At 64.3% G+C, this 56,733-nt stretch carries 54 protein-coding genes and 1 tRNA gene (2 of these 55 only partly in view); 25 read left to right on the plus strand and 30 right to left on the minus strand.

The features are described from left to right. The 8 genes in view from PMI04_RS17180 to PMI04_RS17215 are tightly spaced (at most 13 nt apart) and all read right to left on the minus strand, a layout consistent with a single transcriptional unit that may run on beyond the window. Positions 1-40: the beginning of a hypothetical protein gene (locus tag PMI04_RS17180; protein WP_283184808.1), read on the minus strand. The gene continues 737 nt to the left of window position 1, outside the view; 40 of the gene's 777 nt are visible here — the first part of the coding sequence; its start codon is at positions 38-40; its stop codon lies beyond the left edge, outside the window. 1 nt (position 41) lies between these two features. Next, a complete protein-coding gene (locus tag PMI04_RS17185; protein WP_007714022.1) occupies positions 42-467 on the minus strand; it encodes a hypothetical protein in 426 nt (141 codons plus the stop codon). Then, positions 464-1,792: a FliI/YscN family ATPase gene (locus tag PMI04_RS17190; RefSeq protein WP_007714020.1), complete on the minus strand. Its 1,329-nt coding sequence runs from the start codon at positions 1,790-1,792 to the stop codon at positions 464-466. Before PMI04_RS17190 ends, PMI04_RS17185 begins: the two co-directional genes overlap by 4 nt. Then, entirely contained in the window at positions 1,789-2,436 is a 648-nt protein-coding gene (locus tag PMI04_RS17195) for a FliH/SctL family protein (RefSeq protein ID WP_007714018.1), read from the minus strand. The genes PMI04_RS17190 and PMI04_RS17195 overlap by 4 nt, the downstream gene beginning before the upstream one ends. After that, complete coding sequence (gene fliG, locus PMI04_RS17200; RefSeq protein ID WP_007714017.1) at positions 2,423-3,439, minus strand: flagellar motor switch protein FliG; 1,017 nt, start codon at positions 3,437-3,439, stop codon at positions 2,423-2,425. The genes PMI04_RS17195 and fliG overlap by 14 nt, the downstream gene beginning before the upstream one ends. Beyond that, entirely contained in the window at positions 3,432-5,177 is a 1,746-nt protein-coding gene (fliF, locus tag PMI04_RS17205; RefSeq protein WP_007714015.1) for a flagellar basal-body MS-ring/collar protein FliF, read from the minus strand. The genes fliG and fliF overlap by 8 nt, the downstream gene beginning before the upstream one ends. Before the next feature lie 3 nt (positions 5,178-5,180). Further along, the gene (fliE, locus tag PMI04_RS17210) at positions 5,181-5,540 is read right to left on the minus strand and encodes a flagellar hook-basal body complex protein FliE (protein WP_007714012.1); all 360 of its coding nucleotides are present in this window, start codon (positions 5,538-5,540) and stop codon (positions 5,181-5,183) included. Positions 5,541-5,553: 13 nt separating this feature from the next. Continuing rightward, positions 5,554-6,822, minus strand: coding sequence for a sigma-54 dependent transcriptional regulator (locus PMI04_RS17215; RefSeq protein ID WP_007714011.1), 1,269 nt, complete (start codon positions 6,820-6,822; stop codon positions 5,554-5,556). A 315-nt stretch (positions 6,823-7,137) separates the two neighbouring features. Here PMI04_RS17215 and PMI04_RS17220 point away from each other — a divergent pair, with 315 nt between their 5' ends. From PMI04_RS17220 to mdoH, 3 genes are all read left to right on the plus strand, one after another. Next, complete coding sequence (locus PMI04_RS17220; RefSeq protein ID WP_007714009.1) at positions 7,138-8,004, plus strand: flagellin; 867 nt, start codon at positions 7,138-7,140, stop codon at positions 8,002-8,004. Between the two features lie 213 nt (positions 8,005-8,217). Continuing rightward, entirely contained in the window at positions 8,218-9,705 is a 1,488-nt protein-coding gene (locus PMI04_RS17225) for a glucan biosynthesis protein (protein WP_037487231.1), read from the plus strand. Positions 9,706-9,765: 60 nt separating this feature from the next. Next, on the plus strand, positions 9,766-11,652 hold the full coding sequence (mdoH, locus tag PMI04_RS17230; protein ID WP_007714005.1) for a glucans biosynthesis glucosyltransferase MdoH: 1,887 nt from the start codon (positions 9,766-9,768) through the stop codon (positions 11,650-11,652). A 4-nt stretch (positions 11,653-11,656) separates the two neighbouring features. On the opposite strand, the gene PMI04_RS17235 is transcribed toward mdoH, so the two are convergent. From PMI04_RS17235 to PMI04_RS17270, 8 genes are all read right to left on the minus strand, one after another. Beyond that, on the minus strand, positions 11,657-12,394 hold the full coding sequence (locus tag PMI04_RS17235; RefSeq protein ID WP_007714004.1) for a FliA/WhiG family RNA polymerase sigma factor: 738 nt from the start codon (positions 12,392-12,394) through the stop codon (positions 11,657-11,659). 12 nt (positions 12,395-12,406) lie between these two features. Further along, positions 12,407-14,527 carry a flagellar biosynthesis protein FlhA gene (flhA, locus tag PMI04_RS17240; protein WP_007714002.1) on the minus strand — a complete coding sequence of 707 codons (2,121 nt, stop codon included), beginning with the start codon at positions 14,525-14,527 and terminating at the stop codon, positions 12,407-12,409. A 9-nt stretch (positions 14,528-14,536) separates the two neighbouring features. Then, positions 14,537-15,358, minus strand: coding sequence for a hypothetical protein (locus PMI04_RS17245; RefSeq protein ID WP_007714001.1), 822 nt, complete (start codon positions 15,356-15,358; stop codon positions 14,537-14,539). Positions 15,359-15,499: 141 nt separating this feature from the next. Then, positions 15,500-15,811, minus strand: coding sequence for a hypothetical protein (locus PMI04_RS17250; RefSeq protein ID WP_007713998.1), 312 nt, complete (start codon positions 15,809-15,811; stop codon positions 15,500-15,502). A 13-nt stretch (positions 15,812-15,824) separates the two neighbouring features. Then, a complete protein-coding gene (flgM, locus tag PMI04_RS17255; protein ID WP_007713996.1) occupies positions 15,825-16,103 on the minus strand; it encodes a flagellar biosynthesis anti-sigma factor FlgM in 279 nt (92 codons plus the stop codon). Between the two features lie 45 nt (positions 16,104-16,148). Continuing rightward, entirely contained in the window at positions 16,149-16,697 is a 549-nt protein-coding gene (locus PMI04_RS17260; protein ID WP_007713994.1) for a flagella basal body P-ring formation protein FlgA, read from the minus strand. A gap of 63 nt (positions 16,698-16,760) precedes the next feature. After that, positions 16,761-17,267: a flagellar motor protein MotB gene (locus PMI04_RS17265; RefSeq protein WP_007713992.1), complete on the minus strand. Its 507-nt coding sequence runs from the start codon at positions 17,265-17,267 to the stop codon at positions 16,761-16,763. Beyond that, complete coding sequence (locus tag PMI04_RS17270) at positions 17,264-17,932, minus strand: MotA/TolQ/ExbB proton channel family protein (RefSeq protein ID WP_007713990.1); 669 nt, start codon at positions 17,930-17,932, stop codon at positions 17,264-17,266. Before PMI04_RS17270 ends, PMI04_RS17265 begins: the two co-directional genes overlap by 4 nt. A gap of 259 nt (positions 17,933-18,191) precedes the next feature. On the opposite strand from PMI04_RS17270, the gene flgB reads away from it, so the two are divergent. The 13 genes from flgB to PMI04_RS17335 all read left to right on the plus strand — a co-directional run bounded on the left by flgB (position 18,192) and on the right by PMI04_RS17335 (position 28,502). Then, complete coding sequence (gene flgB, locus PMI04_RS17275; RefSeq protein ID WP_007713988.1) at positions 18,192-18,560, plus strand: flagellar basal body rod protein FlgB; 369 nt, start codon at positions 18,192-18,194, stop codon at positions 18,558-18,560. A 2-nt stretch (positions 18,561-18,562) separates the two neighbouring features. Further along, positions 18,563-18,973, plus strand: coding sequence for a flagellar basal body rod protein FlgC (gene flgC / locus PMI04_RS17280; RefSeq protein ID WP_007713986.1), 411 nt, complete (start codon positions 18,563-18,565; stop codon positions 18,971-18,973). Beyond that, positions 18,970-19,629 (plus strand): flagellar hook capping FlgD N-terminal domain-containing protein, encoded by a 660-nt coding sequence (locus PMI04_RS17285; protein WP_007713972.1) that lies wholly within the window; start codon positions 18,970-18,972, stop codon positions 19,627-19,629. Before flgC ends, PMI04_RS17285 begins: the two co-directional genes overlap by 4 nt. 34 nt (positions 19,630-19,663) lie before the next feature. Further along, the gene (locus tag PMI04_RS17290; protein WP_007713971.1) at positions 19,664-20,509 is read left to right on the plus strand and encodes a flagellar hook-basal body complex protein; all 846 of its coding nucleotides are present in this window, start codon (positions 19,664-19,666) and stop codon (positions 20,507-20,509) included. Between the two features lie 24 nt (positions 20,510-20,533). Next, positions 20,534-21,277 (plus strand): flagellar basal body rod protein FlgF, encoded by a 744-nt coding sequence (locus tag PMI04_RS17295; protein WP_007713970.1) that lies wholly within the window; start codon positions 20,534-20,536, stop codon positions 21,275-21,277. 68 nt (positions 21,278-21,345) lie between these two features. Further along, entirely contained in the window at positions 21,346-22,134 is a 789-nt protein-coding gene (flgG, locus tag PMI04_RS17300; protein ID WP_007713969.1) for a flagellar basal-body rod protein FlgG, read from the plus strand. Between the two features lie 8 nt (positions 22,135-22,142). Next, positions 22,143-22,823, plus strand: a complete 681-nt coding sequence (locus PMI04_RS17305) for a flagellar basal body L-ring protein FlgH (protein WP_007713961.1) — start codon at positions 22,143-22,145, stop codon at positions 22,821-22,823. Positions 22,824-22,840: 17 nt separating this feature from the next. Further along, positions 22,841-23,941, plus strand: coding sequence for a flagellar basal body P-ring protein FlgI (locus tag PMI04_RS17310; RefSeq protein ID WP_238535999.1), 1,101 nt, complete (start codon positions 22,841-22,843; stop codon positions 23,939-23,941). Next, the gene (locus PMI04_RS17315; RefSeq protein ID WP_007713958.1) at positions 23,941-24,258 is read left to right on the plus strand and encodes a rod-binding protein; all 318 of its coding nucleotides are present in this window, start codon (positions 23,941-23,943) and stop codon (positions 24,256-24,258) included. The genes PMI04_RS17310 and PMI04_RS17315 overlap by 1 nt, the downstream gene beginning before the upstream one ends. Further along, positions 24,255-25,595: a flagellar hook-associated protein FlgK gene (gene flgK / locus PMI04_RS17320; RefSeq protein ID WP_007713957.1), complete on the plus strand. Its 1,341-nt coding sequence runs from the start codon at positions 24,255-24,257 to the stop codon at positions 25,593-25,595. The genes PMI04_RS17315 and flgK overlap by 4 nt, the downstream gene beginning before the upstream one ends. Before the next feature lie 18 nt (positions 25,596-25,613). After that, positions 25,614-26,459 carry a flagellin gene (locus PMI04_RS17325; protein ID WP_007713956.1) on the plus strand — a complete coding sequence of 282 codons (846 nt, stop codon included), beginning with the start codon at positions 25,614-25,616 and terminating at the stop codon, positions 26,457-26,459. Between the two features lie 120 nt (positions 26,460-26,579). Then, the gene (gene motA / locus PMI04_RS17330) at positions 26,580-27,443 is read left to right on the plus strand and encodes a flagellar motor stator protein MotA (RefSeq protein WP_007713955.1); all 864 of its coding nucleotides are present in this window, start codon (positions 26,580-26,582) and stop codon (positions 27,441-27,443) included. 3 nt (positions 27,444-27,446) lie between these two features. Further along, positions 27,447-28,502 carry a flagellar motor protein MotB gene (locus PMI04_RS17335; RefSeq protein ID WP_007713954.1) on the plus strand — a complete coding sequence of 352 codons (1,056 nt, stop codon included), beginning with the start codon at positions 27,447-27,449 and terminating at the stop codon, positions 28,500-28,502. A 56-nt stretch (positions 28,503-28,558) separates the two neighbouring features. Here PMI04_RS17335 and PMI04_RS17340 read toward each other — a convergent pair whose 3' ends face one another. The 7 genes from PMI04_RS17340 to PMI04_RS17370 all read right to left on the minus strand — a co-directional run bounded on the left by PMI04_RS17340 (position 28,559) and on the right by PMI04_RS17370 (position 35,718). Beyond that, positions 28,559-29,647, minus strand: coding sequence for a tyrosine-protein phosphatase (locus PMI04_RS17340; protein ID WP_007713953.1), 1,089 nt, complete (start codon positions 29,645-29,647; stop codon positions 28,559-28,561). Positions 29,648-29,741: 94 nt separating this feature from the next. Next, the gene (locus PMI04_RS17345; RefSeq protein WP_283184809.1) at positions 29,742-31,121 is read right to left on the minus strand and encodes an ATP-binding protein; all 1,380 of its coding nucleotides are present in this window, start codon (positions 31,119-31,121) and stop codon (positions 29,742-29,744) included. After that, positions 31,118-31,837, minus strand: a complete 720-nt coding sequence (locus PMI04_RS17350; protein ID WP_007709060.1) for a response regulator — start codon at positions 31,835-31,837, stop codon at positions 31,118-31,120. Before PMI04_RS17350 ends, PMI04_RS17345 begins: the two co-directional genes overlap by 4 nt. 139 nt (positions 31,838-31,976) lie before the next feature. Beyond that, positions 31,977-32,660, minus strand: a complete 684-nt coding sequence (locus tag PMI04_RS17355; RefSeq protein ID WP_007709062.1) for an EF-hand domain-containing protein — start codon at positions 32,658-32,660, stop codon at positions 31,977-31,979. A 196-nt stretch (positions 32,661-32,856) separates the two neighbouring features. Then, complete coding sequence (locus PMI04_RS17360; protein ID WP_007709064.1) at positions 32,857-34,077, minus strand: argininosuccinate synthase; 1,221 nt, start codon at positions 34,075-34,077, stop codon at positions 32,857-32,859. A 292-nt stretch (positions 34,078-34,369) separates the two neighbouring features. Continuing rightward, the gene (locus PMI04_RS17365; protein ID WP_283184810.1) at positions 34,370-35,356 is read right to left on the minus strand and encodes a hypothetical protein; all 987 of its coding nucleotides are present in this window, start codon (positions 35,354-35,356) and stop codon (positions 34,370-34,372) included. Positions 35,357-35,514: 158 nt separating this feature from the next. Beyond that, positions 35,515-35,718, minus strand: coding sequence for a DUF4169 family protein (locus PMI04_RS17370; RefSeq protein WP_007713681.1), 204 nt, complete (start codon positions 35,716-35,718; stop codon positions 35,515-35,517). 111 nt (positions 35,719-35,829) lie between these two features. Here PMI04_RS17370 and PMI04_RS17375 point away from each other — a divergent pair, with 111 nt between their 5' ends. The 3 genes from PMI04_RS17375 (at position 35,830) to PMI04_RS17385 (ending at position 38,942) form a co-directional block, all read left to right on the plus strand. After that, positions 35,830-36,819 carry a LacI family DNA-binding transcriptional regulator gene (locus PMI04_RS17375; RefSeq protein ID WP_007713682.1) on the plus strand — a complete coding sequence of 330 codons (990 nt, stop codon included), beginning with the start codon at positions 35,830-35,832 and terminating at the stop codon, positions 36,817-36,819. 90 nt (positions 36,820-36,909) lie between these two features. Next, positions 36,910-37,587, plus strand: coding sequence for a response regulator transcription factor (locus PMI04_RS17380; protein WP_007713683.1), 678 nt, complete (start codon positions 36,910-36,912; stop codon positions 37,585-37,587). Next, on the plus strand, positions 37,584-38,942 hold the full coding sequence (locus PMI04_RS17385; protein WP_007713684.1) for an ATP-binding protein: 1,359 nt from the start codon (positions 37,584-37,586) through the stop codon (positions 38,940-38,942). The genes PMI04_RS17380 and PMI04_RS17385 overlap by 4 nt, the downstream gene beginning before the upstream one ends. Positions 38,943-39,001: 59 nt before the next feature. On the opposite strand, the gene PMI04_RS17390 is transcribed toward PMI04_RS17385, so the two are convergent. Next, positions 39,002-41,503 carry a TonB-dependent receptor gene (locus PMI04_RS17390; RefSeq protein WP_007713685.1) on the minus strand — a complete coding sequence of 834 codons (2,502 nt, stop codon included), beginning with the start codon at positions 41,501-41,503 and terminating at the stop codon, positions 39,002-39,004. 344 nt (positions 41,504-41,847) lie between these two features. Between PMI04_RS17390 and PMI04_RS17395 the strand changes: the two genes are divergently transcribed. Beyond that, entirely contained in the window at positions 41,848-42,495 is a 648-nt protein-coding gene (locus PMI04_RS17395; RefSeq protein ID WP_007713686.1) for a DedA family protein, read from the plus strand. Between the two features lie 14 nt (positions 42,496-42,509). Here the strand turns inward: PMI04_RS17395 and PMI04_RS17400 are convergent, their stop codons facing one another. Together PMI04_RS17400 and PMI04_RS17405 are read right to left on the minus strand one after the other, a co-directional pair. Further along, positions 42,510-44,759 (minus strand): acyl-CoA dehydrogenase, encoded by a 2,250-nt coding sequence (locus PMI04_RS17400; protein WP_007713687.1) that lies wholly within the window; start codon positions 44,757-44,759, stop codon positions 42,510-42,512. Positions 44,760-44,963: 204 nt separating this feature from the next. Further along, positions 44,964-45,037 (minus strand) — tRNA-Gly (locus tag PMI04_RS17405). Positions 45,038-45,150: 113 nt separating this feature from the next. On the opposite strand from PMI04_RS17405, the gene PMI04_RS17410 reads away from it, so the two are divergent. The 4 genes from PMI04_RS17410 (at position 45,151) to PMI04_RS17425 (ending at position 50,768) form a co-directional block, all read left to right on the plus strand. Beyond that, the gene (locus PMI04_RS17410; protein ID WP_007713689.1) at positions 45,151-46,119 is read left to right on the plus strand and encodes a LysR family transcriptional regulator; all 969 of its coding nucleotides are present in this window, start codon (positions 45,151-45,153) and stop codon (positions 46,117-46,119) included. A 228-nt stretch (positions 46,120-46,347) separates the two neighbouring features. Beyond that, complete coding sequence (locus PMI04_RS17415) at positions 46,348-48,465, plus strand: TonB-dependent receptor (protein WP_007713692.1); 2,118 nt, start codon at positions 46,348-46,350, stop codon at positions 48,463-48,465. A 167-nt stretch (positions 48,466-48,632) separates the two neighbouring features. Continuing rightward, a complete protein-coding gene (locus PMI04_RS17420; RefSeq protein WP_007713694.1) occupies positions 48,633-49,751 on the plus strand; it encodes a DUF47 family protein in 1,119 nt (372 codons plus the stop codon). A 15-nt stretch (positions 49,752-49,766) separates the two neighbouring features. Further along, complete coding sequence (locus tag PMI04_RS17425; RefSeq protein WP_007713697.1) at positions 49,767-50,768, plus strand: inorganic phosphate transporter; 1,002 nt, start codon at positions 49,767-49,769, stop codon at positions 50,766-50,768. Between the two features lie 133 nt (positions 50,769-50,901). Here PMI04_RS17425 and PMI04_RS17430 read toward each other — a convergent pair whose 3' ends face one another. Continuing rightward, positions 50,902-51,075 carry a hypothetical protein gene (locus tag PMI04_RS17430; protein ID WP_004208258.1) on the minus strand — a complete coding sequence of 58 codons (174 nt, stop codon included), beginning with the start codon at positions 51,073-51,075 and terminating at the stop codon, positions 50,902-50,904. Between the two features lie 140 nt (positions 51,076-51,215). Here PMI04_RS17430 and PMI04_RS17435 point away from each other — a divergent pair, with 140 nt between their 5' ends. Continuing rightward, the gene (locus tag PMI04_RS17435) at positions 51,216-52,631 is read left to right on the plus strand and encodes an XRE family transcriptional regulator (protein ID WP_007713698.1); all 1,416 of its coding nucleotides are present in this window, start codon (positions 51,216-51,218) and stop codon (positions 52,629-52,631) included. Positions 52,632-52,645: 14 nt separating this feature from the next. Here the strand turns inward: PMI04_RS17435 and PMI04_RS17440 are convergent, their stop codons facing one another. The 3 genes from PMI04_RS17440 to PMI04_RS17450 form a co-directional block, all read right to left on the minus strand. Beyond that, the gene (locus tag PMI04_RS17440; protein ID WP_007713700.1) at positions 52,646-54,094 is read right to left on the minus strand and encodes a hypothetical protein; all 1,449 of its coding nucleotides are present in this window, start codon (positions 54,092-54,094) and stop codon (positions 52,646-52,648) included. A gap of 32 nt (positions 54,095-54,126) precedes the next feature. After that, positions 54,127-54,447, minus strand: coding sequence for a hypothetical protein (locus PMI04_RS17445; protein WP_007713702.1), 321 nt, complete (start codon positions 54,445-54,447; stop codon positions 54,127-54,129). Positions 54,448-54,662: 215 nt separating this feature from the next. Then, positions 54,663-56,733, minus strand: partial view of a TonB-dependent receptor gene (locus PMI04_RS17450; protein ID WP_007713703.1) — the 3' portion only. Its footprint extends 338 nt past the window's final position; the window shows 2,071 of its 2,409 coding nt (coding positions 339-2,409); the start codon falls outside the window, past its right edge — the gene reads right to left on this strand; its stop codon occupies positions 54,663-54,665.

The raw sequence follows: 56,733 nt of genomic DNA on the forward strand, positions 1-56,733 counted from the left end.
ACGAAAACAGCAAGGATTTCAGGCTGGCAAGCATGTTCATGTCAATTGTCCCCCGTGCGCTGCATGCGGCGATAGCGTGGCAGCGCGGCCAGCTTGTTCTCACGCCACTCTTCCAGCGCATTGCGCGCCCGATCCTTCAGGCGTGTCGCAATTTCCTTCTCGCGATTGGCCGCCAGGCTGAGTCCCTCCTTGGTCTCCACCTTGCGTTTCGCATCATAAAGCGCGCCATCGAGCTGGCGTCCTGCCTGCTCCAGACGACTGGCCAATTCCTGCATCGATGCAAAGGATGCGCCCGAGACATCGGCCTGGACGCCAAACAATTCCCCGCGCACCCGGCGCAGGCGTTCGATATTGGTGGCGATGCCCTGCGCCTCGTCCCGCGCCCGCGCGGTTTCCGCCACGGCCATGGCATGCTGGACATGGCGCACGCGCAATACGCGCTGGCGACGATTGACCAGGCCCTTCATGCGCCGAACTCCGCGATCAGCGCATGGGCGCTGGTATCAAGGTCGATCCGGCTCTTCTGGTCCTGGCGGATGAAGTTCAGGATTTCCTGCCGACGCTGCACCGCCTCGTCGATCACCGGATCATTGCCGGGGCGATAGGCGCCCATCAGGATGAGATCGCGATTTTCCTCATAGGCGGCCCAGAGGCGGCGATAGGCGGCGGCAGCCTGGCGGTGCTCGTCGGGCACGACGTCGGCCATCACGCGCGACAAGGACTTGCCGATGTCGATCGCCGGGAAGATCGCCTGTTCCGACAGGCTGCGCGACAGCACGAAATGGCCGTCGACAATGGCGCGGGCGGCGTCGACGATTGGATCGTCGGTATCGTCGCCATCGGCCAATACGGTGTAGAGCGCGGTGATCGAGCCCCCGGTGCGGGCGTCGACGCCGGCCCGCTCGACCAGACGCGGGATCAGCGCCAGCGCCGAGGGCGGATAGCCCTTCATCGCCGGCGGTTCGCCAAGCGCCAGGCCGATCTCGCGCTGGGCATGGGCGCAGCGCGTCAGGCTGTCGATCAGCAGCAGCACCTTCTTGCCACGGGCGCGGAAATATTCGGCGATGGCGGTCGCGCGCGCAGCGGCGCGCAGGCGCAGCACCGGCGGGTGATCGGCGGGCACGGCTACGACGATCGACTTGTGCATCGCATTTTTGAGCTTGGTTTCGAGGAAGTCGCTGACTTCGCGGCCCCGCTCGCCGATCAGGCCGGTGACGACGATGTCGGCTTCGGCGCCAGCGATCATCTGGCCCATCAGCACCGACTTGCCGACGCCCGATCCGGCGATGATGGCAATGCGCTGGCCACGACCTGCGGTCAGCAGCGCGTTGACGGCACGCACGCCCAGATCGAACGGCTCGGTAACGCGGCCCCGATCGAGGACATTGCCCTTCACGCCATTGAGCGGCCAGACGCCGCCGGCGATGATCGGCCCCTTGCGATCGAGCGGCTGGCCCATCGCGTCGATGACGCGGCCGATCAGCCCCTCGCCCACCTGCACCATATTGGCCTGGCTGTCGGGTTCGACGCGAATGCCATTCTCCAGCGGCGCATCGGCATCGAGCGGCACCAGCAGGGTGCGTTCTCCGCGAAAGCCGACGACTTCGGCGCGGCAGACCGACCCGTCGCTGGCCAGGACGCGAGCGCCCGAACCGATCGGACGGCGGAAGCCGGTCACTTCCAGCATGCCGGCATCATGGCTGACCAGACGGCCGACATGGCGCGGCTGGCGATTCTGGACCTGAAGATGGTCGAACAGGGTTTCGGCCTGCGCCAGTTCGGCGCGGATCATGCCTTACCCTCCATGTCGTCCATGAGGGCGCGCAGGCGCGCCAGACGGACGTCCGGGCCATCCTCGACCCAGCCGTCGGCGGTTTCGAGGCGTACGCAGCCACGCTGCATGTTCTTGTCCGACACCAGCGGCACGCCAATCGCCTCGCCTTCCAGCAGAGCGAGATCGTCGGGATGCAGGTGGAGCGCGCTCTTGTCGCTCTTGTCGTCGATGAAGGCTGCGACCGCTTCGCAACGCTGGGTCAGCCGGTCGAGGTCGATCTGGACCTCTCCGACAATCTGTTCGACCAGGCGTACCACCGTTGCCGACAACATGGTCGACAGGCTGCCGCTGGGCGCCGGCGCCAGCATGTCCAGCGCGGCAGTCAGACGGTTGCGGGCTTCGATCTCGTTCGCCTGTTCCTCGGCGGCGGCGCGATAGCCTTCCTCGAAGCCCTGCGAGAAGCCTGCCATATGGGCTTCGTCGATCGGATCGGCTTCCGGTTCGGCATGGATCGGCGCGCGCGCGGGCGTGGCGACGATGTCGCCCGGCAGCGCCGAATAGAGGCTGCGAAAACCGTTGCTGGCGACCTGGCCGACGCCGACCATCGGTACGCTCGACACCTCGTGGCTAGCTTCGGCGCACCAGATCTTAGACAAAATCATTCCCCTTGCCACCCAGCATGATGGTGCCGGCATCCGCCATGCGGCGGGCGGTGGCAATGATCAGCTTCTGCGCGTCGATCACTTCGGCCAGGCGGATCGGACCGCGTTCCTCGATCTCGTCGGCGATCGCCTGCGCGGCGCGGGCCGACATGCAGCTGAAGATCTTGGCCTTGAGCATGTCGTTCGCACCCTTGAGCGCCACGACCAGTACCTGGCTGTCGACGGTCCGCATCAGCGTGCCCAGATTCTTGTCATCCATGTCGATCAGGTTATCGAAGACGAACATTTCCTCCTCGATGGTCTGGGCGATCATCTTGTCACGCTTGGCGACGGCCTTCATGATCCGCTGCTCATTATCCTTGCGGACATTGTTCATGATCGCGGCCGCCTCGACCGTGCCGCCGCGTTGCGACGCCGCACCCTGCTTGCTGACCGGACCGCGCAACAGCAGCTGCTCCAGATCGTCGAGCGCCTCGTTCGACACCGGGCCGAGCGTGGCGATGCGATAGACGATCTCTTCCTGATATTCGGTCGGCAGCAATTGCAGCACGTCGGCGGCGACCGGCGCCTCCAGATGGGCCAGCACGATCGCCATGATCTGCGGATGCTCCATCTCGATCAGCACCGCGATCTCCTTGGCGTCCATCCACTTCAGCATTTCCAGCTGCGTCGAACGGGTCGGCGGGGTGATGCGGGCCAGGATCGTTTCGGCCCGTTCCTCGCCCAAGGCCTTGGTCATCGCACCGCGGATATGGCGGGTGGCGCCATAGCCGATGGTGGTGCGCTTCTTGGCCTTGGTGACGAAATGGTCGAGCGCCTCGTTCACTTCCTCGGGATCAACATCGGCAACGTCGTACATCGCATAGCCCAGTTGGCGGACTTCCTCGGGTTCGAGGCGGGACAGGATCTGCGCCGCTTCATCCTCATCGAACAGCATCAGCAGGACTGCGGCGGCGGCGCTGCCCTTGAGCGCCTCGGGACGGCCGGGGACGATCTCAGGCATTTTCCTTCTTCCCTTCCTTCAGCAGGTCGCGCACGACCAGGGCGGCACGATCCGGATCCTGCTTCACGAAGTTGCGGATGAGGTCGGCGCGCTGCGCATAATCATAGGTGGAGGAAATCATGTCGAGCGTGACCGGGCGGCTGGGATCGGGATTTTCGACCGCCTGCTTCTGCAGCTCGCCGGAAATCTCGCGACCGATCCGCTGGCCGGTCTCGGCCACCTGGGTTGCCTGCTCCGCCTGGGCGGCGGCGCGGCGCTTGAGCAGCGGGCGACCGATGCCGAAGATCACCAGCAGCGCGACCAGCAGGGCCGAGACATTGCGGATCAGCGGCGACATCCAGTCGGCTTCATACCACGGCGCCTTGACCTCTTCGGCCTTGGCAAAGCTGCGGGCCGACAGGGCGACCACGTCGCCACGGGCCTGGTCGAAACCGATCGCCCCCTTCACCAGCGCTTCGAGCGCGGCGATTTCCTGGGCGGAGCGCGGCTTGCCATCGGCACCGGTGTCGAGCGCGACGGCGACCGACAGGCGCTTCACCGTTCCGATCGCGTCCTTGGTCACCGATACTTCGCGACCCAGTTCAAAGCTGCGGTTGAAAGTTTCTTCGGTCTTCATCGGCGGCAGACCCGGCGTAGCGGGCTGCTGCTCGGCCGTCTGGCCCTGGGTCACGGCCTGACCGTTGGGATTGGTCTGGGTCACGGTCGGGTTGACCGGAGCCTGGTTGCTGAGCGCGCCGGGAATGCCCGACGCCTCGCCGGCCTTCTGACCGCGTTCGTCCGACGACCAGCTACCCTGTTCGGCACGCAGGCGGGCCTCGTCCTGGGGATAGGTTTCGCGGGTGGCCTGACGCTCGGCGAAGTTCAGTTCGGCATGCACCTCGGTCGAGAATTTGCCGTCGCCCAGGATCGGGGTCAGCAGCGCGACGACCGACTGGCGATAGCGATCCTCGATCCGGGTCTGGATCGCAAGCTGGCGATCGTCGCCGGCATTGCCGTCGTTATTGCTGAGCAGGCGGCCATTCTGATCGACGACCGAAATATCCTCCGGGTTGAGTTCGGGGATGGAAGAGGCGACGAGGTGGACGATGGCACTGACTTGCTGGTCCGTCAGCGAACGGCCCTGGGCCAGACGCAGCATGACGGAAGCGGAAGGCTTTGAACGTTCGCGCAGGAAGACGCTGGGCGGCTCGACCGCGAGATGAACCTTGGCGCTTTCCACGCTGTCGATCGCCTCGATCGTGCGGGCCAGATCCATTTCACGGGCCGAGCGCAGCTTTTCGCCTTCGACGGCGCGCGAAGCCCCCATCGGCAGACTGTCGATCATGCTGTTGCCGTCGGGCGCGCTCTTGGGCAGGCCCTGGGCGGCAAGCATCATCTTCGCCTTGAAATAATCGCCCTCGCCCACCGTCATCGCGCCGCTGTTATCGAAGCCATAATGGATGCCGCTCTGGTCGAGCACCTGAGCGACGGCCGACTTGTCGGCGTCGGGCAACCCGCGGAACAGATCGCGCTGGGGCGGCTCGCGCAGAGCCAGCCAGGCCGCGCCGGCGGTGGCGACGACGCCGAGCAGGCCGAGGAGCGGCAGGCTCTTTGCAACGGCGGGCTGTTTCATGAAGCCCATGAAACGTGCCTTGAGCGCGTCAACGCCCTTGGCGTTGCCGAAGCCGGCACTGGTGATGGCCGGGAGGGCCGGAGCAGCGGCTGAGCCGCCATCGATGGTGAGTGCGTTCTCGCTCATGGATTATACCGGCATGCTCATGATGTCCTTGTAGGCGGACAGGAGTTTGTTGCGGACCTGGAGGGTCGCCTCGAAGCTGACCGACGCCTGCTGCTTGGCAAGCATGACGCCGGCAATATCGGTGGTTTCGCCTTTTTCAAACGCGGTGGCAGCTTCGCCGGCCTGGTTCTGCAGGCCGTTGACCTGCTGCAACGCGCTGTTGAGCGCCTCCGTAAAGCCGCCGGGCGCCGTGCCCTGGGCTGCACCGGTGCCGCCGATCGTACCGACATTGCCGGTCGATGCGACGTCGCGCAGGGCGGCGTTCTTTTGCAGGATGGCGTTGCGGATCGCCATCACGCTGTCGGTGGGAGAAATGCCGGTCATGCCCTATCCTCCCTTATGCTGCGGCCAGCTCGCGCATCTCGGCGAGCCGATAGCGCAGCGTACGTTCCGAAATGCCCAGCTTGCGGGCGGCAGCGGCCCGATGGCCATCCGTCTCGCGCAGCGCCATGCGGATCGCCTCCAGCTTGGAGTGACGTGCGACATCCCGCAGCCGGATCGGCTCGGCCGCTACCGGCGTGACGGACGTTGCGGTCACGATGCGCAGCGGCTGCGGCGCGCCCGACAAATGCAGGTCTTCGGCCCCGATCCGGTCGCCGTCCCGCAATACCAGCGCCCGCTGCAACACATTGCCCAGTTCACGGGCATTGCCCGGCCAGGCATGCGCGATCAGCTTGTCCAGCGCAGCCGCCGTCGGCCAGACAAAGCCGGCCTTGCCATTGTCCTGGTGACGCAGCAGCATGGCAGCGGCAATCGCGGCGACATCGCCCGGACGCTCGGCGAGCGGCCGCAGCTCAAGCGGCATGACGTTGAGGCGCCAATAGAGATCCTCGCGGAAGCGGCCAGCGACGACCTCGTCAGCCAGGTTGCGGTTGCATGCGGCAATGACGCGCACATTGACCGGCACCGGGTGGGTCGCGCCGACGGGCAGAACTTCGCCTTCCTGCAGCGCGCGCAGCAGCTTGGCCTGCAACGTCAGCGGCAACTCGGCGATTTCGTCCAGGAACAGGGTACCGCCATCGGCGGCAAGGAACAGGCCTTCGGATGCCTGCGCTGCGCCCGTGAAGCTCCCCTTCTTATGGCCAAAGAGCATGGCTTCCATCATGGTTTCGGGGAGCGCCGCACAGTTTACGGCGATGAAGTCATGGGTGATGCGCCCGGACTGTGCATGGAGGAAGCGCGCCATGCCTTCCTTGCCGGTGCCGGTATCGCCCTGGATCAGGACCGTGGCGTCGCTGCGGGCGACGCGGCTGGCCAGGGTCATGAGCCGAGCGCTGGCGCCGTCGCCGACAGCCGGCACGGCCGCCGGACGAGCCAGTTCGGCGATCAGGGCGAAGGCGAAGCCCATATCCTCGAGACCGAATGCCAGGCGTGCCGGCAGGCCGTTGGCGGCAGCGACCAGAGACGGAGCACCGTCGACCAGATTGATCAGGATATCGCGATGGGTCGCGTAGCCGATTTCCGTCGCCAGCAGAACCCGGCGATCATCCCGTTCACGCGGGCTCTGCGCATCGACCACCCGTACGGCGAACAAGGCATTTTCGAGCCAGTGCTGCAGGCCCGGAACGAGCGCGCAAACCCCACGGCTCACGTCAAGCGATGACATGAACGGTCCCCAGTTACTTGGCCGGTTTGTGCCCCCGCACGCCCCTAACCCCTTCGATGAACCAAATTTACCTTTACGTGGTTATCAGATGGTTAACGCGGCAATGCACTTGCCGAATACCGGCAATTTTTTTCCGCCCGACCGGCAAGAAAACGCGGCCTTTGATATGCGCGTGCGTGTAACCAGCTAATTTTGTTCTATTTTCAAGAAAAATGACATTCCGCTCTAAAAGCTTTTTGCGCCCCGCCGTTATCCCCTTTCGAGGCCGCAAGCGTCAGATGACAGCGACCTGATGTTGAACGGAAAGGGAATATCATGACTGTTATCGCAACCAACTCGTCGGCGCTGCGGGCCACCAATGCTTCGACCTCCGCCAGCAAGGCCCTGTCCACCGCGATGGAACGCCTGTCGACCGGCAAGCGCATCAATTCGGCCAAGGACGACGCCGCCGGCCTCGCCATCGCATCGACCATGACCTCGCAGATCAAGGGCATGACCCAGGGCATCCGCAACGCCAATGACGGCATCAGCCTGGCGCAGACCGCTGAAGGCGCACTGGGCGAAGTCACCAACATGCTGCAGCGCATGCGTGAACTGACCGTCCAGGCTGGCAACGGCACCAACGACGACACCGCCAAGGGCAATATCAAGTCGGAAATCGACCAGCTCGCCACCCAGATCGGCAAGGTCCTGACCGACACCAGCTTCAACGGCATCAAGCTGTTCGACGCATCGGCCGGCGCCGGCGCTGACGGCACGATCACCATCCAGGCTGGTGCCAACTCGAGCGACGCGATCGACATCGACCTGGGCGACATGGTCGGCGACACCGACATGACCGCCGTGCTCGACCCGACCGCCGGCACCGTCACCAGCGACATGGACGTCACCGACGCCGCGTTCGACACCGGTGCGGCCCTCGACCTCTATGACGCCGCCCTGAAGGCTGTCGACACGGCGCGTGCCGACCTCGGTGCGGTGCAGAACCGCCTGGAATCGACCGTCAACACGCTGACCGCGAACGTCACCAACCTGACCGACGCCAAGAGCCGCATCGAGGACGCCGACTTCTCGACCGAAACCACCGCGCTCGCCAAGGCCCAGATCCTGAGCCAGGCTTCGACCGCGATGCTGGCCCAGGCCAACCAGAGCCAGCAGAACGTCCTCAAGCTGATCCAGTAATCCGGATCGGATACCGAAAATGGCGGGGTGAGGTATTGGTCACCGACAGCCCGCCATGTACCCCCGGCACATCAACAGTCCCCACCGTGCCGGGGGTAACACCTTCGATCGAACGGCCAATTCCCGAAGCCTCCGTCCCCCCGGGCGGGGGCTTCATCGTATTTGGCCGGCGGCACGCCTTGCATTGGCGCGCCCAGCCCCCATGATGGTCCCATGACCATGATCGACCGGCGCGCTTTGATCGCTGCCTCTGGCGCGGCCCTGCTGCTCCCCCGTCCCGCTCTCGCCCAGCCCCGCACTGATCGATTTTCCTGGGATGGGATCATCGCCATGGCGCAGAAGCTGGCACGCGCGCCCTATGCCGAAACGCCCCCCAATGCCGTGGCTGCGAAAGTCGGTTACGATCAGATGCACCAGGCCCGCTTTCGCGATGAGAAGACGATCTGGGGCGACATGCCCGGCGACACCGGCGTCCGTCTGTTTCCGTTGAGCGGCACCGCCCAGCAGCCTGTCCAGATCGCGCTGGTGGAAAAGGGCGTCGCCACGCCGCTGCGCTATGACCCCGCCATGTTCGAGACGCCGGAAGGCAATGCCGTCGCGGATCTTGGCCCGGACGCCGGCTATGCCGGGTTCCGCATCATGAATGCGAAGCGCGACGGCGACTGGCTGTCCTTCCTGGGCGCCAGCTATTTCCGGGCACCCGGCCCGACCAAGCAGTTCGGCCTGTCCGCGCGCGCCGTGGCGATCAACACCAGCATTCCGGGCAAGGAGGAATTTCCCCGCTTCACCCATTTCTGGCTGGAACGCACCAGCGACAGCAGCATGACCGTCTATGCGCTGCTCGACGGGGCATCGATCAGCGGCGCCTTCCGCTTCATCAACCGACTGGATGGCCAGGGCGTGCATCAGGATGTGACCGCCGCCCTGTTTCCGCGTCGCCCCATCCCCGAACTGGGCCTGATGGCGATGACCAGCATGTTCTGGTATGATGAGGCGCATCGGAACAAGGGCACCGACTGGCGCCCGGAAATCCATGATTCCGACCTGCTCTCCATCGCCAGCGCCGACGGCAGCGTGCAGGCCCGGCCGCTGGTCAATCCCAGCGTGCCACGGGTGGACGGTTTTGCCGAGACCAGCCCCAAGGGCTTCGGCCTGCTGCAGCGCGACCGCAATTTTGACCATTATCAGGATGACGGCGTCTATTATGATCGGCGCCCCTCGCTGTGGGCCACGCCGGCCGCACCGCTGGGCGCGGGACAGGTCCGCCTCTACACCTTCCCGACCGACAGCGAATATACCGACAATGTCTGCGCCTATTGGACGCCGGCCAAAGCGGGGCGTCCGGGGACACGGATCGACGCCGCCTATCGACTGGACTGGACGTCGGCGCGTAGCCCCGCCAGCAGCAATCTGGCCACGATCGAAGCGGTATGGCGCGGTCGCGGCGAAGAGGCCGGCGTCGAACGACTGGTGATCGACTTTGCCGGCGTCCCGGCCGATGCCAAGCCGGACATCTGGACCGACATCGGGAATGGCACGATCCTGAAGAGGGGCGGCTATCCCGTGCTGGGTCAGCCAGGACTGTTCCGGGTGGCGCTGGATATACGCAAAACGGGCGACAAGGCGGCGGATATCCGGGTCCAGCTTCGCTCCGGCAATCGCGCGTTCAGCGAATATGTGCATTATCCGGTCGGCGCATGAACGGAACAACGCCGATGGCGAACGGTTCTGACGTTCGGGCTAATCAGGAACGGGTCTGAAATGACATCGACAGGAGGCATCCCTGCGGCCGGCGACACGGCAGGGACGGAACCGCACGTCCGGGCGTTTGAGAACGTCCCGGCGGAAGCGCCGATCGCGATGCCGACCCAGGATTTCGGGGCTGCCCCGGAACGGCTGCATCGGCCAGTCAATATCGATCTATGGGCGCGACGCCTGTTGGTCGTCCTGCTGGCGCTGCTTCCCGCATCGCTCGCGGCGCACGAAATGCGTCGTTCGATTGGCCTGGACGGCATTTCCTTCTGGGAAGGTGTGTATCTTGCGCTGTTCATCCCGCTCTTCGCCTGGATTGCCTTTGGCTTTGCCACCGCGCTGATTGGCTTCCTGTTGCTGACGGTCGGCAAGGGCAAAGCTGTACGGCCCTACACGCCGCGCGACACCACGCCGCTCAAGGGCCGCACGGCGATCCTGCTGCCGGTCTGCAACGAGGATTTCCTGGGCGTGCTCGGCCGCCTGTCGATCATGGAGCGCTCACTGTCGCAGGTGATGGGTGGCGAACGGTTCGAGTTTTTCATCCTGTCGGATTCCAACCCGGAAAATGGCGAGACCGAACGCAAGGCCTATCTGGAGATGCGCAAGGCCTTTTCCCGGCCGGTCCATTATCGCCGGCGCGCACGCAATATCGGCCGCAAACCGGGGAATATCGAGGAATGGGTGACCCGCTTCGGCGGTGCCTATGACTATATGATCGTTCTGGACGCCGACAGCGTGATGAGCGGCCAGACCATGGCCCGCCTAGCCGCCGACATGGAACGACATCCCCATCTGGGCCTTATCCAGACCGTGCCCACGGTCATGGGCGCGGCCACGCTGTTCGCCCGCTGGCAGCAATTTGCCAGCCGGTTGTTCGGACCGATTTCTGCCGCCGGCATGATCTGGTGGGCCGGATCGGAAGGCATGTTCTGGGGTCATAATGCGATTGTGCGGGTGAAAGCCTTCGCCGAAAGTTGCGGTTTGCCCGAACTGCCCGGGCGCGCGCCTTTTGGCGGCCATATCCTGAGCCACGACATGCTGGAGGCGGCACTGCTGCGACGGCGCGGCTGGGATGTCCACATGGTCACGGCGGACGACAGTTTCGAGGAATTTCCGCCATCCATGCCCGATCTGTTCACCCGCGACCGGCGCTGGTGCCAGGGCAATATCCAGCATGTCCCGTTGCTGATGAAGATTGCCGGCCTCCATCCGGTCAGCCGGTTCCAGTTGTTCGTAGGGGCTTCGGCCTATTGCACCTCGCCATTGTGGCTGGCGCTGATGCTGGTCGTGCTGGGCGGGGCCGCCACCGGCGTTTGGCCACCTACCGACGTGCTGCCTTCGGGTGGCCTGCTGGCGGTAACCGCGCTGTTGTTGTTCGGCCCCAAGATCCTGGCGATCGGCTGGGCCATGGCCGATCCTTCGCGGCGCATCGGCTTTGGCGGTGCGGTCCGCATGACCCGCGGCGTGGTGGCCGACATCATCCTGTCCATCCTGATGGCACCGGTGGCGATGCTGACCCAGACGATCAACCTGTTCAGCATCCTGATGGGCCGCAAGGCGAGCTGGAACGGCCAGACCCGCGATCGCGACGGCATGGCGATCACGGGTGCGATCTGGCTGTTCAAATGGCATATTTTGCTTGGCGTCGGCCTGACCATTCTGGCCGTGCGTGCCGATTCGGTCGGCTGGCTGAGCCCGGTCGTCGCCGGCCTGTTCCTGGCCCCCGTCCTGGCTGCGATCACCGCACGCAAGGATCTGGGTCGCAAGGCGGAAGATAGCGGCCTGTTCCAGGTTGCCGAACCATGGTGGCGGACACAAAATTATCGACCGCTGCGGTTCCGCTGGCCCGTACCCGGGCGGATCGCACCGGTCTCGGCCCCTGCCAACGACAGCTGATCCGTTAGTCCCAGTCGCGCAGCTTATCGCGTAGCTTGTCGAGTGCCGCCTTCTTGATCTGGCATACCCGCGCGGCACCGATATCCAGCGTCTGGCCGATTTCTTCCAGATTCAGCTCTTCGACAAAATAGAGCTGAAGGACCAGCGCCTCCCGCTGAGGCAGTTCGCCGATACATTTGGCGACCATCGCCTTGAGCGATTCACGTTCCATAATGTCGTCGGCGCGATCCTCGACATCGGCGAACCACATGGACTGATCGGAATATACTTCGTCCATGCTGGTGTGCTGGACCATTTCGGCGCCGTCCGCGATCTCCCGATAAGTGGGCGCGTCGAGATTCATTTCCGCTGCCATTTCCGCTTCCAGCGGCGCACGCCCCAGCCGCTGTTCCAGCCGGTTGCGGACCGCCGCGAGTTGCTTGCGCGTCGCCATGGCGGATCGGCAGAGCGTCGAGTGGCGGCGCAAATGATCGATCATCGCACCGCGCACGCGCAACTGGGCGTAGGACGCGAAGCCCAGGCCGCGATCCTCGAAGCTGTTGGCCGCCTCGACCAGCGCGACCATGCCGATCTGCAGCAGATCCTCGACCTCTATCGCGCTGGAGACCCGGCCATGGACATGCCAGGCGATCTTGCGGACGAGCGGCATATAGCGCCGCGCAAGCTGCTCCGGGGAATTGGCATTGCCCGGGCGGCCATATGTCAGGACGTCGGAACCCGCGGTGACCTTTTTCATGTACATCGGTCAGTCTCCTCAGGCGACCCGTTCACGCTGCGGCAGCGGATCGTGCCGGGGCGTGGAACGTTGTTCGCCGCCAACGACGGCGACGACCTCGACCCCCTTGCCGTCCGGGATTTCCAGGAAGGACAGGACAGGGGTTTCGGGCAGATGGGGTTTGAACAGGCGGGCGAGCGCACGGCGCGCGACCGGTGAGGTAACGATGGCGAAATTGCGTGCCTGCCCCAGTAAGGGGCGCGCCGCATGCACGACCGACTCAACGATCCGATTGGACAGGCTTGGTTCGATCGGATGCTTGGCATCGCCGGCCACGCGCATGGCCTGGGCCAGCATGGCTTCCAGCTCGCCGTCGAGCGTGATGACCGGCAGCGGCATCTTCACCGGGACCAGTCCCTGAATGATCAGCGCGCCAATGCGCTGGCGAATGGCCTCGACCAGTTGTTCATGGCTCATGTCGGGCCGTGCCGCATCGACCATGGCTTCACAGATACGCCGGAAATCCTTGAGCGCGATGCCTTCCGACAGCAAGGCACGGCAGAGTGCGGAAATCTGGGTCAGGCTGAGCGTCCCGGGGGTCAGGCCATCGACCAGATTGGGCGCCGCGTCCTTCAGATTGTCGAGCAGCTTGCGCGCTTCATCCAGACCGAACATCTCGCTGGCGTTCATTGCGATGAGCTGGTTGAGATGCGTGGCGACGACCGTCGGTGGATCAACCACGGTGTAACCGGCGACCACAGCCTCGCTGCGCTTGGTCTGCGCAATCCAGACGGCATCAAGACCGAATGTCGGGTCCTTGGCCGCGCGACCAGCCACGGTGCCTTCCAGCATACCGCTGTCGAGGGCGAGCAGATCGTCGGGGAAAATCTCGTCCTCACCGACGACGACGCCGGCGATGGTGATGCGATACTGATTGGGTTCCAGCGCCAGATTGTCCTTCACGCGGACCATCGGCACGACGAAGCCCAGTTCCTTGGACAATTGGCGGCGAATGCCGGTGATGCGGGCCATCAGCGGCGCGCCTTTGCGTTCGTCGACGAGGCCGATCAGGCCATAACCGATTTCCAGCCCCAAAATCGCACCGTCGGACACATCATTCCATTCGATCAGCGCCGGATTGGGCGGAGGCGGCGCCGGTTCAGGCTCGGCGGCCTTGCGCTGGCTCGATTGGCGCAACTGCCAGGCGATGGCGCCGGCGACGCCCGCCGCAGGCAGGATGATCATGTGCGGCATGCCGGGCAGCACGCCCAGGAAGCCCAGGATTGCAGCGACCGGGATCCAGGCCTTGCCGGTGCCGAACTGGCCGGCGACCTGGGCCGACAGGTCCTGCTCGCTCTTGACGCGGGTCACGATCGAAGCGGCCGCAATCGACAGCAGCAGCGCCGGGATTTGCGCGACCAGCGCATCGCCGATAGCCAGCAGGATGTAGGTCTGGGCAGCCTCGCCCATCGACAGGCCATGGCTGACCACGCCCAGGATGATGCCACCGACGATGTTGATGACGAGGATGAGGATGCCGGCGATCGCATCGCCCTTCACAAATTTGGAAGCACCGTCCATCGAACCGTAGAAATCCGCCTCGGTCGCCACTTCGACACGGCGCAGCTTGGCTTCTTCCGGCGTCATCAGACCAGCGTTGAGGTCGGCGTCGATCGCCATCTGCTTGCCCGGCAGGGCATCCAGGGTGAAGCGGGCCGACACTTCGGACACGCGACCGGCGCCCTTGGTGATGACGACCAGGTTGATGATCATCAGGATCGCGAAGACGAAGATACCGACGACATAGTCGCCACCGATCAGGAAGTGACCGAACGCCTCGATCACCTGGCCAGCCGCATCCGACCCTTCATGCCCCTGCACCAACACGACGCGGGTAGAGGCGACGTTGAGCGCCAGGCGCAGCAGGGTCGCGAACAGCAGCACCGTCGGGAAGCTGGAAAAGTCGAGGGGCTTGGCCGCGTTCAGCGCCACCATCAAAACAGCCAGGCTGATCATGATGTTGGTAATGAAGCCAAGGTCCAGCATGATCGCTGGCACCGGAACCATCATGAACAGCACGACCATCAGCGTCGCCATCGGCAACACCGCCCCCTTGGCGGCGCTCATCCAGATCTTCGCTTTGACTTGGGTGGGAGACATGAGGAGCCGTTACCTTCCGAGGGTGGCGAGCATGAGATAGGCGAGGCGCGCGGTCTGCGGCTGCGGGCGGACGCTGACGTCCGCCTGCGTCGCAAGGCGCTGTGTTTCGATCCGCACATAATCGGCGGGTGCGACCGTCTTCGCGCCGCTGGGCAACGCGGTGCCGGCATATTGGACGTCACCATTGCCGATGGTGTCGACGCCCTTCTGCAGCTTGGCAGCGAAACGATCGCGAATGTCGGCGAAACTGCGCGGGCTGCCGGACCGATCATAGAAGATCGAGCGATTGGCGCGGGCCGCCGCCGGAAAAAGAGAGGCAGCCGTCGCGTCGGGCGCACGGTCGTTCATCGACAGGAATTTGGAGGCCCCGCCCACGCCCAGGAAATGCGCGAGATAGAGATCGACCGGTTCGGCTTCACGCCCCAAGCGGCTTTCCAGATAGGCCTTGTTGTCGGCGGCATGCTCCGCCGCCATGACCGAGGCGGTCTCGGGATGCTTGCGCAGGTCGAGTATCTGCTGGCGCAGGTCGGGGTCCGACACATAATAGCGGCCATTGCTGCCCTTGCTGATCGCATCGGCAGCCCAGCCAAGTCCATATTCGGCGCCATGCTTGTCGACGACGGCAAGCCAGCTCTGGTCGACAAACTGGTAAAGGCCGGTCGCGGAGGAGGTCGCCGCACGGGCGGTCGGGTTCAGGCTGGATTCGATCTTGGCCTGACCAAGCAGGTAGGAAAAGTCCACGCCCGTCCGGCGGCTCGCCATGGCGATCGCGTTGGTCACGCGATTGCCGGTCGAAACCCCTGTTGCTGAAATGTCTGCAGATGCCGACACTGACCCATAATCCCCACTTGGTACCGGGGATCATTAGAGCAAGGCTTATGCCAAGATTTGGTTAACGCGCGTCAATAAGATTGTGCGTAAAACGAAAAACGGCGCCGATTGGCGCCGCTTTAGTCCGATAAGGAAATTTTTTTATCGCCGCCCGTATGTCAGTGGCGCGGTTCGCGAACCCTGTGCGGTCAGAATGGCCAGGCGCTGCGCGCTATGGTCAGCCAGCACGTTCGTGCGCACACGCGCGGCGTCGATGAGGGGCAGCAGGCCGTTCAGCCTTGCCAGCACATCAGGTTCCGATCGCCATGCCCCGATCGCCCGAACCGACGCCGCAGCGGCACTGACGCGGTTGCTGGCAGCCTCGATCGCAGCGGCATCGGTACCGTCCAGAACGGCACGCAATTCCTCGAATGCCGCGAAGAGTCCATCCAGAGATGCAAGGCCGAGCGGCATGACGCTTCTCCGTTCAGGCCGGCAGGTCGAGCGCCAGCATCCGATCGGCAATAGCCGACGGATTGACCGGATAATTGCCCGAAGCGATCGCCGCCTTGATCGCGGCGACGCGATCCATGTCCACTGGCGCGCCTTCCGCAGCCATCCGCGCGGCAGGGCTGGCCGAGGCCGAAGCAGATGTCGTGCCAGCGGTGGCCGACCCGACCGACGAGGCCGCACGAGTCTTGCCGCCATCACGCAGGCGATTCGCCTCGATGGCGGAACTGATGCTCTGGCCGACTGAGTTGATCATTGATTCATTCCTTCACTCGTCCCTTAGACACTATAACGGACAAGTTCAAAATTCATTAAATCCCGGAACGCGTACCACGCCCATTTCCACGACCTGGGCAAGAATAGGTGCCGATTTCTTGTCTTCCCGGACCCGGATGGTCTCACCGACAGCACCATCCTCGTCCGCGATCATCATCCGCGATACACTGAAGGCCGCATTGCCGGCATTTAGCTGCACGGGATCCCCCCGCTTGACGGCCGCCTCCTTTGGCACCGCCCGCGCGGCCGGCGCGTAACGGGCGACCGGACCGGTCATCCCCGCCGCACCGCCCGCCACCAGCGGCACGCGGATGCGCCAGCCCAGGGCATCACATTTGACGATCGCCGCCCCGAAGGTCGGTCCATCGACGCTTGGCGTGGTCGGGCAGGCCGCCAGCCGCAAGCGCCGATCAACCGGCGCGAGCGGCCCGCCAGGCTCCCCCATGTTGGCGCCGACGGTCATCGCGACCAGGCTATCGATCCGGTCCAGATTCTCGAATTTCTGCTGCGCCAGCGCAGGCTGCGCACCGGCAAAGGCCAAGGTGGCGGCAAGTATCAGGCTGAGACGGGACACGGCACTTCTCCGGAAAATGCGGACTAGATGACCACGTACCAGCAAAATATGTGCCAAAACCCTTCAGTGACGCTCGGCTGCCCCCGCCGCGATCCGGATAAGCTGCCCCTGCCCCGCCATATTGTCCGCCTGGTCTAGCCCCCGGATGATCAACCGGTCGCCGGAAATGCCGGCCGCCTTGAGCGCGCGCGCGACTGCCCCCAGCCGCGCTGCGGCCAGGTCCCATTCGTCAAACCGTTGATGCGACCGGTCCATGCCGCTACTGCGCACCTCCATTTTGCCGCTGGATCGCGCGAACTGCCCTGCGATGGTCGCCAGACGCGCGCCGCCCTGCGGCGTCAACAGCGCCTCCCCTGGCAGGAACAATTCAGCTGCGCGCAATTCGATACCCTGCCGCATCGCCCGGCCGCCAAATTGCTGGCTGACTTCGGCCAGCAGCGCGTCGCGCTTCTGGCCACTGGCCTGAAGCAACACAAAGAAGCCCAGCAGCAGCAGCAGCAGGTCAGCAAAACTGACAGCCCAGCGATTGCGCCGGCCTGCCGAGGCATTCAGGAGGACAGGCGCCGTCATGCGACCTCGCGGATCGATGCCCGGCGCAGCGGCGCATTTTCGCGACGCGCAATCACCAGCATGCGGGCAATCACCTCCTGCTGCCAGGCCAGTTCCCGATCGGACAATTCCGCGAGGCGTGCGGCAACAGGCGCCGCAATCACATTGGCGATAACGACGCCATAGAGGGTGGTGAGCAGCGCCAGCGCCATCGCCGGCCCCAAAGCGCCGGGGTCATCCATGGCGGCGAACATGCCGACCAGGCCGATGATCGTCCCGGCCATGCCCAGCGCCGGCGCGGCATCGGCAACGGACAGCCAGACATTGCGGGCGCCCGCATGGCGCTGCGCGCGATCGGCAATCGACTGGGCAGCCCAAGTTTCAAACTGGTCGATGCGATCGCAATTGGCGAGCCGGCGCGCCGCTTCGGTCAGAAAGGGATGATCGGCCTTGACCCGATCGGTACAGGACAGCCCCCGCAACTGGGCGATCTGGTCGATCTGCAACATCGCGGCGCGGGCCGCATCCCGATCCTGCAGCGGATCAGCGCGAAAAAGCGGCCCCAATGCCGCACAGGCACGCCCGACCGCATGACGGCCATTCTGCATCAGCACGACCAGCAATATCCCGCCAAGCATGGCGGCGAGCGTCAGCGGATCAAATAAATGCGCCAAAATCCCGACCATCACTCGCTTCCCGTCTTGCCCAATCCCGGCTGTGGCAGTTTCCTGCCGCCACCCGGCAATTTCTTGCCGCCCTTGCCGCCCAATGCCGCAAAACCCCCGAATTTCCGTTTCTTTGAGCCTTGCCTATGCGTCACCCACGCAAATTGGCACGGCTCTTGCGGATATCAGGCTGGATCGCCCGCATCGGATGCCATCAGGCCTCAGAACGGCGGGACGATCGAAAGCTTTAGGCCCGGACGGGCAAAAGGACTGACGAAAAATGTCGCTGGAAGACGGTTTGTTCGGGATCCATGGAAAGGCGCTGGCGCTTCGCTCGCAGCGCCTGTCCCTGCTCGCGTCCAATATCGCGAACGCATCGACCCCCAATTACAAGGCGCGCGACATCGATTTCGAGTCCGCGCTGAAGGAAGCGACGGCCCAGACCGACCGCAGCGCCGCCGATGTTGGCCAGGCCGCAGACGACGCGATGGGCTATCGCATCCCCCTGCAGCCCAGTCTCGACGGCAACACCGTCGAACTGAGCACCGAACAGACCCTGTTTGCGGAAAATGCGGTGAAATACCGCACCACCCTCTCCTTTCTGGAAGGCCGCATCAACACCATCAACCGCGCGCTGAAGGGAGAATGAGCATGAGCGGTTCAGGCCCCATGAACGTGTTCGACATCGCCGGCCGCGCCATGAGCGCGCAGCTGGTCCGTCTGAACGCCACCGCGTCGAACATGGCCAATGCCGGCAATGTCACCGGCAGCGCGGCTGAAGCCTATCGCGCGATCAAGCCGGTGTTCGAATCCGTCACCGACAGCCCCGGCGTGTCGACGGTGAAGGTCAAGAATGTCGTCACCACCGACGCGCAGCCGACCAAGCGCCACGACCCCAATCACCCCCTGGCCGATGCCAATGGCGATGTCTGGGAAGCGGCGGTCGATAGCAATGCGGAGATGGTCGACATGATCGAGACCGCCCGCATGTACCAGAATAACGTTCAGGTCTTGAACACCGCCAAGTCCCTGATGCTCGAAACCATAAGGATCGGCAAATGACGACGACGTCCACCGTCACCGATAGCGCAGGCCTTTCGGTCTACAACCCGAATGCCAATGTCGGCACCGGCAGCGCGACCATGGACCAGTCAAGCTTCCTGACGCTGCTGACCGCGCAGATGCAGTATCAGGACCCGCTCGAGCCGGTCGACAATACCCAGATGGTGTCGCAGATGGCGACCATCACCCAGTCGACCGGCATCGCGGAGATGAACCAGTCGTTGAAGAATCTCGCCAGCGAGCTGACCGGCACCCGCCTGGGCGACGCCGCCAGCTGGATCGGCAAGTCGATGCTGGTCCAGAGCAATATCGCGGTGCCCGACGCCAGCGGCTATTATGCCGGCCAGATCACCATGCCCAGCGCCACCGAGGGTGCCACGGTCAGCCTGGTCGATGCCGACGGCAATGTCGTCAAGAGCATCGACCTGGGATCGCAGCCTGCCGGGGATGTCAGCTTCTACTGGGATGGCAAGGATGATGCGGGCGAAACCGTCTCCTCCTCCGCCCTTCAGGTCAAGGTCAGCGGCGCGACCCCGAGCAAGGTCGCAACCTGGGCCACCATTGCCGCCGTCCAGTCACCCGCCGACGGCTCGTCTTCCAAACTCATCACCGCACTCGGCAGCTACAGCCCGACCGATGCGCTGAGCCTGATGTAATTTCCCTCATCCTTTTCACCCAAGGAGTTACGCCATGTCCTTTTATGTTTCGCTTTCCGGCCTCAAGGGCGCCCAGGCTGACCTGTCGGCCATCTCGAACAATGTCGCCAACGTGAACTCGACTGCCTTCAAGAAGAGCAAGGCCCAGTTCGGCGACATTTTCGCCGCCGCGCCGATGCAGACCACTCACCAGGTCGCCGGCCAGGGCGTGCGCGTGCAGGGCATCACCCAGCAGTTCACGCAGGGCACGATCGAGACCACCGACAAGACGCTGGACCTGGCGATCTCGGGCGAAGGCTTCTTCACCGTGAAGGGCGAGGACGGCACCGTCAGCTATACCCGCAACGGCGCCTTCTCGGTCGACAATGACCGCTATGCCGTCGACACCACCGGATCGCGCATCCAGGTATTCGCGGTCGACCCGGACACCGGCGAGATCACCACCCCGCCGACCAATTCGACCACGCCCAACGACCTTACCGACCTGCAGATCCCGACCACCTACAAGGGCGAAGCCGACGGCGCGCAGCTTACCAGCGTGGGCGTGGGCAAGGACGGCCTGGTGTCGGCCATCTATGCCGACGGCTCGACCGTCTATCTGGGCCAGGTCGCGATGGCGTCGTTCAACAGCCTGGAAGGCCTGCGCCAGCAGGGCGACGCCCATTGGACATCGACCGTGGAAAGCGGCAACGCGATCATCGGCACGCCCAACCAGGGCATGTTCGGCGCGGTCAACTCCGGCTCGCTGGAACGTTCCAACGTCGACATCACCGACGAGTTGGTCCAGCTGATCGCGGCCCAGCGCAACTTCCAGGCGAACTCGAAGGCGATCGAGGCAGCCAACACGCTGACCACCACCATCGTCAACATCCGCAGCTAAGGCGCAGGGTAGAAGGGATAGCCCATGGACCGGCTCGTCAACACGGCACTGACCGCGATGCGCGGTGCGATGGCCCGCCAGGCGTCGATCGCGAACAATCTCGCGAACGCCAACACGGTCGGCTTTCGCGCCGAAATCGCCAATGCCGAGACGCGCTGGATCAAGGGCGACACCTTCGACACCCGGGCTCAGGCCTCCGAACAGGTGATCGCCGCCGACATGGCGCAGGGGGCGGTCACCGAAACCGGCAATCCGTTGGACGTGGCGATGAACGGCGACGCCCTGCTCGCCGTTCAGGGGCCTGACGGCCAGGAAGCCTATACCCGCAGGGGTGATCTCAAAGTCAGCGACAGCGGACTGCTTACCACCGGCGACGGCTTGCCCGTGCTGGGCCAGGGTGGTCCGATCACCCTGCCGCAGATGGACAGCGTGTCGATCGCCAAGGATGGCAGCATCTGGGGCGTGCCCCAGGGCGGCGATCCGGCCAATCCGCAGCAGGTTGACAAGCTGAAGCTGGTCAATGCGACCGGGTCCAGCATCGCCAAGGGCACCGACGGCCTGTTCCGCGAAGTCAATGGTGGCGCCTTGCCCGACGACCCGCTTGCGACGGTCACCGGCGGTTCGGTCGAGGGATCGAACGTCAATGCCACGGCGGCGCTGGTCCAGATGATCGAAGCCAGCCGCGCCTGGGAAACCCAGGTCAAGATGATCGACACCGCCAAGCAGATGGATGACGGCGGCGCATCGCTCATGAAACTAGATGGTTAATTTTGGCACGCATCTTGCTGTGAATGACGCATGAGCATCCCCCCGGGGAGCCGCACGGAGATTGAACGATGAGCAACGCCGCCCTTCATGTCGCCCGCACCGGCCTTGACGCGCAGAACACGAAGATGCGCGTGATCGCCAACAACCTGGCGAACGTCAACACAACCGGCTTCAAGCGTGATCGCGCCGATTTCGAGACGCTGGCCTATCAGCAGATCGTGGCCGCAGGTGCCAATTCCGACAGCGAGAACAAGTTCGCCACTGGCCTCAACCTGGGCTCGGGCGTGTCGCTGCAGGGCACCAGCAAGATGAACACCCAGGGCACGCTGCAGGAAACCGGCAATGCTCTCGACATGGCGATCGAGGGCGCGGGCTTCTTCCAGGTGCAACGCCCTGACGGTTCGATCGCCTATACCCGCGCCGGCAATTTCAGCGTCACTGCCGAAGGCACTGTCGTTACCAGCGAAGGCCTGCCGCTGATCCCGCAGATCACCGTGCCCCAGGGTGCGACCTCCATCACCGTCGGCAATGACGGCACCGTGTCGGCCACGCTGCAGGGCGAGAGCGAACCGACCCAGCTCGGCCAGGTCGAACTGGCCAGTTTCATGAACTCGGCCGGGCTGCAGGCGATCGGCGGCAATCTGCTGGTCGAAACCGCCGCCAGCGGCACGCCGCAGGTCGGCGTGGCCGGTCTGGAAGGACGCGGCGCAATCCGGTCGGGCAATCTGGAAACCTCGAACGTCAACGTCGTCGAGGAACTGGTCGACATGATCGAGACGCAGCGCGCCTATGAGGTCAATTCCAAGATGATCAAGGCGACGGACGAAATGCTCCAATACGCCAATCAGAATATGTGAGGCGGTAGATGCGTATCATCTCCATCTCGCTCGCCGCGCTGGCCCTCGCCTCGCTGGCGGCGTCGCCGGCCGAAGCGGGCAAGAAGAAGCGCGACGTCGAGCGCGAATATTATGCGCCGACCGTCATCGCCCAGCCAGCAGCGCCGCAGGCCAATGGATCGATCTTCCAGGTCTCCACCGGCTATACGCCGCTCACCAGCGGCGCGCGCGCCGGCAATGTCGGCGACATCATCACGATCGTCCTGGTCGAGCGGACCCAGGCCACCAAGAGCAACAGCGCGGATACCAACCGCAGCGGCTCGATCGGACTCAACCCGCCGACCACCGGTCCGCTGTCCAAACTGTTCAGCGCCAGCGATGTGGCGATGAGTGGCCAGAACACCTTCACCGGCAAGGGCGCGGCAACCCAGTCCAACGCCCTGAACGGCGAAATCACCGTGACGATCGCGCAGGTCTATCCCAACGGCACGATGCTGGTGAAGGGCGAGAAGGCGCTGACGCTCAATCGCGGCGACGAGTTCATCCAGATCAGCGGACTGGTTCGCCAGGCCGATATCGGCCCGGACAACCGCATCCTGTCGACCCGCGTGGCCGACGCCAAGATCATCTACACCGGCAAGGGCGAGATCGCCCGCGCCAGCCGCCAGGGCTGGCTGCAGCGCTTCTTCTCGATGATCAGTCCCTTCTGATGGAGACCCGGACCGCCATGACACGCCTGTTCCGCTTCCTCCTGCCGCTGCTGGCGCTGATCGCGGCGCCCGCCGCCCATGCCGAGCGCGTCAAGGACCTGGGCACCTTCCAGGGCGTGCGCCCGAACCAGCTCACCGGCTATGGCATCGTCGTGGGCCTCGCCGGCACCGGCGACGACAGCATCGAATATACGGTGCAGGGCATGAAGGGCGTGGTCTCGCGCTTCGGCCTCACCCTGCCCGCCGGCGTCAATCCGGCGCTCAAAAATGCGGCTGCCGTACTCGTCACCGCCGACCTGCCGGCCTTTTCCAAGCCGGGCCAGCGGCTGGACGTCACCGTGTCGGCGATGGGCAAGGCCAAGTCGTTGCGGGGCGGTACCTTGATCATGACGCCGCTGCGCGGCGCCGATAACGAAATCTATGCGATGGCACAGGGCAATCTGGCCGTCGGCGGTCTGGGCGTGTCGGGCGCGGATGGCAGCCAGGTGTCGGTCAACATCCCGTCGGCCGGTCGCATTCCGGAAGGCGCCACGGTCGAACGTGCGGTCGCCACCGGTTTCGACACCGCGCCGACCCTGACCTTCAACCTGGCCGAAGCCGACCTGACCACCGCGCTGCGGGTTGCCGACGGCATCAACAAGACCTTCGGCGATCGCCGCGCGCGCGCGATGGACGCCGTGTCCGTCGCGATCGACGCGACGCCGGGCGCCGAGGAACGCATCCTGATGATGGGCATGATCGAGAATATCGAGATCACGCCCGCCGACGCCCCCGCCCGTGTCATCGTCAACGCCCGCACCGGCACCGTGGTCATCAATGGCGCGGTACGGATCCATCCGGCTGCGGTCGCGCACGGCAAATTGACCGTCAGCGTCAACGAAAGCCCCCGCGTGGTTCAGCCAGCACCCTTCAGCCAGGGTCGCACTGCGGTGGAGCAGTCATCCAGCATCAGCATCGACCAGGAAAAGAAACCTATGGTTAATTTTAAAGGTGGGGCGTCGCTGGCCGATATAGTGAAGGCGGTCAATGCCATCGGGGCTTCCCCGGCGGACATGGTCGCGATCCTGGAAGCGCTGAAACAGGCTGGCGCGATGAAAGCGGAACTGGTGGTGTTGTGATGCAGATATCGACGGTTTCCGGAACGAGCGGCCAGACCGCGTCATCCACGAACAAGGCGGGGCTGGAAAAGGCCGCGCAGCAGTTCGAGGCCATTTTCCTGCGCCAGATGATCGGCGCGATGCGTTCGGCCAGCCTTGCCGACGGGATCACCGATTCCAGCGCCAGCGACCAGTTCCGCGACATGGCCGATGCGCGCACGGCAGATTCCATGGCGACCAAGGGTAGCCTGGGCATTGCCGAACTGCTGTTGAAGCAATTTTCGCCCCCATCATCAGTCCCCGCGCCTGACGGGCCGACGCCGGCGGAGGGCGCATGAGCGATCTTTTCATCATCGGCGCATCGGGCACCCGCGCCTATCGCGCCGCCATGGCGGCGGTTTCGGAAAATATCGCCAACGCCAGTACCGACGGATTTGCCCGTCGGTCGGTGACGACGGTGGAATCCGGTTCGTCGACCGCCACCATGTCGATGTATATTTCCAAGGCAAATTTCGGCGGCACCCAGATATCCAGCGTCAACCGCGCCACCGATCCCTATCTGGACGCATCGGTGCGCATGACGTCGATGGCGCTAGGCAGTTCGACGGCCCGTCTGCGTTGGCAGAACGACATCGAAACCGCGCTCAACGATACCGGAACGGGCGTTGGCCAGTTGATGACCGGCATGTTCCAGAACATGGACAAGCTGGCGGCCAGCCCCAGCGATACCTCGCTGCGCGTGACCACGCTGGACAGCATTTCCCGCGTTGCCGAATCCTTCCGCCAGACGGCGGCGGACCTGGAAAATATCTCGGCCGGCATCAACACCGAAGCGCAGGCATCGGTGCAGACGATCAACCAGCAGCTGTCGGCGCTGGCAGACATCAACAACAGCCTGCTGCGGGCACAACCGGGCACATCGGCCTATGCCCAGTTGCTCGACAGCCGCGATTCCGCTCTGCAGACGCTATCGGGCAACCTCAATGTCACGATCGGCTTCGGCGCGCACGAGACGGCAGAGATCAGCTATAATGGCCAGACACTGGTATCGGGTGACAGCGCGGCCGCGCTGGCCGTCACGGCGTCGGATACGGACGGCCGCCTGTCGCTGTCCTTGAGCGATGGCACCGCGCTCACCGCACCGTCAAACGGGACGCTGGGTGGCCTTTTCGCATCGGCGGATACGACGGCGGAACGGCGGGCCAGCCTCGACACGCTGGCGGAACAGTTCGTTAACAACGTCAATAGCTGGCACGCACAAGGCGTGACGGATTCGGGCGCGGCCGGCGCGCCCCTGCTGTCCTATGGCGGCGGGGCGGCCAGCATAACGGCGCTGGATGTCGAACCGTCGGGCCTCGCCACGCGATCGGCCGATGGCACGCTGAACGGCAATCTGCTGACGGTGTCGTCGGTCCTGCGCGGCGCGGGCAGCGTCGAGCAGGGCTGGACCACGTTAATCACCAGCAACGCCAATCTGCTGACCGCAACCAAGGCGGAGAACACCACGGCGCAAAGCCGCAGCGACCAGGCGGTTGCCGCGCGCGAGGCCGTGAGCGGCGTCGATCTCGATATGGAAGCGGCCGACCTGCTGCGTCTGCAACAGGCCTATTCGGGCTGCGCCAAGGTGCTGCAGATCGCCAAGGAGACCGTCGATTCCATCCTGCAGATCATCTGACGGAAAAGGGGCTGAGACATGGTAGGCATCACCAACAAGATCCTGCTCGCCGAAATCCGTCGGCAGCAGCAACTGTCGCAGAGCATCGTCGACGGGCAGACGGCGATCTCCACCGGCGTGACCCTGACCAAGCCGTCCGACGACGCACTGGCCTGGGTCCAGGTATCCGACATTGGCCGCGCCCAGGCGCAGCAGTCGGCCTGGCAGACCAACGTCAGCTATGGCACGACCCGCGCAGGCAATGCTGAATCCAACCTTGAGGAGATGAACAATCTCCTCACACGCGCGCAGGAACTGGTGACATCGGCCCGCAACGGATCGCTGAACGACACCAGTGCCGCCGCAATCGCCGAAGAATTGAAGACGATCCGCACGACGATCGGCGAACTGCTCAACCAGAAGGACTATCAGGGCGTCTCTGTATTCGATGACGGCCAGAGCGTGCTGGTGCCGGTGAGCCGCGGCCTCAATTTGGCGGTGGTCGGAACCAAGCAGGAAATTTCCGAGGGCATCGACATCGACGGGACGCCGATGTCGATCGACGATATATTAGGCAAGGCCATCGATGCCGTGCAGGGCGGTTCGGACACGGACGTGGCCAGTGCGCTCGATGCGATTCTGGCAGGCCAGGATCGCATCGTGGTCGAACGCGCCAAGCAGGGCGTGCGCAGTGACAGGCTCGATGTCATCGGCACGCGGCTGACCGATGTCGACATGACGCTCGATGAGCGTCGCCAGTCGCTGGAATCGGCAGATCTGACCACGGTGATTTCCACGGTGAAGGCCCAGTTGCTGCAGTTGGAAGCCGCGCAGTCGGCCTTTGCCCGGATCAATCAACAGACGCTGTTCGATCTGATCAAGTGATCGCAAAAATGGGCCACGTCCTAAACCGGACGCTAACCAGGTCGTATTAACCAATCGACAGGCGTCACGTTCGACGCCGCGATTGGCGCCCCAAGGGGGCTCGTAGATTCGGGGATCACCATGTTCGCAGTTATCGGCCTCGTCGTCCTGATCGTCATGGTGTTTGGCGGGTTCATCTTCACCGGCGGCGATATCGGCCCGGTCCTGCACGCACTGCCGCATGAAATGCTGATCATCGGTGGCGCGGCTGTCGGCGCGCTCATCATCGGCAATTCAGGCGCGGATCTCAAGGCGCTGGGCGGCGGCCTCGCCAAGGTGTTCAAGGGACCGCAATATAAGAAGCAGGATTTTCTCGACTGCATCTTCCTGGTCAGCAAGCTGATGAAGACGCTGCGCGTCGAAGGGCCGGTGGCGCTCGAACCCCATATCGAGGATCCGGGCAGCTCCACCATCTTCACCGAATATCCCCGCCTGATGAAGGACAAGACGCTGATCCACCTGATCAGCGACACGCTGCGCCTGGTGGTGGTATCGTCCGGCACGCTCGATCCGCATGCGGTCGAGGAGGTGATGGACAACAGCCTCAAGACCCATCACCACGAAACGCTCAAGCCTGCAGACAATCTGCAGGGCCTGGCCGACGCCCTCCCTGCCCTCGGCATCGTCGCGGCGGTGCTGGGCGTGGTCAAGACCATGGGATCGATCGATCAGCCGCCCGCCATTCTGGGCGCGATGATCGGTTCGGCCCTGGTCGGCACCTTCCTGGGCGTGTTGCTGGCCTATGGCATGGTCAATCCGTTCGCCAATCGCTGCCGCAGCGTGATCGAGGCGGACGGCGCCATGTATCATGTCGTCAAGCAGATCATCATCGCCTCGCTGCACGGACATCCGCAACCGCTGGTGATCGAGGCCGCCCGCTCCAGCCTGACCCATGCGAACCAGCCGGCCTTCGCCGAAGTGTTTGACGGCATGCGGGGCAAATAAGCCATGGCCGAGAAGAAGCGCGGGGCGAACGAGCCCGAACCCCGGCCGATCATCGTCAAGAAGATCATCGTCGAGGGGCATGGCGGCCATCATGGCGGCGCCTGGAAAGTGGCCTATGCCGACTTCGTGACGGCGATGATGGCCTTCTTCCTGCTGATGTGGCTGCTAGGCGCGACCACCGAGAAGCAGCGCAAGGCGCTGGCCGATTATTTCACCCCGACGCTGGTCGAGCTGAAGATGAATTCGGCCGGGTCGACCGGCATGTTCGGCGGTGACAGCCTGATGGCGAAGGAAAATTATCCCACTACCGGTGGCCAGGGCAATCTGGCCATCACCATCCCGCGCGACGCCACTGGCACCAAGGATCAGGGCGGCAAGGCGATGCGGGCGGCCGATCGCCAGAAATTCGAGAAGATCAAAAAGCAGCTTGAAGACCGCATGTCCAAGAAGGGCCTTGCGAATCTGCGCAAGAATGTGCGCTTCACCGAGACCCGGGAAGGGTTGCGCATCGACCTGATCGACGAGGCCGATTTCGCGATGTTCCGGTCGGGTACCGATCAGTTGGTCCCCGAAGCCCGGGCTCTGATCGCCGAAGTGTCGGACGCGCTGCAGACCATGCCCAACCCGCTGATCGTGCGCGGCCATACTGATGGCCTGCCCTATGCCTCGGGGCGGACCATGAACAACTGGATGCTGTCGTCCGCGCGCGCCGAAACGACGCGCAAGGCGCTGGCTGACACCGGCATTCCAAACAGCCGCTTTGCCCGGATCGAAGGCGTCGCCGATCGCGAGCCCTTCGTGAAGACCGACGTCTATGACCCGCGCAACCGGCGCATGTCGATCATCCTGGGCTGGACCCGGGGCGGCGGCAGCGACAATAGCGACAGCGAGGAACAGGATGCCGAAACCCAGGCGGCGATCAAGGAGCGGGATAATCCGCAACGCGTTGCCCGCGAACAGATGCAGAAGCTGGATATGGGCGGCACGGCCCTGCCGGCCGGCGCGGCGCTGATCAATCCGACGGCGGCGGGCACATCATCCAAGCCGGGCAAGCATTAAGGAAAGGGGCCGCCCCGAAGGTCGAGGCGGCCCCTTTCCGGTGCGAACCCGCCCGGTCATTCCAGATAGGTGGCGCGCAGTGCCGCAATGTCGACCTTGGTAAGGCCAACCACCTTCTCCAGATAGGCATCGACGGAGCCATAACGCTGATCGATCGCGTCAAAAGCGAAAGCGAGCAGAGGCTTGCCATCGGGCGTTTTCAATATCTGCGGTTTCGCCGCCGCCGGATTGGCATGATAGCGGGCGAACATTTGGGCCGCGACATTGTCCGGAAAGGCGTTGGGATCGATCTTGCCCATCTCATATTCGGGTCGACGATATTGGGTGGAAAGATGATAATCTGCGATGATCACATCGCGCGGCACGGCGAGGGCCGACAAGATCATGGCGGCGGCAAAGCCGGTGCGATCCTGTCCCGCCGAACAGTTGAAGACGACCGGCCCTTCCTTCGCGAGCAGCCGCCCGAAAAGCAGGCGTAATTGTGGTGCCAGCATTTCGGGCATGGCGGAATAGAGGCCGGCGCCATTGCCGGCCGTACCCGCTGCCCCCGTGCCGCTGGCCGCCGGGCGCATCGCCGCCATCAGCGTCGCCATCGAATAGCCGACGGCATGATAGGGAACCCCCTCGATCTTCGTGGGAGCAAGCTGGCGCTCCTCGCTGGAGCGCAGGTCGACCATGTTGGCCAGGTGCAGGCCGCCTATCAGCTTCGCATCGGCATCCGAAATCAGCGGCGTCGCACCGGAGCGATAGATCATGCCCCAGCGGACATGCTTGCCACCTGCGCCCACATAGCCGCCAACATCCCGAAAATTGGAGCCGTGATCGAGCGGCACGAGACGTTCCGAAACGCGCAGGGTCGCGCCGCTCCGATGGTCGCGCACCAGAAAATAAGGGCGCGTGCCGGCCGGCACGGTTTGTTCGTAAGTGCCATCCCCGTCCAGGCGCGACACCAATATTGCCCTATTGACGGGCACGTCCGCGCCATCCGCCATGTAGACATCGACCATGCCTGCGTCGGCCCAGCTGAGCTTTAGCCGATCCGGAGCAATGCGTTCGACCTGCGCGCCCGTGACCGTCCCGGCAGACGCCGATACCGGCACGAGCAGCAGTGCCAGCGCGACTGCGGCACCATATGTCCTCTTCATCCGGACCCTCTCCATGACATTATTATGACAGTCACAGCAAAGCATCGCCCAGGTCGCACGGCAAGAGCAGCCAGCAGCCAGCGGCGTGGCGATATCAGGCCGGGAGGACGAGGCTGGCTTCGAGGCCGCCGCCGGGGCGGTTGGCGAGCTGGAGCGCGCCGCCATGTTCGGCCATGATTGCACGGACGAGCGCGAGGCCAAGGCCAGCGCCGCCGGTCTCGCGGTTGCGCGAGCCTTCGAGCCGGGTGAAGGGCTCCATCATCTCGCCCATCTTCTCCTCGGCAATGCCGGGGCCTTCATCGGCGACGACGATGCGGATCATGCCGTCCTGATGCTGGACGCTGACATGGGCGCGGTCGCCATAGACGATGGCATTTTCGATCAGGTTGCGCAGAGCCCGACGGATCTGCTGGGCGCGGACGAAGGCGACGGCGCGATCGCTGTCGATCATGTCGACCGGTGACCCCAGTTCGATGAAATCCTCCACGACAGCGTCGGCGAGCGAGGTGAGGTCGACCTTCTGCGCCGCCTCGCTGCTGCGGCCGGCGCGGGCGAGCGAGAGGATGTCGTCGAGCATCCGGTTCATTTCCTCGATCGTCTCGGACATGCGGGCGCGCTCGCCATCATCCTCGACCGATTCGGTGCGGACGCGCAGCGATGCGAGCGGCGTGCGCAGATCATGGCCGATGGCGCCCAGCATCCGGTCCTTCTCGTCCAGCATGGCTATGATGCGGGCGCGCATGGCGTTGAAGGCGGTGGTAAGCTGGCGCACGTCGCCCGGCCCGCTTTCCTCGACCGGATCGGCCAAGCCGGTCCTGGCGAACTGGCGGGCGGAACCGGTGAGCTGCTTGAGCGGGCTGGCGAAACGGCGCCCCATCCAGAGCAGGGGGATAAGGACGATGACGTAGAGGATCAGCGTCTGGGCGACCAGCCAGCCGCCAAAGCGTGGCGGGCGGCTGCCGATGCGCGCCTCCGTCGACAGCCATTTGCCCGGCTCATATTCGACAGCAAGGGTCAGGCGACCGACACGATGGTCGCGCGGCGCTTCCCCGGTGGCGCGGCTGCGTATCTGTTCCCAGCGGCGCAGCGGCATGATGCGGCTATCCTCGGCCGCGGCGATCGCATGGACGGTGAGGCCGATATCCTCGAACATGGCGGCGGCGCGCGCCTCGACATCGGGGCGCGGCTTGCCGGTCAGGGTCGGGCGCGTCGTTGAAAAATCGACATTGCGACGATCCCGGTCACGATCCTCGCCCTGTTCCCGATTGTCCCGCCCCGGCCAGCGATCGGGCCGGACATCGAGCGCGTTGATGACGCGATAGACGACCGGCGCGGTCTGGCTGGTCAGCTCGACCCGGTTGCGTTCGCGCAGCAGCAGGCCGAAATTGATCGCCTGCGCCACGAACAGCGCGATCGCGACCAGGACGATGATCTGTCCAACCAGGCTTTGCGGCCAAAGGCGCAATTGCTTCACAGTTTGCGGACCTCCGCCGACAAAGTGTAGCCGCCGCCCCAGACGGTCTTGATCAGCGTCGGGTTCTTGGCATCGGGCTCGATCTTCTTGCGCAGGCGACTGATCTGGTTGTCGATCGCCCGGTCGAAGGCATTGGCCTCGCGCCCCTGGGTGATGTCGAGCAACTGGTCGCGGCTGAGCACCTGATTGGGCCGGGTGGCGAAGGCCATCATCAGATTATATTCGGCGGTCGAGAGGGGCAGAGAGACGCCCTCGGCATCGACCAGGGTGCGTTCCTGCGTCTTCAGCAACCAGCCGGCAAAGGCATAGGTGGCGCCGTCAGGCGCGGTGACGCGCTGGCCGCCGGTGGCGACGCGGCGGAAGATCACCTTGATACGGGCGACCAGTTCGCGCGGCGAAAAGGGTTTGAGCACATAATCGTCCGCCCCCATTTCCAGCCCGACGATGCGGTCGGTCTCTTCGGAGCGGGCGGTGAGCAGGATCACCGGAATCTCGCTGGTCTCGCGGATGTGGCGACAGAGCGACAGGCCATCCTCGCCAGGCATCATGATGTCGAGGATGACGAGGTCGATGGCATTGGCGGCCAGACGCAGCCGCGCCTCCGCCGCATTCTCGACCGCCGTCACGCGGAAGCCGTTGCGGGAGAGATATTGGGCCAGCGGCTCGCGGATCGATCGCTCGTCATCGACGAGCAGGAGATGGGGACGTTCGCTCATTTTGCCTGTCTGTCATGCCGGGGGACGGGTTGGAAGGGCGAAGGCAGGGGAACCTTCGCCCTTCCCCCTTGGGACGATCGACTGGAGCGGGGCGCTAGGGGGAAAAGCCCCGCTCCGGATCGTCGGCGCTGTCAGCCGATCAGTTGGCCGGCGGCGGAGGCGGCGGTGCCTGGTCGGCGCCGGGGCCACGGCCCGGACCACGATCATGGCCGCGCCCCGGACCACGCATCGCCTGGCGGGCCGCCTTCATTTCCTCGGCCGTGACCTTGCCGTCCTTGTTGGCGTCGGTCTTGTCGAACATGGCGAGCGGGCCGGCCATGAATTCCGCCTTGGTCATGGTGCCGTCCTTGTCGGCATCACCGAAGCCGGGGCCGCCGTGCATCATGCCGCGACCCGGGCCACCATGGCCACGCCCGGCCCAGCGCTTGCCGTCGGGGCCGCCGGGCTTGCCGGCTTCAGGGCCGCGATCGGCGCGCGGCTGGTGGCCGGCCTGGAACTCGGCCTTGCTGATCTGGCCATTCTTGTCGGTGTCGAGCGCGGCGAAGCGTTCGTCCAGGCGCTGCTGACGGCGGATGTCGCGATCCTCCTTGGTCAGCTTGCCATCCTTGTTGGCGTCAAGCTTGGCAAAGCGGGCTTCGAGCGCAGCGGTCAGTTCCGCCTTGGTGAGGGTGCCATCCTTATTGGCATCGGCCATCATCATTGGGCCGCCACGCATGCCGCGCGGACCTGGACCACCATCCTGCGCGAAGGCGACATGGGTGGCCGCCAGCCCGCCGACGAACAGCGAACCGACCGCGACGGTGGTGAAGAATTTGCGGAGCATTGGGTCTTTCCTTCCAACTTCAGTCGTGGATGGCGTGTCGACCATCCTTGTCGTCGCTTATCGGCAAGACTTGTCCCGCAACTTTGTCATGTCACCCAATAGTTTGTCGCAATTTGTATCGGGTAGGAAAGAGAAAGGCCCCGGCCCGCCCATGTGCGGACCGGGGCCTTCCCCGAAACATCAGTGCCGCGCGAAATCAAAGCCCGTCGCGGCGACCCAGCAGGCGCAGGCGCAGCGCATTGAGCTTGATGAAGCCCGCCGCGTCGCGCTGGTCATAGGCGCCGGCGTCGTCCTCGAAGGTCACGACCTTCTCGCTGTAGAGCGTGTAGGGCGACTTGCGGCCGACGACATAGACGCCGCCCTTGTACAGCTTCAGGCGGACCGTGCCGGTCACCTTTTCCTGGCTATGGTCGATCGCGGCCTGGAGCATCTCGCGCTCGGGCGAGAACCAGAAGCCGTTATAGATCAGCTCGGCATATTTGGGAGCCAGCTCATCCTTCAGATGGGCAGCGCCACGGTCGAGCGTGATCTGTTCGATGCCGCGATGGGCCAGGTGATAGATGGTGCCGCCCGGCGTTTCATACATGCCGCGCGACTTCATGCCCACGAAGCGGTTCTCGACCAGGTCGAGACGGCCGATGCCATGCTTGCGGCCATATTCGTTGAGGGTTTCGAGCAGCGTCGCGGGCGACATGGCGATGCCGTTGATCGCGACGCCGTCGCCACGCTCGAAATCGACCGTGATATATTCGGGCGCGTCGGGCGCGTCTTCCGGGTTGACGGTGCGCGAATAGACGAAGTCCGGGGTTTCCTCCCACGGATCCTCCAGTACCTTGCCCTCGGAGCTGGTGTGCAGCATGTTCGCGTCGGTCGAGAAGGGGCTTTCGCCACGCTTGTCGCGCGGGATCGGAATCTGATGCTGTTCGGCGAATTCGATCAGCCGGGTGCGGCTGGTGAGATCCCATTCGCGCCAGGGGGCGATCACCTTGATGTCGGGCTGAAGCGCGTAATAGCCCAGTTCAAAGCGGACCTGATCATTGCCCTTGCCGGTGGCGCCATGGCTGACGGCGTCGGCACCCAGCATCTTGGCGATCTCGATCTGGCGCTTGGCGATCAGCGGACGGGCGATCGAGGTGCCGAGCAGATAGAGGCCTTCATAGAGCGCATTGCCGCGCATCATCGGGAAGACATAATCCTTCACGAATTCCTCGCGCAGGTCGTCGATGAAGATATGCTCTTCCTTGACGCCCATCAGGCGGGCCTTGGCGCGGGCGGGTTCCAGTTCCTCGCCCTGGCCGAGATCGGCGGTGAAGGTGACGACTTCGCACTGATAGGTCTGCTGCAACCATTTCAGGATCACGCTGGTGTCGAGGCCGCCCGAAAAGGCGAGGACGATACGATTGATCTTGTCGGACATGGTGGGCGACTCTTCTGCAGGCCAATGATGGCGTGGGATATAAACCGCGCGCCGGTAACAGGCGGGACGGGCCAGCGCAACAGCGCGGGGGTGCCTGTTGGAGACTGCGGGCCTTAACTTCCCATATTTCCCGCAGATTTTGACATAATCTTGCTGGACGCTGATCCTATCGAAAAGCGCAGCCTTCTTTCCTGCCCCATGCTTCTAACGGCAAATGTTGGCTGTAGGACAGGCATGGCAAAGGGGACGATGGCAGGCCATCATCCCCTTCCCCATCAGATCAGTGCGCCGATCAGTTGGTGCGCGGCTTGAACAGGCCCGGACGGGCACGATCGCTGCCGAAGCGATAGACAGTCTGGCTGCGATCAGGCGCCGGGGCGCTGGCCTGGGTCGCAACCGGCGCAGTGCGGGCGACCGGATCGGCCGTGCGGAGCGCCTGCCGCTGGGCGAGCAGGAAATGGGCGCGGCGGCGGCGGTTGCGCTGGGTCAGGAAGGGATTGTCGCGGCTGGGCGCAGCGGCAACCATCGCTTCGACATCATTGCTCGGCGCGGCTGCAGCCAGCGGAGTGCGCGCCGCGACTGGAGCGGCGGGCGCCAGCGGCAGAGGTGCCGGGGCCGGGCCAGCCGCAATCGGCGCGACCGCTTCACGCTGCGCCTCGACACGCTGGCGGCGGCGACGGACGATGGCGGTGGCGCCAAGGCCGACCAACAGCAGCGAACCGCCACCCAGCGCCAGCAGCAGCGCCGGATCGATCAGGGCCGAGGGCTGCTCGGCTGGTGCTGCAGCCGTCGCCGGCTCTGCAGCAGGGGTAGCCGCGACCGGTTCCGGGGCCGGCGTTGCGGCCGGCGCTACAGGGACAGGCGCTACAGGGGCAGGCGCTTCGGTGCGCTCGACAACCGTCGGAGCTGAAGCAGGCATCGGGGCCGAAGCAGGCGCCGCCCGGCGGGCTTCCGCACGGCTAGGCGCCGGTGCGGCCGAAGCAGCGCGGCTTTCCTGCACGGCGGGCGCTTCAGCCTGCGGCTCCGGAGTCGGCGGGGTTTGCTGCACGACCGGCTGGCTGGGCGCGAAGACCGGCGCCGCCGGGGTGGCAGGCGCTGCAGGTGCGGCCTGCGCCGCCGGCATTGCCGGGGCGATGTCGACGGGTGCAGCAGGCGGCGTTGTGGACGCGGCCGGCGGGGGCGTCATGACTTCCTGCGCCAGCAGGGGCGTTGCGGACAATGCCAGGACAGCGGCGATCGCGGCCGAGGCGGGACGGATGGATCGAATATTATTGGTCATAGCGATAGATCAACCGCCGACCATCCCCATTCGCCTCAAGCACATCCTCAAATGCGGGACGATCTGTTTACCAATATAGATGAACTGAAAAATATATGACAAACATGAATATACGTTCATTTTGAAAATGAACAAAAGATTTACATCATCACTTCATATCAGCAATCATCTCCGCCCAAATCATTCCCCCCTTCAAGACGCGCACCATCCAACAGGGATGCCTTTCGACGTTCTTCCTGCTCATCGGAGACTTTCTGCGCCTTTGTACGGCCGAACTTCGCCCGATTGGCGTCTGCCGTGCGCACCTTGTCGGCCCGATCCCTGGCCTTGCGCGCGAGACGAAAATTAATGACGTTGCTCATCTTCCACCCTTCCCATTATGGGGGATAGTGCCACACAGACCCAGGGCGACACCAGTCGCCTTTGGCCCAGGGCGACACCAGTCGCCTTTGGCCCGGCCCCATAGGAAAACCATGCCCAGCATCCACGACGTCGCTGCCCTCGCCAAAGTCTCGATCAAGACGGTGTCCCGCGTTGTCAACAAGGCGCCCAACGTCAGCGACGAACTGCGCGAGCGGGTGAATGCGGCGATCGAGCAGCTGGGATATCGCCCCAACCAGTCGGCGCGGCGGCTGGCGGGCGGGCGATCCTTCATGATCGCCTATCTCTACAGCAACCCCGCCCCCAGCTATACCAGTGGCATCCAGTCCGGCGCCGCCGCGCGGTGCCGCGAGTTGGGCTATCATCTGGTGGTGGAACCGATTTCGGACAGTGGCGAAGAACGGATCGAGGTGCTGGACCGGCTGGTCGCCGCCTTGCGCCCCGACGGCGTGTTCCTGGTCCCGCCGCTGTCGGACGATGCGCAACTGTTGGCGCGGCTGGCGGCGTTCAAACTGCCCTGCGCCCGGATCGCCGGATCGAGCGACGCGGGCAGCATCAACATGCCAACACCCGAACACAGCGGCGGACGCATGGTCGCCGATCATCTCGCCAGCCTGGGCCACAAGCGGATTGCCGTCATCACCCCGCCTGCGACCCACAAGGCGGCGTTGGAACGGGTTGCCGGCTTTCGCGACGGGCTGGCCGCCGCAAATCTGCCGATCGATGAAAGCCTGTTCGTTGCCGGCCGGTTCGACTTCGCATCCGGCATCGCCGCCGGCGCGACGTTGCTGAACCTGCCCGAACCGCCGACCGCCATCTTCGCCAGCAATGACGATATGGCTCTGGGCGTATTGACGCTTGCCCATGACATGGGGCTGCGCGTGCCCGAAGATCTGTCGGTCGCCGGCTTTGACGATACGCCCGCGAGCCTGACCAGCTGGCCGCCGCTGACGACGGTACGCCAGCCGCTGGAGCATATGGGCCGCGCCGCGATCGACGCGCTGGTGACCGATGCGACCGGCGCGCCGGCCTTCCTCTTTTCCCTGGTCGCGCGCGGCAGTACCGGCCCAGTCCCCCGATAGCCCGTCCGGTGCAGCGCACCGACGGAATGGCGTTGCGCGAAGCGTAGCGATATGCTGAGGCTGTCGGCGATTTCCCGGGCGTGATATTCCATGAACATGCACATTCTTCTGGTCGAAGATGACAAGCAGTTGCAGCGGCAACTGGTCGCTCAACTGTCGCAATTCGGGCATGAGGTCGAAACGGCGGACGACGGACCGGCGGCCTTGTCGATCGTGGGCCAACAAGCCTTCGACATCATCATCCTGGACTGGATGCTGCCCAACATCGACGGCATTACCGTGCTACGCCAACTGCGCGAGGCCGGCATGAACCTGCCGATCCTGATGCTGACCGCCTTGGGACAGGTGTTCGACAAGGTCGAAGGCTTCAACGCCGGCGCCGACGACTATGTCGTCAAGCCGGTCGATCCGCTGGAACTGAATGCCCGGCTGCTGGCCCTGTTGCGCGCGCGGCGCGCGAACGAGCAACCGACCGACACGATCAGTGCGGGCGATATCGTGATCAGCCCGTCCCGGCTGCGGGCGTGGCGCACTGGCGTGGCGCTGACCCTGTCGCAAACCGAGTTCAAGCTGCTGCTGGAATTGGTCCGCAACGCCGGCACGATCATGACCCGACCGATGCTGATCGAGCGTATCTGGGGTCATGACTTCGTGCCCGCCACCAATATCGTCGAAGCGCACATCCGGCATTTGCGGGTGAAGTTGCTGGAGCATGGCGACGATCCGATCAGTACGCAGCGCGGCCTGGGCTATATGCTGCGGGCATGATCGGCCGTCCGCTTTCGCTGCGGGGGTTGACGATCGCCTTTCTGACCCTGTTCCTGGCCGCCACGCTGTTTGCTGGTGCAGGCACCTTCTTCGCCACGCTGTCCGCGATCAATAGCCTGGTCGACCGCAGGATCGAGGCCGAGAGTCAGGCGCTGGCGCCCACCGGCATGAAGGTCAGGCGCGCCGCCCTGGAACAGCGCATTCGCGCGCTGGCAGGCCAGCGCGACACCGGCGACCTGGGTCTGCTGCTGACCGACGACAAGGGCCATTGGATCGCGGGCAATGTGCGGGCGACGCGGACGTTGCCATTGGGATTTTCTTCCCTCAACCGGCAGGACCGGATCGAGGGACTGAGCGCCGGGCGCGCGCTGGTGCGGGAGGTTGGTGACGGATTGCGGCTCGCCGTGTTCGCCGAAACCGAGCCGATCGACGATTATTTTGCGGCACGGCGGCGCATCTACCTGACCGGCTTTGGCGCGATCATCATTGTCGTGCTGGCAGGATTATTGCTGTTTCGCCAACTGGTCGGTGCGCGGATCGAACAGATGCGGATAACGGCGGAATCGATCATCGAAGGCGACCTGTCCCGCCGGGTGCCGATCGCCGGGGACGGCGGCGAGTTTGACCGACAGGCGGCAGCCTTCAACCACATGCTCGACCGCATGAACATGTTGATGGCGGAGATTCGCAACGTCACCAATGATATTTCGCACGAACTGCGCACGCCCCTGGCGCGACTGCGCAACGAATTGGCCTTGCTGGAAGATCGGGTTGAAGCCGGCCCGATCCGGCCCGAACTGCGCTTGGCGACCGAACAGGCCGACGAACTGCTGACAATGTTCGGGGCGATGCTGCGTATTGCCGAGATTGAGAGCGGATCGCGCCGCGCCGGCTTCGCACCGCTGGATCTGAACGGGCTGATCAACGAAATCGTCGAGATGGTGGCGCCCCTGGCCGAGGAGAGCGGGCATCATATCCGGATCGGCCGGAACGATAGCGTGCGGTTGGTGGGCGATCGCCAATTGCTCTCGCAACTATTGGCGAATTTGCTGGAGAATGCCATCCGGCACACGCCCGCCGGAACGGACATAGACATAGCGGTCGAGCGGCTGGCGCGTGGCATCGCGATTGTCGTCACCGATAATGGGCCGGGCATTCCGGCCGAACAGCGCGCCATTGCCCTGCGCCGCTTTGGACGGCTGGATCGCAGCCGGCCGGCCAGCGGCCATGGGCTGGGCATGCCTTTGGCGGCGGCGATTACGCGGCTGCATCATGGCACATTGACACTGGAGGATGCCGTGCCGGGGCTGCGGGTGGCGATCACCCTGCCCCTGCCCGAACCGATGACCACCTAGACGCGAAAAGGCCGGCGCGACGATTGCCCGTCGCGCCGGCCTTTCGATGGTCCGGACCTTTAGAACTTCACGGTCGCATCGGCACCGAAGGTGCGTGGCGCGTTGAAATTGCCATAGTCGCCCAGGATATTGTTGACGCTGCCGGTCGACACGCTGGTCGTCGGCGCTCCCGGCAGGCTGTTCGACGGGTCGCGGCGATAGACATATTGTTCATCGAACAGGTTGCGGCCCCAGATGCCCAGCGTCAGCTTGCGGCCATAACCGACATCGATATCCGCCAGCGAGATACGGCCGTTGAAGATCAGCGACGCATCATTCTTGGTGGCATATTGGTCGAAGGTCTGGGTCGCCTGCGAATAATTGCCGTCGATGTGGAAACGCAGATGCGCGTCGCCGCCATGGACCGGCAGGTCATAGTCGGCCGAGCCGCTGGCCGCGTTGCGCGGCGTGAACACCACGTAGAAGCGCTGGTCGACCGTGGTCGATGCGCCGTCCGTGCCGGTATAGGTGATCGGCACCAGCGGGATCTTGGTATAGGTATAGGCGTAGGAGGCGTTCAGCGTCAGGCCTTCGACCGGGTTCAGGGTCAGGTCGGCCTCGACACCCCGGATCTTGGTGGTGCCGGCGGCATTGATGGTGACCAGATTGTTGAAGTTGGAGCCGTTGAACGGCTGGATCGAGCTGATGTCGACCTGGCTGTCCTTGCGGTCCATGATGTAGGCGGCCAGGTTGAAGCGCGCCTTGTGATCCCAGAAGTCCGACTTCAGGCCGACTTCATAGGATTTCACGTCTTCCGGATCGAACGCCTGATAATTGGCCGTGCGCGAGCTGGCGCCCCCGGCGCGATAGCCGGTGGCATATTTGGCATAGACATGGACGTCGTCACTGACGTCATAGGCCAGGGTCGCCATCGGGTTGAAGCGGTTCCAGCTTTCGTCGAGCGGCTGATAGCCGGCCGCGGCCGCGGCGGCGGTATTCACGTCATAATTGACGTTGCGCGAATAGTGCAGCACGCCCTTCTTGTCGTCATGCGTGTAGCGACCACCGACGGTCAGGTGCAGCGCGTCGGTCGCGTTCCAGGTCAGCTGGCCATAGGCGGCATAGCTTTTCGACCAGACTTCCGAGGCGCGGTCGATCGAGCGACAGCCCACGTCCGACCCGAAGCCGCCCGATCCGGTGCAGCTGTTGAGGATGGTGTAGACCGCCTGGCCAGCGCTGTTGAGATAGACGCCGTTCGAGTTTGGCGTCGCCGCGTCATCGCTGACATGTTCGTTGAAATAATAGAGGCCGGCGACATAGTCGATCTTGCCGACGGTGCCGACCGCCTGGATTTCCTGGCTGAACTGGCGCTGGCGCAGATCGGCCAGGCTGTAGCGGCTGAAGGCGCAGGGCGCGGCCTGGGTGCAGGCCGAGGTCAGGTTGACGACGGGGACGCGATGGGCGCCGCCGCTATTATCCCACTGGGTCGCATCGACGCCGCGCCAGGCGGTGATCGAGCGCAGTTGCAGTTCGGGCAGCGCGTCCCACTTCAGATTGTTGGTAAAGCCATGGGTCTTGTCGATGCTGGGCTGCTGCGGCACGCCGATGTCGGCGGTCTTCATGCGGGTGTCGCCATTGACCACCACGCCGGGCAGCAGCGGCTTCACCGTGCCGGTCAGGTTGGTGTAGCTGGTGCCCGGCAGGGCGCAGGCCGGCTGGGAAGCCTGGGTGCCGGCGGCGCAGCCATTGGGATTATAGTTCAGCAACTGGCTGTAAAAGGGCGTGTTGGCATCACGCGCGACATCATAGGCAAAGTCGTTGGTGATGGTGCTGGTCGGCTGCCAGCGGACGGCGGCACGGAAGCCCTTGCGGTTATAATAGTTCCAGCCGGTCTGGCCTTCGAGCGGATCCTTGGTGGTGGCGTCCTGATGCTGGATGATGCCGTCCAGCTTGACCGAAAAGCCCGCGACCTTGGGCAGGTTGAGGTGGAAGTCGCCGGTGGCGCTGCCATAATTGCCCATGCCCGCGTCGATCTGGCCGCCCCATTCGCCGGTCGGCGCCTTGCTGACGATGCTGAGCGCGCCGCCTTCGGTATTGCGGCCGAACAGCGTGCCCTGCGGCCCCTTGAGCACTTCGATGCGTTCGACGTCGAACAGGCCGGCGTTCAGGCCGTGCTGGCGACCGATATAGACGCCGTCGATATAGATGCCGACGCCCTGTTCGCGCGCGGGCTGGTTGGCGTCGAGCGGCACGATGCCGCGAATGCCGATGGTGAGTGCGCTCTGGCGCGCCTCGAAGGTCGCGACGCGCAGCGAGGGGACGGCGCCGTCAGCCAGGTCATAGAGGCTCTGGACATGGCGATCCTTCAGCGTCGCATCACCCAGGACCGCCATCGAGATCGGCGTTTCCTGCAGGTTGGTCTCACGCTTGGTCGCGGTGACGACGATCGTGCCGAGGCCGGAATCGTCGGGTGCGGCTTCAACTGCGGGGGCAGCATCGGCCGCAAAGGCGGTCGAGGCGATGACGCACCCCAGCGCCGATCCAGCGAGCAGCATGCTGCGCGCGATATTATTTAACAGCATGAAATATAACCCCTTTTTGATGATTCACTCATTTGTCAAAGGGGCAGATATGGCGTCTTCAAGACAGTTAGATTTAAGATTGAAGACATGGTCCGAGCCAAGCCTTCATCTTCATTTCATTTTTGCGTCAATCATTTGAAAATCGGCGCGAATCTCCCGGGAGCGAATATGGAAAATCTTTTGCCCGACGGCAGGACGCGCAACGGATGACGTTGACGAGCCATTGCGGATTTCGTCTAGCCGATCCGTTCCAATACCGGCAAAGGCGTCTGCCAGACGCCGCCGACGGGCAACCGATCATTGGTTAACCAAAGGCTCATCTGTCCGCCCTAGGATCTGCCCGCATGTCTGACCTGTCCGACCTCATAATCAGCGCGATCATCCGCTATGCCTGGTGGAGCGGTCCGATCATCGGCCTGCTGGCTTTTTTCGAATCGCTGGTGGTCATCGGCCTGTTCGTTCCGGCAATCGCAACGATGGTCGCGGTCGGCGGGCTGATCGGTGCAGGTTTCGTGGACCCCGCCCCGGTCTTTGCCTGCGCGGCGATCGGCGCGATCCTGGGCGACTGGCTATCCTATGCGCTCGGCCGATCGGTCGGCCCCGCCATTTATCGCCATCGCTGGCTGCGCGGGCATCAATTGGCCTTCGCCCGCGCGCGCCTGTTCTTCCGGCGCTATGGCTTCATCGCCGTGCTGATTGGTCGCTTCCTGGGTCCAATCCGGTCGACCGTGCCGGTTGTCGCCGGGGCAGTGAAGATGCCGCACATCCCGTTCCAGATCGCCAACATCCTGTCTGCCCTGCTGTGGGTACCGGCATTGCTGCTGCCCGGCTATTTCGCCGGTGGGCGGCTGGCGCAATTTGATTTCGCAGCCGATCACCTCATGCTGGCAGCCATCGCCCTGTGCAGCGTACCGTTGCTGATGGGATGGATTGCCCTGCGCCTCCTCAACAAGCCCCGCCTGCGCAACAGGACCACTGCGACGGCGTCCTGACCCCATAAACGGACTCATTCCGCCGCATCGGCAAGCGCATGGGTAACCGGCCTGCCGGTCAATTCCTCCGGCGCGAAGTCGTCGACGGCAATGATGTCGGCCACGGCCTTGTCGGCGACCTGCAACTGCGCCAGTTCCTGATCCGTGAGCAAGCCGCGTGCCTGCGCGCTGCGCCAGTCCCGGATCTTCGCCTTGCGCAGCCGGTCGTGGATCGGCTGGGTATCGACCGTCAGACGGAAGGCCTCGGTCAGGCGCGCGACCGGCTCCTCGGCCGCACCGATGAAGATATTGTCGACCAGCCGATCGCGCGCCGGATTGGGTTCCAGGATGATGGCGGCACATTGCCGGACCGTCCGATCGCTGGCCCCCGACCGGCGACGGCCATAGGGCAGCAGGAACAGCCGCAACATCCAGCCGACCGGGCGCGCCGGGAAATTGGCGATGATTTCGGCAAAACGCTGCTCGATCGTCGCGAAGCCATTGTCCATACACCATGTCAGCAGGGGGAAGTCGGTATCTTGACGGCCTTCATCCTCCCAGCGCTTGAGCGCGCCGGAAAGGAGATAGAGTTCGGACAATATGTCTCCAAGCCGCGCCGACAGCATTTCGCGCCGTTTGAGCTCACCGCCCAGCGTCAGGAAGGCGATGTCCGACAGAAAGGCGAATCCCGCGGCATAACGGCTCATCTGCCGATAGAAGCGCGTGGCGCGTCCGGCCCGCGGCGCAGGCGCAAACAGACCGCCGCTCCAACTGCGTGCAAAGGCCCGAATCGCCGTCTTGAGTGCATGGCCGACATGCTTCCACAGCACCGCGTCAAATTCGGCCAAGGCCCGCGTCCCATCCGCTTCGCCGATGGCACGGATTTCCTGCAACAGATAGGGATGGGACCTGATCGCCCCCTGACCGAACACCATCAGGCTGCGGGTCAGGATATTGGCGCCCTCCACAGTGATCGCCACCGGAATCGCGCGATAATGATTGCCCAGATAATTATGCGGCCCATCGATCACCGCCTTGCCGCCATGCACGTCCATCGCATCGTTGATGACGACGCGCATCCGCTCGGTCGCGTGGAGCTTGAGGATCGAGGAGATAACGGCGGGGTGATTACCCTGATCAAGGCCGGCGCAGGTCAGGCGGCGGGCACCATCGAGCAGATAGGCATTGGCGGCAATCCGGGCCAGCCGCTCCTGCACCCCCTCGAACCGGCCGACCGGCAGGTTGAACTGCGATCGAACACGGGCATAGGCACCGGTCGTATGGGCGGCGAAGGCCCCAGCCGCCGCCGAGAGCGACGGCAGGGAAATACCCCGCCCGGCAGCCAGCGCGCTCATCAGCATCTTCCAGCCCTGACCAGCCCGCTCAGGTCCGCCGACGATATTGTCGAGCGGAATGAAGACATCATGCCCTTCATTCGGTCCGTTCTGGAAACTCTGCATCGAGGGAAGATGGCGCCGTCCGATCACGACCCCGGGCAGATGCGTCGGCACCAGCGCGACCGTGATGCCGCGCTCGGCCTGCGCGCCAAGAAGATGGTCGGGATCGCGCAACTTGAAGGCGAGGCCCAGGATCGTCGCGACCGGCCCAAGAGTGATATAGCGCTTATGCCAGTTGAGGCGGATGCCGAGTATTTCGCGCCCTTCCCAGACGCCGCGGCAGACGATCCCTTCATCGACCATGGCTGCCGCATCCGACCCCGCTTCCGGGCTGGTCAGGCCGAAGGCGGGAATTTCCCGCCCGTCGGCAAGGCGGGGCAGCCAATAGGCCTGCTGTTCCTGGGTGCCGAAGCGCAGGATCAATTCGCCCGGGCCAAGTGAATTGGGCACCATGGCCGTGACCGCCCCCGATACCGATCGGGTCGCGATCTTGCGGACGATCTCACTATGGGCGAAATTGGAAAAGCCGAGCCCGCCATAGGTTTTGGGAATGATGATGCCGAAGAATTTCTGCGCCTTCATATAAGCCCAGGCCTCGGGCGACAGGTCGCGTGTTTCCCAGCTCATCTGCCAATCGTCGATCATGGCACAAAGCGTTTCGACCGGCCCCTCCATGAACGCCTGCTCTTGCGCCGTGAGGATGGGCCGAGGGATGGCGAGCAACTGGTTCCAGTCCGGATTGCCGGTGAACAGCGCGGCATCCCACCAGCTATTGCCGGCATCGATCGCTTCGCTTTCCGTATCAGAAAGCGGCGGCAGCGCGGACTGGACCAGGGAAAAGAGCGGACGGCTCAGGATTTCACGGCGGGCAGTGGCAAATATGGGCATGGCGTTCCTCTCGCCACCAACAACGCCGCGACGCGGGCAACGATCCCGCCTGCCACGGCAGGGACACGACGAACCGGTGCACCGCCAAGGGTGGGTGGCGACAGAAGACCCACGATCCCGCGCCGGCCATCGACCGCGCGAAGAGTGCCCTGGATATCAGCAAGGACGGGTAAGATAACTGTTTTTCAGGGGTTTGGACGAGACTGGAGCGGGTAGCGGGGATCGAACCCGCATCACAAGCTTGGAAGGCTAGTGCTCTACCATTGAGCTATACCCGCCCGTCAGGCGAAGCGCCCTGCCATCATTGTGGGGGCTTCGTCAACAGAGCATTGATGGTAAATGGCAGAGATCGCCCCTTAACCCCGTCTCGTCTTTGTTCTATCGCTCGACCATGACAAACCCATCCCTGCGCCAACTCGACATTTTCGCGCAGATGGTGGCCGCCGGCAGCCTGGCCGGCTGCGCCCGGACGCTGGGGGTCTCGTCCGCCGAAATCGAACGCGACATGGCATCGCTGGAAATGCGGCTCGGCTATCGATTGTTCGACGATCTTCGCGGGGCTGCCCGGCTGACCCCGGCCGGACGGCGCACGGCGCAGGCCATGACCCTGCTGGCGCAGGACGACCCCGATCAATGGGCCGAGGAAGAGGCGCCCGCCCCCGCTCCGCAACCCGGGCCGCCGCCCGCGCCGCCCGAGCTGTTACTGGACGCCGATGCGCAGTTGCCGGCCGCGCCCAAGGCGCCTAATCGCGCCATCATCCTGGCGACACCCGCGCCGGTGTTCGGCCATTTCCAGGATGCGCTGACCGCGTTCGAGGAGGCCAATGACGATATCGCCATCACCCTGGACCTGAGCGTCCAGTCGGCGGTCGAGGCAGCACGGGCGATCGAATCCCTGCGTGCCGACATCGCCTATTTCTATGCGCTGGAAGAGCCGGCAGGGTTGCCCTCGCGCTATGGCTGGTCGGAACAGGTCAATCTCTATGCCGGGGCGGACCATCCGCTGGCGCGCGCGAACAGCGTGTCGCGCGGCGACCTGGCCATCACGCCGCAACTGGCGATCGATCCGCGCAACGGGTTGCGCCCGATCATCGACGCGGCGCTGGCGCGTGGCGGCGCGCGACTGGGACCGGTGGTGCTGGAAACCGATAATATGTTCGACATCATCACCACCCTGCGCGAAGGCGCCGGATGTTTTGCGGCCTTTGGCCCGATGGCCCGCGACCTGGGGCGGATGAGCGGCATTCGTCGGCTGTCGTTGGATGTGCCATTGCCCGCGATCGAAGTGCGCCAGACCGTCAACGAACGATCCCTGTCACGCCCCGGCGTGCAGGCGCTGGCGGATTTCCTGTTCCTCTGACCCGATGGGGTTGCGGGAATCCGTCGCGCATCCGTCTTTCCCGACAGCATGATCCACGGCCCGGCGCCGAGATGCGCCGGTGCGGGCCGATGCACGAAAGCCACAGTCGGCAATAATAGCGCTGCATCGCAACAGAGTTGCGACAAGCCGGGCGAATGGACCTTGATATGATGTATCATGACCGATAGACGACAGCCATCCGCTCCCCCTGCTAGGATGACATAATTGATGTTCCGCCCCTCGCCGCTGCGCGCCGGCTGCGCCCTTTCCGCGCTGTGCCTTTCCCTTCCCGCCTTCGCGCAAAGCGCCGCCAAGCCCGATGCCGGCGACCAGGCCTATCATGATGAGCAGGCCAATATCGTCGTCACTGCGATCATCCCCCGCAAGCAGGGCGACATCCTGTCAGGCACGACGGTCGTGTCGGGCGAGCAACTGACTCGCGAACTGCGCCCGACGATCGGCGAGACGCTGGCGCGGCAGCCCGGCGTGTCCGCCACCTCCTTCGGCCCCAATGCCTCCCGCCCGGTGCTGCGCGGCTTCCAGGGCGAGCGCGTGCGCATCCTAACCGACGGCATCGGCAGCTTCGACGTGTCCAACACCTCGGTCGACCATGCCGTCGCGATCAACCCGCTGACCGCCGACCGGATCGAGGTGCTGCGCGGCCCGGCCGCCCTGCTCTATGGTTCGTCCGCGATCGGCGGCGTCGTCAATGTGATCGACAGCCGTATTCCGCGCCGCGTGCCCGACGAGCCGGTGCATGTCGACGCGATCGGCACCTATGGCAGCGCGTCGAACGAGCGCACCGGGTCGGGCGAGCTGGAAGTGCCGCTGAGCGACAAGTTCGTCGTCCATGTCGACGGCAGCTATTCCAAGACCGGCGACCTCGACACCGGTTCCTATATCCTGACCCCGGCGCTGCGCGCGCAGGCGGCGGCGAGCAGCGATCCCGACATTCAGGATCTGGCGAGCTTGCACGGCAAGCTGCCCAACAGTGCGGCGGAAACCTGGGAAATCGCGGCCGGCGCGGCGCTGATCACCGATGGCGGCAATCTGGGCTTCTCGGTCGCGCACACCGACAATTTCTATGGCGTGCCGGTACGCTATTCGCTCGATCCCGATGGCGAAGCGGAACAGGTGCGGCTGCACATGAAGCAGGACCGCGTCGACATGCGCGCCGAAGTGCCGGTCAATGGCGGGTTCCTCGACACGATCCGGCTGCGCGCGGGCTTTGCCGACTATCAGCATCAGGAGATCGAGGACACCGGCGAGGTCGGCACCACCTTCTACAACCAGTCGATGGAATCGCGACTGGAACTGGTGCAGGCCAAGCGCGGCGGCTGGGACGGGGCGATCGGCGCGCAATTCTTTACCCGCAAATTCTATGTCGTGGGCGAAGAGAAGTTCCTGCCGCGCAACCAGACCGACCAACTGGGCCTGTTCACCTTGCAGTCGATCGACCTGGGGTCGACCCGCGTGGAAGTCGGCGGCCGTTACGAGCATACCGATGTCAGCGCCGATGCCGACGCTACGCTGTTCAACCCGGCCTATGACCGCAATTTCGATACCTTCTCAGGCTCGATCGGCGCCAGCCACCAGATCGTGCCGGGCTGGCGGGTGGGCCTCAACCTGTCGCGCACCGAACGCGCGCCGTCGGCCGAAGAGCTGTTCGCCCGCGGCAATCATGCCGGCACCCAGGCGTTCGAACTGGGCAACCCGGATTTCGGCAAGGAAAAGAGCTGGGGCATCGAAGGCACGCTGCGCGGCGAAGGCCCGGGCTATACCGTGGCGCTGTCGGCCTATCATAACTGGTTCTCCGGCTACATCTATGACACGCAGGTCGCCGACGATGCCTGCATGGCGGTGAATGGCGGGGAAGAACTGGAATTCCCCTGCTTCCAATATCATCAGGCCGACGCGCGCTATCTGGGCTTCGAGGCGGAAGCGACGGTCAAGCTGGGCGAGGTCGGCGGCTACAAGATCAACGCCGATGGCGTGGCCGACTATGTCCGCGCGACCATCATCGACAATGGCCCGGCACCGCGCATCCCGCCGATGCGCCTGATGGGCGGGCTGGAAGCCCAGAGCGATCGCCTGAGCATCCGCGGCGAGGTGGAGCACAGCTTCGCGCAAAACCGCACTGCCGTGCAGGAGACCGACACCGATGGCTTCACCCTGGTCAACGCATCGATCGCCTGGAAGCCGTTCAAGGATAATAACCGCACGACGCTGATGCTGTCGGCGAACAATATCTTTGACGTCGAAGCCCGCCGCGCGGCGAGCTTCCTCAAGGATTATGCGCCGCTCGCCGGGCGCGACATCCGCCTGACGGCGCGGCTGTCGATCTGACACCAGCCTCCCATGCGTTCCCTAGCGGGGCGCCGCTCGCTCCCTTCGCCTGGCCCCCTGGGCGAAGGGAGCGATTGCAAAAAATGACATTTTCGTTACATAGCGCCGATGGAACGCGTTGCGGCAGCATATGAGGATTCGGGCAGGTCGCCCGTGAGCCGCCGATAATGCGCCAGATTGCCGCTCTCCCCTACACCAGCGATCCGATCGACGGGTCGATGCAGATCCTGCTGATCACATCGCGCGACACCGGCCGCTGGGTGATCCCCAAGGGCAATCGCATCAAGGGCCTGGCCGGCCATCGCGCCGCCGAGGTCGAGGCGTTCGAGGAAGCGGGCATTCATGGCATCGCCTGTCCCGCGCCGATCGGTCGATACAGCTATGACAAGCGCAAGCGCAGCGGCAAGTCGCGCGAGGCGAGCGTCGAGGTTTTTCCGCTTGCCGTCACCGGCCATCTGACGCAATGGCCCGAAAAAGGGCAGCGCGAGTTGCGCTGGTTTTCCGTCGCCGAAGCCGCAAAGGCCGTCGACGAACCCGATCTTCAATCGATCATCGCGGCTTTCCGCGAACCACCCGCTGATCCGGGCTGGTTCCTCCGGTTGCTGCTGGCGATCCGCGAGAAGCAAAGTGAAAGGACTGGAATGCTGCGCTGGTTTCACGCGCTGATGCCCAAGCAGGGGCGCTTCTTCGAGCAATTCGAGGATCATGCCGCCACCCTGGTTGCCGGCGCCGATGCCCTGGCCAAGCTGCTCAAGGGCGGCCCGGACATGGCCGAGCATATCAAGGAGATATCGGACCGCGAGCATGAAGCGGACGACATCATCCGCGACGTGCTGCAGGACGTCCGCCGCATCTTCGTCACCCCGTTCGACCGCAGCGCCATCACCGGCCTGATCGGCGTGATGGACGACGCGATCGACCAGATGAACCAGACCGCCAAGGCAATCGCGCTGTACGAGGTCAAGGACTTCGCGCCGCAGATGCAGGACATGAGCGCGTTGATCGTCGAATGCGCGCGGATCACGGCGGAGGCGATGCCGCTGCTGCGATCGCTCAACATCAACTCGGCCCGCCTGCACGACCTGACCGAACGGCTGGTCAAGCTGGAAGGCCATGCCGACATATTGCATGAGGCGGGCCTCAAGGCTCTCTACCAACAGGCCCGTGCCGGCAATCCGATGGACTTCATCGTCGGCAACGAAATCTACAGCCATCTGGAAAAGGTGACCGACCGGTTCGAGGACGTCGCCAACGAGATTTCCGGCCTGGTCATCGACCACGCCTGACAGGCCTGACCGGATATGGAAGCCCATCTCGCCTTCCCGCTGCTGATCGCGCTGATCGGCGTCGCGCTGCTGTTCGATTTCCTGAACGGCCTGCACGACGCCGCCAACTCGATCGCGACCATCGTGTCGACGCGGGTCCTGAAACCCCAATATGCGGTCGCCTGGGCCGCCTTCTTCAACTTCATCGCCTTCCTCTTCTTTGGCCTGCATGTCGCCGAGACGGTGGGCAAGGGCATCGTCAGCGCGGACATCATCGATGCGTCGGTGATCTTCGGCGCGCTGATGGGGGCGATCGCCTGGAACCTGATCACCTGGGGGCTGGGCATTCCCTCCTCCTCCAGCCATGCGCTGGTCGGCGGCCTGCTGGGCGCGGGCACGGCTAAGGCAGGCTTGGCGGCAATCGTATGGAACGGCGTGTTCACGACCAGCGCGGCGATCGTGATATCCCCCGCCATCGGCCTGTTCCTGGCGCTGATGCTGGTGCTGGCGATCAGCTGGATCTTCCGCAAGTTCACGCCGCAGGGCGCGGACCGGGTGTTCCGCAAGCTGCAACTGGTTTCCGCATCGCTCTATTCGCTGGGCCATGGCGGCAATGACGCGCAGAAGACGATGGGCATCATCGCGGTGCTGCTCTATTCGCAGGGGCTGTTGACCGGCGGCTTCCATGTGCCGATGTGGGTGGTGCTGAGCTGCCAGGCGGCGATGGGCCTGGGCACGCTGCTGGGTGGTTGGAAGATCGTCCACACCATGGGGTCGAAGATCACCCGCCTCACCCCGGCGCAGGGCTTTTGCGCGGAAACCGGCGGCGCGATCACCCTGTTCGTATTCACGCATCTGGGTGTGCCGGTATCGACCACCCACACCATCACCGGCGCCATCGTCGGCGTGGGCGCATCCCGCCGGCTGTCGGCGGTGCGCTGGAACGTCGCGTCGAGCATCATCGTCGCCTGGGTCGTGACCCTGCCGGCGGCGGCCGCGATCGGCGCGCTGTTCTATGGGCTGACGCGTTTGTTCTGACCGGAACAGGCCGAGACAAGAAAATGGGCGCGGGAGTGATCCCGCGCCCTTTTCTTGTTCCACCTTCGTCATTGCGAGCGCAGCGAAGCAATCCATGGATTGCTGCGGGCCTGCGGCCCTCGCTATGACGGACTTACGCCACGCGACCGAGGCGGTGGTAGAGATTGGCATATTTGACCGATTCCGGCTGGTCCTGCACTTCCTTGAGATAGTGGGCGATGGCGGTGCGGATCAGGCCGAAATCCTCCTGGCTGAAGACCGCGCGCGAACGGGCGGGCTGGGGCGCTTCCATCGTATCGGTCGTCATGTTCCTGTCCTTCTTCTGTTTGGCAGTAGATCGTTGATGACAGCGATATTGACACATGAAGGGCAAAGCGGAAGGGCGATGAGTGGCCGCAAGTCACGACACGACTTGTTCATATTGTCAAATCATGACAATATGACCTGATGGCAGATGTGACCGACCGGAAACTCTATCTCGGCCCTAAATTGCGGGTATTGCGCCGCGAACTCGGGCTGAACCAGACGCGCATGGCCGAGGAACTGGGCGTGTCGCCCAGCTATCTCAACCATCTGGAGCGCAACCAGCGGCCGCTGACGGCGCAGATCCTGCTGCGGCTGGCCAATACCTATGACATCGACATTCGCGACTTCACCGCGAGCAGCCAGGATGGCGCGGCGAGCGATCTGGCCGAGATATTGTCCGATGCGCTGGTGCGGGACATCGGCATTGCGCGCGATGAAGTGCTGGAAGTCGCGGAAAATTATCCCGGCGTCAACGAGGCGATCGGCCGCTTCTACCGCGCCCTGGCCGACCTGCGCCGCCTGCCCGATCAGATGCAGGCGAGCGGGCGCGGTGGCGCCCCTGCCCCGCTGGTCGCGCCGGTCGACTGGTGGCGCGAGACGGTGGCCAAGGCCGGCAATCATTTCGCCGAGATCGACGCGGCGGCCGAGGGACTGGCGGCGGAGTTGGAGGAAGAGCCGGCGCTGTTGCAGGCGGGATTGCGCGCGCGGCTGAAAGAGCGGCATGGCATGGCGGTACAGTTGGTCCGCGCCGATGTGCTGGCCGGGACGCTGCGCCATTATGACATGCACCGGCGGCGGCTGATGCTGAGCGAGCGACTGCCGGCATCGGGGCGGCTGTTCGCCATGGCCTATCAATTCTGCGCGCAGGAAATGGCGGACCTGATCACGGCACAGGTTGCGCGCACCGGGCCGCCGGATGAGGACAGCCGCCGTCTCGCCAGCATTGCGCTCACCAACTATGCCGCTGCGGCGCTCATCATGCCCTATGACCGGTTCCGCCAGGCGGCGGAGGCAAGCCGGCATGACCTTCCCCTGCTGCGCGCCCGCTTCGGCGTGTCGACCGAGCAACTGGCGCACCGGCTGACCAGCCTCAACCGCACCGGCGCGCGCGGCATCCCCTTCTTCATGGTGCGGATCGACCGGGCGGGGATCGTGTCCAAGCGCTTCGATGGAGAGGCCTATCCCTTTGCCCGCTATGGCGGCACCTGTCCGCGCTGGGACGTGCATGCGGCCGATGCGCCTGACATCGTGTTGCCGCAACTGATCGAGACGCTGGACGAGCGGCGCTTCCTGACCCTGGCGATCGCCCTGCCCCGTGCCGATGGCGCGCGCGGGCGACAGGTGATTGCGCTCGGCTGCGAGGCGAAACATGCCGGGCGGATCATCCATGCCGATGGCATCGATACCGAGCGCGACGATGCGGTGACGGTGGGACCGACCTGTCATCTGTGCGAGCGGCGCGACTGCCCGGACCGGGCGCTGCCGCCGGTCACCCGCGCGCTGGACCTGCACAGCTATGAGCGGACGGCCAGCCCCTTCCCGTTCCGGCGGGTTTAGCCCCGCTCCTGCAGTCAGGCCGCCACTGGGCGCGGCTGGGGCGATCGGGCGGAGCGATTCTTCACCCGGCGCATCGGCAGGTTGCGGCAATGACGCTTGAAATAGACGATCTCCAGCAGGGTCGGCCAGATTTCCAGTGAGGAGCGGATCAGCCCAACCTCGTCATCGACCATCCGGCTGACATTCTGCTGAAAGAAATCCGGCTCGAAATCATAGAAGGTGCGCGACAGGCCGGCGGCAAAATGGCCGAGGGCGTCGCGCCGCTCGGTCGTGCGCGCGTCTGCCATGCTCTGGAGCACCCGGTCATGCAAGGCGCGGGCGCTGTCCAATATCTCCTCGCTGTCCTGCAGGCTGACCGCGCCGTCATAGTCGAAGGCGATCGACCATTCGTCGGTGCGCTTGAGACTGGTGCGGATCTTGCGCTTGAGCAGGCCGCAGATCGCCTCGTTGAACACCTCCGACGCCAGCGGATTGCGCATATAGCTGTTTTTGATGTGGGTCTGGGCGGAATCGACATGGGCCGAGACCATGTTCGACTGCTGGATCCACAGGCGATAGATATAATCCTCAAACCGCAAGCGGGTCGGGAAGAAGGGCGGCAGGCCGGTGCGATTGTCATAGCCCGCGACGCCACAGTCCATCCGCCAGTTGAGATTGGTGAGGCAGGGGCGGAAATTGACCAGCACATAGGTGTCGTTGAGCCGTTCGGCATCGACCTCGTCCGGGTCATCCAGGAACATGTCGACGAAATCGACCGCGTCGATGTCGTTGGTGCCGGTGCGGAAGGTCTGCGCCATCTTCACCACCGCCGACCGAGGCAGCCGCCCATCCTGCAGGGTCAGGCTGTTTTCCCGCGCGAAGCCGAGGGAATTGTTGGATTCCAGGTCCATCGCGCTGTCGATCACCAGTTCGCCCTGATCGTAATTGGCCGGCGCGTCGGCCACCGTCTTGCCCAATATGTCGCGGAAGGATTCGAGGATGTCGTAGGATTTGCGGGTATGTCCATTGGCGCCGCGCGGGATGGTCTTGCCCCGGCTGATCTCCCGCTCGCCCAGTGTTTCCGGGCTGTCCTCGATCAGCGCATAGGGGCGCATGTCGTCGTCGGCGCTGACCATCAGGTCACCCAGCGTGTACATCAGGGTGAAGTTGCGGTTGCCGCCATAGCTGGGACGGAAGAGGTTGCGGACCAGCACGTCGAGCTTGCGATCGCGCAGCCGCTTGCAGATGTAGGAGACGAACTGCTCCTTTTCGGCCGGGCCGACATACCAGAGGTCGTTGACCGTCTTGGTCGCCTCCAGCGCGCCGAAATATTTGTCATGATTGGCGACCGAGGAATCGTCGAAGACGATGATCGGCGCGGTCTGGCCGCTGCGGGCGAAATTCTCGTCATAGGCCTCGACGGTCGCGCCGACGTCACGCAGGCGATAGGTCGGGATCACGAAATGCAGGTCGCGTTCGCTCACAAATTGGTCCTTGAGGGATATGGGAATGGGGGTCAGTCGCGCCGGGCGCGGACGGCCAGCAGGGCCGCGAGCGGAGCGCGATCTTCGGCAAGGATCGGGAGATCGCGATGCCCGTCGCGCTGTGCCTGACGCCGGTCGAGGTCACGGCGCCAGCCGTCACGTAGCCGGGCGCCGTGGCAGAGCAGCAATATGCCGAGGCTGGCGAAGGTGAAGCTGGCGGGCGCCAGCGCCATTTCGAGCGGCGTAGTGGCCGGCCCATACAGGGTCAGCGCGCGATGCAGTAACGAACTGCCCGCCGCCGCACCAACGAGCAGCAGGCCCAGGCCGCGCCAGGCGAGATCGCGCCGGGTCATGATGCCCTGCCCCGCTGGAATATCGGGAGAGCCGCGTGGGCGCACGGCCGGATCGACAGGCGTCCGGTCAATCGTGGCCGATCGATGTGCCGCCCGGCATCAGCAGAGGCGGCAGGAGGAGGTCGGTGGGTCATGGGACAAGGGACTTAATGGCCCCCGTCCGTCAAATTCCAGCCGACCTCCAGCCTGTTTTCATAGTATTTGCATAGCGATGATCAGCGACCGCCGAACAGGCCGCTCTTCACCGTCAGTTGCAGCATCACCGCGCGCGGCGCGCCAAGCGAGCCCAATATGTCGCCTTCGCGCACGACATTGGTGCCGGTGCCGGCAGCGGTCGCGCCGACCACCGATCCCCCGACGATGATCAGCTTGTTGGTAAGATTGCGGCCGATCAGGGCCAGTTCCCAGGGCTTGCCGGCGCCGCCGTTGATCGAGAGAGCAGCGTTGAGCTGGATATAATCATCCTGCCGTGTCTTGGGATTGCCCTCGGTCTGGGTGACGTAGGAACTGCTATAGTTGAAATCGACCGACAGCGATCCGCCCAGCCGGTCGGCGAAGCTGTGATCATAGGTGAAGCCGCCCGTGATCGCGACCTCTGGCGCGCGGAACAGGCGCTGCCCGGTCTGGTCCTGATTCTGATAGGGATTGGCGGCCGTGCCATAGGTGGAGGCCGGCAGATTGGGGTTGAGCGGATTGAGATTGCAGCCCTGCGCGATCGACTGGCCCGCATAGCAGCCACCGATGAAATCGGTGTAGCGGGCGTTGTTGTATGCGATGGCGGTATTGAAGGTGAGGCCCGCGAGCGTGCGCGGCCGGATGGTGAGGCTGAGTTCGGCGCCCTTGATCTCCGCTCCGCCCGCATTCTGGGTGAGCTGGGTGAAGGAGGCGTTGTCGTAGCGCGACAGCTGGAGCCCGCTATATTTATAATAATAGCCGACCAGGTCGTAGAGGATCTGCCGGTCGGCGACATAGCCCTTGGTGCCGATCTCGCCGCCCTTGGCGGTCATCTGGTCATAGGACAGGTCAATCGCGGCGCGGCTCTGGTCGGCATCGGTACGCAACCGCGTCGGCACCGTGTTGAAGCCACCCGAGGTAAAGCCCTCGCGATAGGCGGCATAAACGGTGCGATCGCCATCCGCGCGCCAGGTCAGCGTGATGTCGGGCGAAAAATCGGTATAATTCTGCTTGGGGTCGAGGATCTGGATCGGACTGCCCAGCGACGTACCGGTCAGGGATTTGTCCTCCCAACTATACCGGCCACCAACCGCCAGTTCGAGCGGATCGACGATCTTGTAACGGAGCTGGCCAAAGACCGACGTCGCCTTGGTATGGACATCATAATAGGTCGATCCAACGACGAAAGGCGTGCCGAAATTGGTGGTGAAGGCCTGGGTCGTAAGGAAATGCGCATCCTGAAAGAAGCCGCCGACCAGGAAATTGAACGGCCCGTCATAATCGGAAGCAAAGCGCAGTTCCTGACTGAATCCCTTGGCGGTGATGTCGTTGGACGCGCCGAAATAGGGATTGTTGGAGAAACTGAAGCTATCGACCGAACGCTCGCGCAGTCGATAATAGCCGGTGACCGAGGACAGGGTATAGGCGTCGCCGATATCCTGGTCGATGCTGAGCGAGGCCAGGAACTGCTTCGATTTCATGAAGGGGACGCCGTCGCCATAGCTTGGATCGCTCGCGGCCGTCGCCGGGGCCAGAGCCGCATCATAGAAGGTGCGGTTGAGCTTGCAGTCGGTCGCCCCGTACCGGCTGACACCGGCGGGACAATAGATGATCTGGCTGAGCCCGGTGGGACCGACGCCGTCGCGTTCGCGCTGGCCATAATTGACCTTCGCCTTGATCCGGGTCGATCCGCCCGCATCATAGGCGAGCGTACCACGGACGAAGATGTCCTCCGAGTTCAGGCTGTCCGCCCCTCGTCCCGGCGTTACGCCAGCGATCGGCTCTGCAATATTCTCGAACCAGCCATCCTCCTTGGAATAATAGCCGACGACGCGCGCCGCGAGCGCGTCGCCGAGCGGCACCGAGGCGCTGGCCTCGACGAAGCGCTGGTCGGCGGCGAACTCATAGCCGGTGCGCAGCTTCGCCTCGAAATCCTTGCCTGGGTCCTGCGAGATAAGGGACACGATGCCGCCCGGGCTGTTCTTGCCGTAGAAGAGCGCCTGCGGCCCCTTGAGCACCTCGACCCGGCCAAGGTCGATCTGGCCGAGGCGAATGGCATTGCCATAGCTGATCGGCACGCCGTCGAAATTCAGGGTCACGGCGGTTTCGGTC

The sequence above is a fragment of the Sphingobium sp. AP49 genome (assembly GCF_000281715.2).
Taxonomy (GTDB): Bacteria; Pseudomonadota; Alphaproteobacteria; order Sphingomonadales; family Sphingomonadaceae; genus Sphingobium.

What these genes read in the sequence shown, in the direction of transcription:
- PMI04_RS17295 (WP_007713970.1), top strand. Translation starts at nt 20,534, where the DNA reads ATGGACCGGCTCGTCAACACGGCACTGACCGCGATGCGCGGTGCGATG.
- PMI04_RS17350 (WP_007709060.1), bottom strand. Translation starts at nt 31,837, where the DNA reads ATGAGCGAACGTCCCCATCTCCTGCTCGTCGATGACGAGCGATCGATC.
- flgK (WP_007713957.1), top strand. Translation starts at nt 24,255, where the DNA reads ATGAGCGATCTTTTCATCATCGGCGCATCGGGCACCCGCGCCTATCGC.
- PMI04_RS17315 (WP_007713958.1), top strand. Translation starts at nt 23,941, where the DNA reads ATGCAGATATCGACGGTTTCCGGAACGAGCGGCCAGACCGCGTCATCC.
- PMI04_RS17190 (WP_007714020.1), bottom strand. Translation starts at nt 1,792, where the DNA reads ATGATCCGCGCCGAACTGGCGCAGGCCGAAACCCTGTTCGACCATCTT.
- motA (WP_007713955.1), top strand. Translation starts at nt 26,580, where the DNA reads ATGTTCGCAGTTATCGGCCTCGTCGTCCTGATCGTCATGGTGTTTGGC.
- fliG (WP_007714017.1), bottom strand. Translation starts at nt 3,439, where the DNA reads ATGCCTGAGATCGTCCCCGGCCGTCCCGAGGCGCTCAAGGGCAGCGCC.
- PMI04_RS17420 (WP_007713694.1), top strand. Translation starts at nt 48,633, where the DNA reads ATGCGCCAGATTGCCGCTCTCCCCTACACCAGCGATCCGATCGACGGG.
- PMI04_RS17250 (WP_007713998.1), bottom strand. Translation starts at nt 15,811, where the DNA reads ATGCCGCTCGGCCTTGCATCTCTGGATGGACTCTTCGCGGCATTCGAG.
- PMI04_RS17265 (WP_007713992.1), bottom strand. Translation starts at nt 17,267, where the DNA reads ATGACGGCGCCTGTCCTCCTGAATGCCTCGGCAGGCCGGCGCAATCGC.
- PMI04_RS17370 (WP_007713681.1), bottom strand. Translation starts at nt 35,718, where the DNA reads ATGAGCAACGTCATTAATTTTCGTCTCGCGCGCAAGGCCAGGGATCGG.
- PMI04_RS17235 (WP_007714004.1), bottom strand. Translation starts at nt 12,394, where the DNA reads ATGTACATGAAAAAGGTCACCGCGGGTTCCGACGTCCTGACATATGGC.
- PMI04_RS17445 (WP_007713702.1), bottom strand. Translation starts at nt 54,447, where the DNA reads ATGACCCGGCGCGATCTCGCCTGGCGCGGCCTGGGCCTGCTGCTCGTT.
- PMI04_RS17400 (WP_007713687.1), bottom strand. Translation starts at nt 44,759, where the DNA reads ATGCCCATATTTGCCACTGCCCGCCGTGAAATCCTGAGCCGTCCGCTC.
- PMI04_RS17325 (WP_007713956.1), top strand. Translation starts at nt 25,614, where the DNA reads ATGGTAGGCATCACCAACAAGATCCTGCTCGCCGAAATCCGTCGGCAG.
- PMI04_RS17290 (WP_007713971.1), top strand. Translation starts at nt 19,664, where the DNA reads ATGTCCTTTTATGTTTCGCTTTCCGGCCTCAAGGGCGCCCAGGCTGAC.
- flgM (WP_007713996.1), bottom strand. Translation starts at nt 16,103, where the DNA reads ATGATCAACTCAGTCGGCCAGAGCATCAGTTCCGCCATCGAGGCGAAT.
- fliE (WP_007714012.1), bottom strand. Translation starts at nt 5,540, where the DNA reads ATGACCGGCATTTCTCCCACCGACAGCGTGATGGCGATCCGCAACGCC.
- PMI04_RS17360 (WP_007709064.1), bottom strand. Translation starts at nt 34,077, where the DNA reads ATGTCCGACAAGATCAATCGTATCGTCCTCGCCTTTTCGGGCGGCCTC.
- PMI04_RS17355 (WP_007709062.1), bottom strand. Translation starts at nt 32,660, where the DNA reads ATGCTCCGCAAATTCTTCACCACCGTCGCGGTCGGTTCGCTGTTCGTC.
- PMI04_RS17335 (WP_007713954.1), top strand. Translation starts at nt 27,447, where the DNA reads ATGGCCGAGAAGAAGCGCGGGGCGAACGAGCCCGAACCCCGGCCGATC.
- PMI04_RS17425 (WP_007713697.1), top strand. Translation starts at nt 49,767, where the DNA reads ATGGAAGCCCATCTCGCCTTCCCGCTGCTGATCGCGCTGATCGGCGTC.
- PMI04_RS17185 (WP_007714022.1), bottom strand. Translation starts at nt 467, where the DNA reads ATGAAGGGCCTGGTCAATCGTCGCCAGCGCGTATTGCGCGTGCGCCAT.
- PMI04_RS17375 (WP_007713682.1), top strand. Translation starts at nt 35,830, where the DNA reads ATGCCCAGCATCCACGACGTCGCTGCCCTCGCCAAAGTCTCGATCAAG.
- flgC (WP_007713986.1), top strand. Translation starts at nt 18,563, where the DNA reads ATGAGCGGTTCAGGCCCCATGAACGTGTTCGACATCGCCGGCCGCGCC.
- PMI04_RS17430 (WP_004208258.1), bottom strand. Translation starts at nt 51,075, where the DNA reads ATGACGACCGATACGATGGAAGCGCCCCAGCCCGCCCGTTCGCGCGCG.
- PMI04_RS17435 (WP_007713698.1), top strand. Translation starts at nt 51,216, where the DNA reads ATGGCAGATGTGACCGACCGGAAACTCTATCTCGGCCCTAAATTGCGG.
- PMI04_RS17395 (WP_007713686.1), top strand. Translation starts at nt 41,848, where the DNA reads ATGTCTGACCTGTCCGACCTCATAATCAGCGCGATCATCCGCTATGCC.
- flhA (WP_007714002.1), bottom strand. Translation starts at nt 14,527, where the DNA reads ATGTCTCCCACCCAAGTCAAAGCGAAGATCTGGATGAGCGCCGCCAAG.
- PMI04_RS17195 (WP_007714018.1), bottom strand. Translation starts at nt 2,436, where the DNA reads ATGATTTTGTCTAAGATCTGGTGCGCCGAAGCTAGCCACGAGGTGTCG.
- PMI04_RS17305 (WP_007713961.1), top strand. Translation starts at nt 22,143, where the DNA reads ATGCGTATCATCTCCATCTCGCTCGCCGCGCTGGCCCTCGCCTCGCTG.
- PMI04_RS17225 (WP_037487231.1), top strand. Translation starts at nt 8,218, where the DNA reads ATGACCATGATCGACCGGCGCGCTTTGATCGCTGCCTCTGGCGCGGCC.
- PMI04_RS17385 (WP_007713684.1), top strand. Translation starts at nt 37,584, where the DNA reads ATGATCGGCCGTCCGCTTTCGCTGCGGGGGTTGACGATCGCCTTTCTG.
- flgB (WP_007713988.1), top strand. Translation starts at nt 18,192, where the DNA reads ATGTCGCTGGAAGACGGTTTGTTCGGGATCCATGGAAAGGCGCTGGCG.
- PMI04_RS17215 (WP_007714011.1), bottom strand. Translation starts at nt 6,822, where the DNA reads ATGTCATCGCTTGACGTGAGCCGTGGGGTTTGCGCGCTCGTTCCGGGC.
- flgG (WP_007713969.1), top strand. Translation starts at nt 21,346, where the DNA reads ATGAGCAACGCCGCCCTTCATGTCGCCCGCACCGGCCTTGACGCGCAG.
- PMI04_RS17390 (WP_007713685.1), bottom strand. Translation starts at nt 41,503, where the DNA reads ATGCTGTTAAATAATATCGCGCGCAGCATGCTGCTCGCTGGATCGGCG.
- mdoH (WP_007714005.1), top strand. Translation starts at nt 9,766, where the DNA reads ATGACATCGACAGGAGGCATCCCTGCGGCCGGCGACACGGCAGGGACG.
- PMI04_RS17380 (WP_007713683.1), top strand. Translation starts at nt 36,910, where the DNA reads ATGAACATGCACATTCTTCTGGTCGAAGATGACAAGCAGTTGCAGCGG.
- PMI04_RS17220 (WP_007714009.1), top strand. Translation starts at nt 7,138, where the DNA reads ATGACTGTTATCGCAACCAACTCGTCGGCGCTGCGGGCCACCAATGCT.
- PMI04_RS17310 (WP_238535999.1), top strand. Translation starts at nt 22,841, where the DNA reads ATGACACGCCTGTTCCGCTTCCTCCTGCCGCTGCTGGCGCTGATCGCG.
- fliF (WP_007714015.1), bottom strand. Translation starts at nt 5,177, where the DNA reads ATGAGCGAGAACGCACTCACCATCGATGGCGGCTCAGCCGCTGCTCCG.
- PMI04_RS17365 (WP_283184810.1), bottom strand. Translation starts at nt 35,356, where the DNA reads ATGACCAATAATATTCGATCCATCCGTCCCGCCTCGGCCGCGATCGCC.
- PMI04_RS17410 (WP_007713689.1), top strand. Translation starts at nt 45,151, where the DNA reads ATGACAAACCCATCCCTGCGCCAACTCGACATTTTCGCGCAGATGGTG.
- PMI04_RS17285 (WP_007713972.1), top strand. Translation starts at nt 18,970, where the DNA reads ATGACGACGACGTCCACCGTCACCGATAGCGCAGGCCTTTCGGTCTAC.
- PMI04_RS17340 (WP_007713953.1), bottom strand. Translation starts at nt 29,647, where the DNA reads ATGAAGAGGACATATGGTGCCGCAGTCGCGCTGGCACTGCTGCTCGTG.
- PMI04_RS17415 (WP_007713692.1), top strand. Translation starts at nt 46,348, where the DNA reads ATGTTCCGCCCCTCGCCGCTGCGCGCCGGCTGCGCCCTTTCCGCGCTG.
- PMI04_RS17270 (WP_007713990.1), bottom strand. Translation starts at nt 17,932, where the DNA reads ATGGTCGGGATTTTGGCGCATTTATTTGATCCGCTGACGCTCGCCGCC.